This window comes from Micromonospora marina (assembly GCF_900091565.1).
GTDB lineage: Bacteria > Actinomycetota > Actinomycetes > Mycobacteriales > Micromonosporaceae > Micromonospora > Micromonospora marina.
The window spans coordinates 1-56,064 of record NZ_FMCV01000027.1; the positions used below are offsets into that span (position 1 = coordinate 1).

The 56,064-nt window shown below is 73.6% G+C and carries 58 protein-coding genes, 1 rRNA gene, 1 pseudogene and 1 riboswitch (1 of these 61 only partly in view); of the genes and pseudogenes, 13 read left to right on the top strand and 47 right to left on the bottom strand.

Translation table 11 applies throughout. The annotated features are described in order from the left end of the window. A 16S ribosomal RNA gene (locus GA0070215_RS24500) occupies positions 1-154 on the bottom strand; the annotation flags it as partial. Positions 155-764: 610 nt separating this feature from the next. After that, a complete protein-coding gene (gene tyrS, locus GA0070215_RS24505; RefSeq protein ID WP_026267809.1) occupies positions 765-2,048 on the bottom strand; it encodes a tyrosine--tRNA ligase in 1,284 nt (427 codons plus the stop codon). A gap of 108 nt (positions 2,049-2,156) precedes the next feature. Between tyrS and GA0070215_RS24510 the strand changes: the two genes are divergently transcribed. The 4 genes from GA0070215_RS24510 to GA0070215_RS24525 all read left to right on the top strand — a co-directional run bounded on the left by GA0070215_RS24510 (position 2,157) and on the right by GA0070215_RS24525 (position 4,534). Next, entirely contained in the window at positions 2,157-2,540 is a 384-nt protein-coding gene (locus GA0070215_RS24510) for a PaaI family thioesterase (RefSeq protein ID WP_208600418.1), read from the top strand. A gap of 86 nt (positions 2,541-2,626) precedes the next feature. Beyond that, positions 2,627-3,853 carry an NRAMP family divalent metal transporter gene (locus tag GA0070215_RS24515; RefSeq protein WP_091050311.1) on the top strand — a complete coding sequence of 409 codons (1,227 nt, stop codon included), beginning with the start codon at positions 2,627-2,629 and terminating at the stop codon, positions 3,851-3,853. After that, entirely contained in the window at positions 3,850-4,230 is a 381-nt protein-coding gene (locus GA0070215_RS24520; RefSeq protein ID WP_018785127.1) for a hypothetical protein, read from the top strand. Before GA0070215_RS24515 ends, GA0070215_RS24520 begins: the two co-directional genes overlap by 4 nt. Next, positions 4,217-4,534, top strand: coding sequence for a hypothetical protein (locus tag GA0070215_RS24525; protein ID WP_018785126.1), 318 nt, complete (start codon positions 4,217-4,219; stop codon positions 4,532-4,534). The genes GA0070215_RS24520 and GA0070215_RS24525 overlap by 14 nt, the downstream gene beginning before the upstream one ends. 33 nt (positions 4,535-4,567) lie before the next feature. Here the strand turns inward: GA0070215_RS24525 and GA0070215_RS24530 are convergent, their stop codons facing one another. From GA0070215_RS24530 to GA0070215_RS24540, 3 genes are all read right to left on the bottom strand, one after another. Beyond that, positions 4,568-5,923: a hemolysin family protein gene (locus GA0070215_RS24530; protein ID WP_091050314.1), complete on the bottom strand. Its 1,356-nt coding sequence runs from the start codon at positions 5,921-5,923 to the stop codon at positions 4,568-4,570. A 146-nt stretch (positions 5,924-6,069) separates the two neighbouring features. Next, positions 6,070-6,705: a hypothetical protein gene (locus tag GA0070215_RS24535; protein ID WP_091050318.1), complete on the bottom strand. Its 636-nt coding sequence runs from the start codon at positions 6,703-6,705 to the stop codon at positions 6,070-6,072. Between the two features lie 9 nt (positions 6,706-6,714). Further along, complete coding sequence (locus tag GA0070215_RS24540; protein WP_091050322.1) at positions 6,715-7,218, bottom strand: GNAT family N-acetyltransferase; 504 nt, start codon at positions 7,216-7,218, stop codon at positions 6,715-6,717. Between the two features lie 38 nt (positions 7,219-7,256). Between GA0070215_RS24540 and GA0070215_RS29900 the strand changes: the two genes are divergently transcribed. From GA0070215_RS29900 to GA0070215_RS24550, 3 genes and pseudogenes are all read left to right on the top strand, one after another. Then, a complete protein-coding gene (locus tag GA0070215_RS29900; protein WP_377469066.1) occupies positions 7,257-7,457 on the top strand; it encodes a hypothetical protein in 201 nt (66 codons plus the stop codon). Further along, positions 7,390-7,536 (top strand): annotated as a pseudogene (locus GA0070215_RS29905) (universal stress protein); the annotation flags it as partial. The gene GA0070215_RS29900 and the pseudogene GA0070215_RS29905, both read left to right, overlap by 68 nt. 91 nt (positions 7,537-7,627) lie before the next feature. Next, positions 7,628-8,512 (top strand): universal stress protein, encoded by an 885-nt coding sequence (locus GA0070215_RS24550; protein WP_018785121.1) that lies wholly within the window; start codon positions 7,628-7,630, stop codon positions 8,510-8,512. A 44-nt stretch (positions 8,513-8,556) separates the two neighbouring features. Here the strand turns inward: GA0070215_RS24550 and GA0070215_RS24555 are convergent, their stop codons facing one another. Next, positions 8,557-9,696 carry an LLM class flavin-dependent oxidoreductase gene (locus tag GA0070215_RS24555; protein ID WP_091050477.1) on the bottom strand — a complete coding sequence of 380 codons (1,140 nt, stop codon included), beginning with the start codon at positions 9,694-9,696 and terminating at the stop codon, positions 8,557-8,559. A gap of 139 nt (positions 9,697-9,835) precedes the next feature. Between GA0070215_RS24555 and GA0070215_RS24560 the strand changes: the two genes are divergently transcribed. The 4 genes from GA0070215_RS24560 to GA0070215_RS29330 all read left to right on the top strand — a co-directional run bounded on the left by GA0070215_RS24560 (position 9,836) and on the right by GA0070215_RS29330 (position 11,482). Next, positions 9,836-10,471 carry a DNA-3-methyladenine glycosylase gene (locus tag GA0070215_RS24560; protein ID WP_091050325.1) on the top strand — a complete coding sequence of 212 codons (636 nt, stop codon included), beginning with the start codon at positions 9,836-9,838 and terminating at the stop codon, positions 10,469-10,471. A 153-nt stretch (positions 10,472-10,624) separates the two neighbouring features. Then, positions 10,625-11,050, top strand: a complete 426-nt coding sequence (locus GA0070215_RS24565; protein ID WP_089155879.1) for a DNA-binding protein — start codon at positions 10,625-10,627, stop codon at positions 11,048-11,050. 79 nt (positions 11,051-11,129) lie between these two features. After that, positions 11,130-11,276: an MmcQ/YjbR family DNA-binding protein gene (locus tag GA0070215_RS29325; protein ID WP_244167134.1), complete on the top strand. Its 147-nt coding sequence runs from the start codon at positions 11,130-11,132 to the stop codon at positions 11,274-11,276. Beyond that, positions 11,273-11,482, top strand: a complete 210-nt coding sequence (locus GA0070215_RS29330) for an MmcQ/YjbR family DNA-binding protein (protein ID WP_244167135.1) — start codon at positions 11,273-11,275, stop codon at positions 11,480-11,482. The genes GA0070215_RS29325 and GA0070215_RS29330 overlap by 4 nt, the downstream gene beginning before the upstream one ends. 83 nt (positions 11,483-11,565) lie before the next feature. Here GA0070215_RS29330 and argH read toward each other — a convergent pair whose 3' ends face one another. The 25 genes from argH to rpe all read right to left on the bottom strand — a co-directional run bounded on the left by argH (position 11,566) and on the right by rpe (position 35,345). Beyond that, the gene (gene argH, locus GA0070215_RS24575; protein WP_091050328.1) at positions 11,566-13,029 is read right to left on the bottom strand and encodes an argininosuccinate lyase; all 1,464 of its coding nucleotides are present in this window, start codon (positions 13,027-13,029) and stop codon (positions 11,566-11,568) included. Between the two features lie 14 nt (positions 13,030-13,043). Continuing rightward, a complete protein-coding gene (locus GA0070215_RS24580; RefSeq protein ID WP_091050330.1) occupies positions 13,044-14,249 on the bottom strand; it encodes an argininosuccinate synthase in 1,206 nt (401 codons plus the stop codon). Beyond that, the gene (locus GA0070215_RS24585; RefSeq protein ID WP_018785113.1) at positions 14,246-14,758 is read right to left on the bottom strand and encodes an arginine repressor; all 513 of its coding nucleotides are present in this window, start codon (positions 14,756-14,758) and stop codon (positions 14,246-14,248) included. The genes GA0070215_RS24580 and GA0070215_RS24585 overlap by 4 nt, the downstream gene beginning before the upstream one ends. Continuing rightward, complete coding sequence (argF, locus tag GA0070215_RS24590; RefSeq protein WP_018785112.1) at positions 14,755-15,681, bottom strand: ornithine carbamoyltransferase; 927 nt, start codon at positions 15,679-15,681, stop codon at positions 14,755-14,757. Before argF ends, GA0070215_RS24585 begins: the two co-directional genes overlap by 4 nt. Further along, positions 15,678-16,907: an acetylornithine transaminase gene (locus tag GA0070215_RS24595; RefSeq protein ID WP_091050334.1), complete on the bottom strand. Its 1,230-nt coding sequence runs from the start codon at positions 16,905-16,907 to the stop codon at positions 15,678-15,680. The genes argF and GA0070215_RS24595 overlap by 4 nt, the downstream gene beginning before the upstream one ends. Then, positions 16,904-17,791 (bottom strand): acetylglutamate kinase, encoded by an 888-nt coding sequence (gene argB / locus GA0070215_RS24600; RefSeq protein ID WP_091050338.1) that lies wholly within the window; start codon positions 17,789-17,791, stop codon positions 16,904-16,906. Before argB ends, GA0070215_RS24595 begins: the two co-directional genes overlap by 4 nt. 57 nt (positions 17,792-17,848) lie before the next feature. Next, complete coding sequence (gene argJ, locus GA0070215_RS24605) at positions 17,849-19,021, bottom strand: bifunctional glutamate N-acetyltransferase/amino-acid acetyltransferase ArgJ (RefSeq protein ID WP_091050341.1); 1,173 nt, start codon at positions 19,019-19,021, stop codon at positions 17,849-17,851. Then, positions 19,018-20,019, bottom strand: a complete 1,002-nt coding sequence (argC, locus tag GA0070215_RS24610) for an N-acetyl-gamma-glutamyl-phosphate reductase (RefSeq protein WP_018785108.1) — start codon at positions 20,017-20,019, stop codon at positions 19,018-19,020. The genes argJ and argC overlap by 4 nt, the downstream gene beginning before the upstream one ends. 174 nt (positions 20,020-20,193) lie before the next feature. Further along, complete coding sequence (gene pheT / locus GA0070215_RS24615) at positions 20,194-22,746, bottom strand: phenylalanine--tRNA ligase subunit beta (RefSeq protein ID WP_091050345.1); 2,553 nt, start codon at positions 22,744-22,746, stop codon at positions 20,194-20,196. Positions 22,747-22,772: 26 nt separating this feature from the next. Next, positions 22,773-23,834, bottom strand: coding sequence for a phenylalanine--tRNA ligase subunit alpha (gene pheS, locus GA0070215_RS24620; RefSeq protein WP_091050348.1), 1,062 nt, complete (start codon positions 23,832-23,834; stop codon positions 22,773-22,775). 168 nt (positions 23,835-24,002) lie between these two features. Then, a complete protein-coding gene (locus tag GA0070215_RS24625) occupies positions 24,003-24,887 on the bottom strand; it encodes a TrmH family RNA methyltransferase (protein ID WP_091050353.1) in 885 nt (294 codons plus the stop codon). A gap of 32 nt (positions 24,888-24,919) precedes the next feature. Further along, positions 24,920-25,312, bottom strand: coding sequence for a 50S ribosomal protein L20 (gene rplT / locus GA0070215_RS24630; protein ID WP_013285541.1), 393 nt, complete (start codon positions 25,310-25,312; stop codon positions 24,920-24,922). A gap of 32 nt (positions 25,313-25,344) precedes the next feature. After that, the gene (gene rpmI, locus GA0070215_RS24635) at positions 25,345-25,539 is read right to left on the bottom strand and encodes a 50S ribosomal protein L35 (RefSeq protein WP_026267805.1); all 195 of its coding nucleotides are present in this window, start codon (positions 25,537-25,539) and stop codon (positions 25,345-25,347) included. A gap of 19 nt (positions 25,540-25,558) precedes the next feature. Beyond that, positions 25,559-26,206 carry a translation initiation factor IF-3 gene (infC, locus tag GA0070215_RS24640; RefSeq protein WP_013285540.1) on the bottom strand — a complete coding sequence of 216 codons (648 nt, stop codon included), beginning with the start codon at positions 26,204-26,206 and terminating at the stop codon, positions 25,559-25,561. Between the two features lie 325 nt (positions 26,207-26,531). Continuing rightward, positions 26,532-27,005, bottom strand: coding sequence for a PH domain-containing protein (locus GA0070215_RS24645; protein WP_018785102.1), 474 nt, complete (start codon positions 27,003-27,005; stop codon positions 26,532-26,534). After that, complete coding sequence (locus GA0070215_RS24650; protein WP_091050357.1) at positions 27,002-27,964, bottom strand: DMT family transporter; 963 nt, start codon at positions 27,962-27,964, stop codon at positions 27,002-27,004. The genes GA0070215_RS24645 and GA0070215_RS24650 overlap by 4 nt, the downstream gene beginning before the upstream one ends. Then, on the bottom strand, positions 27,961-28,806 hold the full coding sequence (gene hisG, locus GA0070215_RS24655; RefSeq protein WP_018785100.1) for an ATP phosphoribosyltransferase: 846 nt from the start codon (positions 28,804-28,806) through the stop codon (positions 27,961-27,963). Before hisG ends, GA0070215_RS24650 begins: the two co-directional genes overlap by 4 nt. Positions 28,807-28,849: 43 nt before the next feature. Further along, positions 28,850-29,113: a phosphoribosyl-ATP diphosphatase gene (locus GA0070215_RS24660; RefSeq protein ID WP_013285536.1), complete on the bottom strand. Its 264-nt coding sequence runs from the start codon at positions 29,111-29,113 to the stop codon at positions 28,850-28,852. A 44-nt stretch (positions 29,114-29,157) separates the two neighbouring features. Beyond that, positions 29,158-29,655, bottom strand: coding sequence for a 6,7-dimethyl-8-ribityllumazine synthase (gene ribH, locus GA0070215_RS24665; protein WP_091050362.1), 498 nt, complete (start codon positions 29,653-29,655; stop codon positions 29,158-29,160). 4 nt (positions 29,656-29,659) lie between these two features. After that, positions 29,660-30,925, bottom strand: a complete 1,266-nt coding sequence (locus tag GA0070215_RS24670; RefSeq protein ID WP_026267803.1) for a bifunctional 3,4-dihydroxy-2-butanone-4-phosphate synthase/GTP cyclohydrolase II — start codon at positions 30,923-30,925, stop codon at positions 29,660-29,662. After that, on the bottom strand, positions 30,922-31,617 hold the full coding sequence (gene pnuC / locus GA0070215_RS24675; protein WP_018785096.1) for a nicotinamide riboside transporter PnuC: 696 nt from the start codon (positions 31,615-31,617) through the stop codon (positions 30,922-30,924). Before pnuC ends, GA0070215_RS24670 begins: the two co-directional genes overlap by 4 nt. Then, positions 31,617-32,228, bottom strand: coding sequence for a riboflavin synthase (locus GA0070215_RS24680; RefSeq protein ID WP_018785095.1), 612 nt, complete (start codon positions 32,226-32,228; stop codon positions 31,617-31,619). Before GA0070215_RS24680 ends, pnuC begins: the two co-directional genes overlap by 1 nt. A 1-nt stretch (position 32,229) precedes the next feature. Next, positions 32,230-33,291 (bottom strand): bifunctional diaminohydroxyphosphoribosylaminopyrimidine deaminase/5-amino-6-(5-phosphoribosylamino)uracil reductase RibD, encoded by a 1,062-nt coding sequence (gene ribD, locus GA0070215_RS24685; protein ID WP_091050365.1) that lies wholly within the window; start codon positions 33,289-33,291, stop codon positions 32,230-32,232. Between the two features lie 168 nt (positions 33,292-33,459). After that, a riboswitch (FMN riboswitch) is annotated at positions 33,460-33,632 on the bottom strand. Positions 33,633-33,706: 74 nt separating this feature from the next. Beyond that, a complete protein-coding gene (locus tag GA0070215_RS24690) occupies positions 33,707-34,663 on the bottom strand; it encodes a response regulator (protein ID WP_018785093.1) in 957 nt (318 codons plus the stop codon). Position 34,664: 1 nt separating this feature from the next. Further along, positions 34,665-35,345, bottom strand: a complete 681-nt coding sequence (gene rpe, locus GA0070215_RS24695) for a ribulose-phosphate 3-epimerase (protein WP_018785092.1) — start codon at positions 35,343-35,345, stop codon at positions 34,665-34,667. A 261-nt stretch (positions 35,346-35,606) separates the two neighbouring features. Here rpe and GA0070215_RS24700 point away from each other — a divergent pair, with 261 nt between their 5' ends. Further along, positions 35,607-36,494, top strand: a complete 888-nt coding sequence (locus tag GA0070215_RS24700; protein ID WP_091050369.1) for a septum formation family protein — start codon at positions 35,607-35,609, stop codon at positions 36,492-36,494. A gap of 76 nt (positions 36,495-36,570) precedes the next feature. Continuing rightward, positions 36,571-37,461 carry a septum formation family protein gene (locus GA0070215_RS24705; protein ID WP_091050372.1) on the top strand — a complete coding sequence of 297 codons (891 nt, stop codon included), beginning with the start codon at positions 36,571-36,573 and terminating at the stop codon, positions 37,459-37,461. Between the two features lie 45 nt (positions 37,462-37,506). Here the strand turns inward: GA0070215_RS24705 and GA0070215_RS24710 are convergent, their stop codons facing one another. The 16 genes from GA0070215_RS24710 to carB form a co-directional block, all read right to left on the bottom strand. After that, positions 37,507-39,261, bottom strand: coding sequence for a M28 family peptidase (locus GA0070215_RS24710; protein WP_091050376.1), 1,755 nt, complete (start codon positions 39,259-39,261; stop codon positions 37,507-37,509). Positions 39,262-39,498: 237 nt separating this feature from the next. After that, positions 39,499-41,046, bottom strand: coding sequence for an RsmB/NOP family class I SAM-dependent RNA methyltransferase (locus GA0070215_RS24715; RefSeq protein ID WP_091050380.1), 1,548 nt, complete (start codon positions 41,044-41,046; stop codon positions 39,499-39,501). Then, entirely contained in the window at positions 41,043-41,969 is a 927-nt protein-coding gene (fmt, locus tag GA0070215_RS24720) for a methionyl-tRNA formyltransferase (RefSeq protein ID WP_091050496.1), read from the bottom strand. Before fmt ends, GA0070215_RS24715 begins: the two co-directional genes overlap by 4 nt. Positions 41,970-41,974: 5 nt before the next feature. Beyond that, positions 41,975-42,535 (bottom strand): peptide deformylase, encoded by a 561-nt coding sequence (gene def / locus GA0070215_RS24725; RefSeq protein ID WP_091050384.1) that lies wholly within the window; start codon positions 42,533-42,535, stop codon positions 41,975-41,977. 42 nt (positions 42,536-42,577) lie between these two features. Continuing rightward, positions 42,578-43,840 carry a cytochrome P450 gene (locus GA0070215_RS24730; protein WP_091050387.1) on the bottom strand — a complete coding sequence of 421 codons (1,263 nt, stop codon included), beginning with the start codon at positions 43,838-43,840 and terminating at the stop codon, positions 42,578-42,580. A 95-nt stretch (positions 43,841-43,935) separates the two neighbouring features. After that, positions 43,936-44,916, bottom strand: coding sequence for an AAA family ATPase (locus GA0070215_RS24735; protein WP_091050390.1), 981 nt, complete (start codon positions 44,914-44,916; stop codon positions 43,936-43,938). Positions 44,917-45,141: 225 nt separating this feature from the next. Next, entirely contained in the window at positions 45,142-47,091 is a 1,950-nt protein-coding gene (locus GA0070215_RS24740) for a primosomal protein N' (RefSeq protein ID WP_091050394.1), read from the bottom strand. A 59-nt stretch (positions 47,092-47,150) separates the two neighbouring features. Beyond that, on the bottom strand, positions 47,151-48,341 hold the full coding sequence (metK, locus tag GA0070215_RS24745) for a methionine adenosyltransferase (protein ID WP_018785082.1): 1,191 nt from the start codon (positions 48,339-48,341) through the stop codon (positions 47,151-47,153). A 97-nt stretch (positions 48,342-48,438) separates the two neighbouring features. Beyond that, positions 48,439-49,647: a bifunctional phosphopantothenoylcysteine decarboxylase/phosphopantothenate--cysteine ligase CoaBC gene (gene coaBC, locus GA0070215_RS24750; RefSeq protein ID WP_091050397.1), complete on the bottom strand. Its 1,209-nt coding sequence runs from the start codon at positions 49,645-49,647 to the stop codon at positions 48,439-48,441. A 14-nt stretch (positions 49,648-49,661) separates the two neighbouring features. Continuing rightward, positions 49,662-49,928, bottom strand: coding sequence for a DNA-directed RNA polymerase subunit omega (gene rpoZ / locus GA0070215_RS24755; RefSeq protein ID WP_013285517.1), 267 nt, complete (start codon positions 49,926-49,928; stop codon positions 49,662-49,664). A gap of 3 nt (positions 49,929-49,931) precedes the next feature. Then, positions 49,932-50,483, bottom strand: a complete 552-nt coding sequence (locus GA0070215_RS24760) for a nucleoside/nucleotide kinase family protein (protein ID WP_026267801.1) — start codon at positions 50,481-50,483, stop codon at positions 49,932-49,934. Between the two features lie 25 nt (positions 50,484-50,508). Then, positions 50,509-50,826: an integration host factor, actinobacterial type gene (mihF, locus tag GA0070215_RS24765; protein ID WP_018785079.1), complete on the bottom strand. Its 318-nt coding sequence runs from the start codon at positions 50,824-50,826 to the stop codon at positions 50,509-50,511. A gap of 175 nt (positions 50,827-51,001) precedes the next feature. Then, a complete protein-coding gene (gene pyrF, locus GA0070215_RS24770) occupies positions 51,002-51,841 on the bottom strand; it encodes an orotidine-5'-phosphate decarboxylase (RefSeq protein WP_091050402.1) in 840 nt (279 codons plus the stop codon). 86 nt (positions 51,842-51,927) lie between these two features. Then, positions 51,928-53,202 carry an adenosylmethionine--8-amino-7-oxononanoate transaminase gene (locus tag GA0070215_RS24775; protein ID WP_091050406.1) on the bottom strand — a complete coding sequence of 425 codons (1,275 nt, stop codon included), beginning with the start codon at positions 53,200-53,202 and terminating at the stop codon, positions 51,928-51,930. Between the two features lie 102 nt (positions 53,203-53,304). Beyond that, positions 53,305-54,312 (bottom strand): quinone-dependent dihydroorotate dehydrogenase, encoded by a 1,008-nt coding sequence (locus GA0070215_RS24780; RefSeq protein WP_091050410.1) that lies wholly within the window; start codon positions 54,310-54,312, stop codon positions 53,305-53,307. 106 nt (positions 54,313-54,418) lie between these two features. Then, a protein-coding gene (carB, locus tag GA0070215_RS24785; RefSeq protein WP_091050414.1) for a carbamoyl-phosphate synthase large subunit crosses the window boundary here: on the bottom strand, positions 54,419-56,064 show its 3' portion. Its footprint extends 1,747 nt past the window's final position; only the last 1,646 of its 3,393 coding nucleotides appear in the window; its start codon lies beyond the right edge, outside the window — the gene reads right to left on this strand; the stop codon is at positions 54,419-54,421.

The window sequence follows — 56,064 nt, forward strand, 5'->3', positions numbered from 1 at the left end:
GTTTCCCGGGGTTATCCCAAAGCCTGGGGCAGGTTGCTCACGTGTTACTCACCCGTTCGCCGCTCGAGTACCCCGAAGGGCCTTTCCGCTCGACTTGCATGTGTTAAGCACGCCGCCAGCGTTCGTCCTGAGCCAGGATCAAACTCTCCAACAAAAACTTGTCGAACAGCAATCAACCTGACAACAAAAGTGTTGCCAAAGGAATCCCAACCAGCAACCATCCCAAAGAACAGCCACCAGTCCGGGGTATAAAACAATTGGCACTGGCTTTACAAGCACCCTGTTGAGTTCTCAAAGAACAACCACACACCAACCGCAAGCCCCACACCGTGGAACCCCCGACCGGGGCATTTCGTCCGCTCACCCGCCGCTCTCGCGCCGGGCACTTTTACTACGTTACCCGGTGGTTTCTGCCGTGTCAAACCGGTGTTTCCCGGTTTGTCGTGCATCACCCTTAACGGGCACCCCGATTCGACCGGCTTCCGCCGGTCGTTCCGAGGAATTCGGCAGGCCGGCCGCCCGCGGTTTCCCGCTGGCTCGTCCGTATCCCTACCGGCCAATGACCTTACCCGGTCGGTTCCGCCTCGCCAAATCCGCCTCCCAGCGGATCCGGGGCACCACCCGGCTCTCAGGTCCTGCGCTCCGGCCTTCAGGTCTTTCGCCCTGTTTCGTCCGTTCCGCGCTGGCAGAGAGAAAGTTACGCGCCCAGCGGAGTGATCGTCAAATCCGCTGGGCGCGTCCCGCGTCACACAGTCGACAGGCGGCTATCCGCGCAGTTCGACGCCGGCGAACGAACGCTTTCCCCGGCGCAGCACGAGGTACCGGCCGTGCAGCAGGTCGTCCGCGGACACCGTGGCGTCCACAGCGGAGATCCGGGTGTTGTTGACGTACGCACCGCCCTCGGCGATCACCCGCCGGGCCTCCTTCATGCTCGGCACCAGGCCCGACTCCTTGAGCAGACCGGCCACGTCCGGCAGCTCGTCGAGGTGCACCAGGCCGGCCTCGGTCAGCGCGGCGCGCAGCGTCTCCGGAGCCAGCTCGTCGAGCGAGCCGCGCCCGAACAGCGCCTGGCTCGCGGCGACCGCCTGCGCCATCTCCCGCTCGCCGTGCACGAGCGTCGTCAGCTCCTCGGCCAGCGCCCGCTGGGCCAGGCGAGCCTGCGGGCGTTCCGCGGTGGCCTTCTCCAGTTCCTCCAGCTCCTCGCGGGAGCGGAAGCTGAAGTACCGCAGGTAACGGCTGACGTCCCGGTCGTCGGCGTTGACCCAGAACTGGTAGAACGCGTACGGGCTGGTCATCTGCGGGTCGAGCCAGACCGTGCCGGTCTCGCTCTTGCCGAACTTGGTGCCGTCGGCCTTGGTCACCAGCGGCGTGGTGAACGCCTCGACCGGCCCGGCGCCGCGCCGCCGGATGTAGTCCACCCCGGCGGTGATGTTGCCCCACTGGTCGGAGCCGCCGTACTGGAGCCGACAGCCGTGCCGGCGGTGCAGCTCGAAGTAGTCGTTCGCCTGCAGGAGCTGGTAGCTGAACTCGGTGTAGCTGATGCCCGTCTCCAGCCGCGCCTTGACCACCTCGCGGGCGAGCATCTTGTTCACCGGGAAGTGCTTGCCGACGTCCCGGAGGAACTCGACCACCGACATCTCGCCGGTCCAGTCCAGGTTGTTGACGAGTTGCGCCGCGTTCTCCCCGGAGTACGTGACGAACGGCGAGAGCTGCTCGCGGATGCGCTCCACCCAGCCGGCGATCACCTCGGGCGGGTTCAGCGTCCGCTCCGCGCTCTCCTTCGGGTCGCCGATCTGCCCGGTGGCGCCACCGACCAGCAGCAGCGGCCGATGCCCGGCCTGCTGGAGCCGGCGGGCCATGACGACCTGCATCAGGTTGCCGATGTGCAGGCTCGGCGCGGTGGGGTCGAAGCCCACGTAGAAGGTGGTGCTCCCGCCGTCGAGCAGCTCGCGCAGTTCGTCGAGGCCGGTCGAGTCCTGGATCAGGCCCCGCCACAGCAGGTCGTCGGTCAGGGAGTCCCGCCCCTGCGGGAGGTTGCTGTCGGTCACGGTCACCGATTGTCCCCCATCCCCGCCCCTGGCCCGTACCGGGTTTGCCCACGTGGCGGCGACTAGGCTGGCGGCGCCCGTCGAACGCGAGGAGGAACCGCGGTGGACATGCCGAACTTGACCGGTGGCTTCGTGGCCCTGCTGGGCCTGACGTTCGACGAGGTCAGCGGGGACCGGGTGGTGATCCGCTGGAAGGTCCGCCCGGAGCTGCACCAGCCGTACGGGATCCAGCACGGCGGCGTCTACTGCTCGGTGGTGGAGACGGCGGCGAGCATCGGCGGCGCGCTCTGGCTGGGCGACAAGGGCAACGTCGTCGGGGTGTCGAACCAGACCGACTTCCTGCGCGCGGTGCGTGACGGGGAGCTGACCGCTGTCGGCACGCCCGTGCACCGGGGCCGCAGCCAGCAGCTCTGGCTCGTGGAGATCACCGACGCCGACGGCCGGCTGGTGGCCCGGGGTCAGGTTCGGCTGCAGAACCTCACCACCGCCTGACCTCCGCGGGCTGGCCGATTTAGCCCGAAAAGGGGAACTGACCCCGATATCGTCGCCTCGGTGAGAACGTCCGCTCCCGGCCCGACGTGAGGAAGCTGTTCGCCGCCACGCTCGGCGTGCTGTCGGCGGTCGGCGGGTTCGTCGACATCGGCGACGTGGTGGCGGCCAGCCAGGCGGGCGCGCTGTTCGGCATGGCCCACACCTGGGTACTGCTGGTCGGGGTGGTCGGCATCTGCGCGTACGCGGAGATGGCCGGCCGGATCGCGGCGGTGAGCGGACGGGCGGTGTTCGACCTGGTCCGGGAGCGGCTCGGGCCGCGGGTCGCGCTGCTCAACCTGGTCGCGTCGTGGCTGGTCACGGTGGTCACGCTCGCCGCGGAGCTGGGTGGGGTGGCGCTGGCGCTGCAACTGGCGACCCGGCTGAGCCACCTGTTCTGGGTGCCGCTCGCGGCGCTGGCCGTGTGGCTGGTGCTGTGGCGGCTGCGGTTCGAACTGATGGAGCGGATCTTCGGCCTGGCCGGGCTGGCGCTGCTGGTGTTCGCGGTCGCGCTGGTGGCGCTGCCGACCGACTGGCCGGCACTCGGGCAGGGCGTGTGGCAGGTCGGCGCGTCCGGGCACGGCTGGCCGCTGTACTGGTTCGTGGCGGTGGCGCTGTTCGCCTCGACTGTGAGCCCGTACGAGGTGTTCTTCTTCTCCTCCGGCGGCGTGGAGGAACGGTGGAGCGCGGCGGACCTGGCGCGGGCCCGTTCGAACGTGCTGACCGGTTTTCCGGTGGGCGGGTTCCTGGCGTTGTCGCTGATCGCCGTGGCGACGGTGGCCTATCACCCGTCCGGGGCGTCGCTGAGCACGCTGGACGAGGTGGCGCGGCCGGTGGCCACGGCGCTCGGTGGCGCCGGCCTGGCCGCCGCGGTGCTGGCGTTCTTCGCGGTGACGTTCGGCGCGGCACTGGAGACCGGGCTGTCGGCGGCGTACGCGGCGGCGCAGTACTTCGGGTGGCAGTGGGGCAAGCGAGTCCGTCCCCGGGAGGCGGCCCGGTTCCACAGCGTGCTGCTCGTCGGCCTGCTGCTCGGTGTGGTGATGCTGATGACGACTGTGGACCCGGTGCGGCTGACCGAGTACATGCTGGTGCTGAGCGCGGTGGTGCTGCCGCTGACGTACCTGCCGATCCTGGTGGTCGCCAACGACCGCGGTTATCTCGGCGACCGGGTCAACGGGCGGTGGACGAACCTGCTCGGCGCGGTGTTCCTGGTGCTCATCGTCGCGGCCTCGGTGGCGGCGATCCCACTGGCGGTCATGACGGGGATGGGGCGATGAGGGTTCAGCTCGCCGAGCGGCTGCTCGACCGGCAGATCGTCGACGTGGACGGGCTGCTCGTGGGGCGCGTAGACGACATCGCTTTCGCTGTCGACGACGAGGGTTTCCCGTACGTGGACTGCCTGCTCACCGGGCAGGGCGCGCTCGGGGAACGGATCGGCGGGCGGGTCGGGCGGCTGCTGGTGGCGGTGGCGGACCGGTTCACCGACGACCCTTCGGTGCCGCCGTTACGCGTCCCGCTGTCCCAGGTGGCCCGGGTGGACAGCGCGGTGCGGCTGCGCTGCCCGGCGGCGGACCTGCCGCCGTCGCCGGTGGAGGCGTGGCTTCGCCGGCACCTGATCGAGCGGATCCCGGGGTCCGGCCGTGCGAGCGGGTGAGCTGCTCGGCCGCACCGCGTACGACCTGCACGGGCGGCGGCTGGGCCGGGTGGTGGACGTGGTGGTGCGCGGCGGGTGGCCGCCGGACCGGCTGCGGATCACCGACGTGATCGTCGCCGGGCACTGGTGGACCCGGGTGATCAGCCGGCTGATCGGTCCCGAGCTGCATCCCTCCGGGCCGTGGCTGCTGCGGGTGATCGCCCGGCTGGTCGGGCGGAGCACCCGCCAGCTGCCCGCCGACGCGGTGCAGCTGCTCCCGCCGGTGCCCGGTTTCCCGTTCGGCCCCCCGGCCGGGCGCCGCTGAGCCGGGCGCCGCTGAGCGACCGGCGGGCGCCGGTCAGCGGCGTGCCTCGTCGAGTTCGGGGGCGTCGGCCGGGTCGGTGGCGTCGTCGGTGATGTCGTCGTCCGGGGAGCCGTCGTGGCGGCCGCGCCGGCGGACGCGCACCTCGGTGATCGCCCGCTGGTCGACGCCGGCCACCGACAGCTCCCAGCCGTCCACCGTGACCTGCTCCCCCGCCACCGTCGGGATGTGCCCGAGGCAGATCAGCACCAGCCCGGCGACAGTGGTGTAGTCGCCCGCCGGCCGGTTCGGCAGCTCCACGCCGAGGTCGGTCAGGTCGTGCACCGGGAACGTGCCGGGCAGCACCAGCGTGCCGTCGGCCTCGGTGCGCACGGCGCGCAGGTCCCGGTCGGTCTCGTCGTAGATCTCGCCGACGATCTCCTCCAGGATGTCCTCCAGCGTCACGATCCCGTCGACCGCGCCGCGCTCGTCGACCACGAGCGCGATGTGCTGGCGTTCGGCCTTGAACTGGCGCAGCGCGTCGACCACCGGCAGCGAGTCGGGCAGCAGCATCGGCGGGCGGGCGATCTCGTCGACCGGCCGGTCGTCGGAGACCCCGACCAGGTCCCGCAGGTGGATGACGCCCACCGCCTCGTCCAGGCCGCCGTGGCGGACCACCGGCGCCCGGGAGTGGCCGGTCGCCGCCAGGACGAGCCGCGCGGCCTCCGCGGTGGTGCCGCTGTCGAGCGTGAAGACCTGCAACCGGGGTACGAGCACCGCGCGCAACTGCCGGTCGGCGATCTCCACCGCACCGGCGATGATCGTGCGCTGTTCCTTGGTGAAGCCGTGGTTGCCGGCCACGATGTCGCGCAGCTCGTCCGGGCCGATCTCGTCCGGTTCGGCCTTCGGGTCCAGGCCGAACAGGCGTACCACCAGGTCGGTGGTGGCGCCCAGCAGCCAGACGGCGGGCCGGGTGATGCTGGACAGCACGTCCAGTGGGCGGGCCACCAGCAACGCCCACCGCTCGGCCGACTGCATGGCGATCCGCTTCGGGGCCAGCTCACCGAAGACGAGCGTGACGAACGTGAGCACCAGCGTGACCGCGACGATGGCGACGGTCTCGGCGGCGTTGCCGAAGACGCCCAGCAGCGGGACGAGCGGCCGGGCCAGGGACACCGCGGCGGCGGCGGAGGCGAGGAACCCGGCGAGTGTGATGCCGATCTGGATCGTGGCCAGGAACCGGTTCGGGTCCTTCGCGAGGCGGGCGAGGGTCCGTCCGCCCCGGCTGCTGCGCTCCAGCCGCTGCACCTGGCTGTCCCGCAGGGAGACCAGGGCCATCTCGCTGCCGGCGAACACCGCGTTGAGGATCACCAGCACACCGACCAGGGCAAGCTGGCTCCAGTAGCTCTGCACGACCGGTTATCTCCCTCGACCCGATCCGGGTCGGCCGATGGCCGACCCGCCGGCCGGCAGATCCGGTCGGCGTGGCCCTCTGTTGCCCCGCCGGTCCGCGCCTGAATCCTGTGCAATCACTGGGCGTCGACCGGCGGATGCCCGGTTCACCCCCGCGTGGCGGGAACCGGCAGGTCGAGGACGTACGCGCCGCCCTCGGGCCGGAACCCGAGCCGGTGGTAGTAGGGGGCGATCATGCCGGGCGGGCTGACCACCCGGCGGAAGCCCCGGTCGGTGAACAGCCGGCTGCGGCGGTAGACGAACTCCCCCGGGGTGAAGTCGCGGAACGGCGGGGTCACGTAGTCCAGGTCGACCTGGGCCACGCTGCCCGGTTCGGCGTGCGAGAGCATCACGCCGACCACCTCGTCGGCGCGTACCACCAGGAACGCCGAGCGGTCGGCGGCGGCCGGATCCCAGTGGAACCCCGGGTTGAACCGGGCGATGTCGGCGGCGTGCACCCGCAGCGTGTGCGCCAGGAACGCGTCGCCGGTGCCCACCTCGACCACCTGGTAGGTCTGCTCGTCGTGCCGGGTGGCCAGCAGCTTGCGCAGATACCACACGTTGATCACGGCGAGGACCACGTTCAGCCCCACCATCGGCCAGACCTGCACGGCGGTGTTGTAGCCGATCAGGATGAGGCAGCCGACCAGGTTGAGCGCGCGCAGCCGCAGGATCCGCGTCTGCAGCAGGGACCAGACCAGCAGCGCGGAGCCGGCCCAGCCGACGATTTCCAGCCAGTTCACCCGGGGAGACTAGCGGTCTGCCTGGTCAGGCCCCTCGGCGGGCAGCTCCAGCACGTACTCCTCGACCTCGCTTCGGCGTGCCGGGGCGTACCCGGAGTCCTCGCCGACCACGACGAAGCCGCACTTGCGCAGCACCGCGAGCGAGGCGGCGTTGTCCTTGGCGGCGCGGGCGCGCAGCGGCCGGTGCGGCACCTCGCGCAGCAGCGCGCGCAGCGCCGCGGTGGCATGGCCGCGCCCCCAGCGCGCCGCGTCGATCCAGTAGCTGACCTCGGTCTGCTCGCCGACCGGGAACGCGGCGACCCGGCCGACCACCTCGCCGTCGATGGTGACGGCCCGGTTGACGATGCGCGGGTCGGCGCGGATGCGCGCCCAGTGCGCGTCGAACGCGGCCCGGTCGGACGGGTCCGTCGGGCCGAACGCGGCCATCCAGTTCGCCTGCGGATCCTGCTCGTGGGCGAAGAAGGCGGGCAGGTCGTCGTCGCGCACCGGGCGGAGCAGCACCTCGTTCGTCACGGCCGGAACGATACGGGCACCCCCCGACACCGCTGCGGGTGGTGAACGCGTTCCTGTGGCCGCTGCTCGGCACGCCGCTGGGCTTGGTCGCCCCGGTGCTGCCCGACGTCGACCTGCGGCAGGAAGCCGAGAAGCTGTTCGAGGAGGCGGTGGGCGAGGCCCGTGCCGACGGCCCGGGTGCTGGTCGAGGGTTCCGTCGGGGCGCAGCTGACGGTGGTCGGCGCGCACAGGCGCGGTAGCCTCGGTGCGCTGCTGCTCGGCTCGGTCAGCCACGGCGTGCTGCACCACTGTCACAGCCCGCTGGCCGTCGTCCGGCACCGGGGCGACCGGACCGACCGAGCCGGTTCCCCGGTCCGGGCGGGGCCGGTGCCGCCACAATGGCCTGAGCCGACCGGAGGGAAAGCACCAGATGAACCGACCCGTCGTGGCGGGAGTGGACGGATCACCGTCCAGCCTGGCCGCCGCCGACCTGGCCGCGGCGACCGCCGTCGCCCGTTCCCGGCCCCTGCTGCTGGTGCACGGATACCTGCACCCGCTCGGCTACGGCGTGCCGCTCAACCCGTACGACCTGGGCGTGCCGGCGCCCACAGCGGAGTCGGAGAGGATGCTGGAGTCGGTCGCCGCCGACCTGGCCGAGCGGCACCCCGGGCTGCGGGTGCAGGTACGACAGGTAGCCGGCGGCCCGGGCGCCGCGGTGGTCGAGGAGTCCCGCCGCGCCGAGCTGGTCGTGGTGGGCAGCCGGGGGGTGGGCGGCTTCGCCGGGCTGATGCTCGGCTCGGTCAGCGGGCAGCTGGCACAACACGGGCACTGCCCGGTGCTCATCGTCCGCCCGGAGGAGCAGCCGATCCCGGTGGACGGCCCGGTCCTGGTGGGCGTGGACGGCTCCGACTCGGCCGCGTACGCGATCGAGCTGGCGGCGGACGAGGCCGAGCGTCGCGACGCGGAGCTGGTGCTCGCGCACGTCCGGTCGCCGGAACACGGCGCGGTGGCGCCGCAGGTCGCGGCGGAGGCGGCCACCGCCGGTCAGGCCGAGGCCGCGGGACTGCTGGCCGAGGCGGCCGACCGGGTCCGGGCGGCGCACCCGGGCCTGCGGGTGACGGAGCGGCCGCTGACCGCCGCGTCCCCGGAGAACGCGCTCGTGGAGGCCAGCGGCGAGGCGTCGCTCGTGGTGGTCGGTTCCCGGGGCCGGGGTGGCTTCGCCGGGCTGCTGCTCGGCTCGGTCAGTCAGGCGCTGGTGCAGCACTCCCACTGCCCGGTGCTCGTGGCCCACCGGCCCGAGCCGGCCGACGACTGACGCGCGGCACGGCTGGCAGGGTCCGGTCCGCCGAGCCGCCGGCGTCAGGACGGGTCGCGGCCGGCGAGCAGCTCGGCGAAGTCGGTGGTGAGCGCGAACGGGTCGGCCGCGGCGAGCTGGTCGGCCAGCAGGCTCGCGTGGGTGGGGGCGGCGGGCACGTGCGCCGGACGCATCGAGTCGAACTCCTTGCGCAGCACCGGCACCACCTCCTCGCCCAGCAGGTCGAGCTGCTCCAGCACCGTCTTCAGCGGCAGTCCGGCGTGGTCGATGAGGAACAGCTGCCGCTGGTAGTCGCCGACGTAGTCGCGGAAGCCCAGCGTGCGGTCGACGACCTGCTGCGGGCTGCCCACGGTCAGCGGCGTCTCGCGGGTGAACTCCTCCAGCGACGGGCCGTGCCCGTAGACCGGGGCGTTGTCGAAGTAGGGGCGGAACTCGCGTACCGCGTCCTGCGAGTTGCGGCGCATGAACACCTGCCCGCCGAGGCCGACGATGGCCTGGTCCGGCGAGCCGTGGCCGTAGTGCGCGTACCGCTGGCGGTAGAGGCCCACCATCCGCTGGGTGTGCTCCTTGGGCCAGAAGATGTGGTTGGCGAAGAACCCGTCGCCGTAGTACGCGGCCTGCTCGGCGATCTCCGGGCTGCGGATCGAGCCGTGCCAGACGAACGGCGGTACGCCGTCGAGCGGGCGCGGGGTCGAGGTGAACGACTGCAGCGGCGTGCGGAACCGGCCCTTCCAGTCGACCACGTCCTCGCGCCACAGCCGGTGCAGCAGGTCGTAGTTCTCGATGGCCAGCGGGATGCCGTTGCGGATGTCCTGCCCGAACCAGGGGTAGACCGGGCCGGTGTTTCCGCGGCCCATCATCAGGTCCACCCGGCCGTCGGCCAGGTGCTGGAGCATCGCGTAGTCCTCGGCGATCTTCACCGGGTCGTTGGTGGTGATCAGCGTGGTAGCTGTCGACAGCAGCAGCCGTTCGGTGCGCGCGGCGATCCAGCCGAGCATGGTGGTCGGCGACGACGGCACGAAGGGCGGGTTGTGGTGCTCGCCGGTGGCGAAGACGTCGAGGCCGACCTCTTCGGCCTTGAGCGCGATGGCGGTCATGGCCTTGATCCGCTCACGCTCGGACGGCATCTGCCCGTTCGTGGGGTCGACGGTGACGTCACCGACGGTGAAGACTCCGAACTGCATGACCAGCTCCTCGCGTGGGGGTCCGGACCGGTCGGCCGGCATCGCCCCGCACAACATATTTGACGAGTCAACTATTCCGGCGGCCGCCCGCCCCGTCGTGGCCCGGCTCACGCGCCACCCACCGACTACCCTTGCCGCGATGACGTACCCCTGGCTCTCCGCGCCCGCCGCGCAGGTCGCCGAGACCGCGCGGACGCTGCTCGGCTGGACCGTGTCGGCCGGCGGCGTCACCGTCCGGCTCACCGAGGTCGAGGCGTACGCGGGCACCGGCGAGGACCCGGCGTCGCACGCCCACCGCGGGCCGACGCCACGCAACCGGGTCATGTTCGGGCCCGCCGGGCACGTCTACGTGTACTTCGTGTTCGGGATGCACTGGTGCGCGAACATCGTCTGCGGTCGCGACGGCGAGGCGGCGGCGGTACTGCTGCGCGCGGGCGAGGTGGTCGACGGCGTCGAGACCGCCCGCGAGCGCCGGCCGCGCGCCTCCGACCGGGAGCTGGCACGCGGGCCGGCCCGACTGGTCACCGCGCTCGGCCTCGGGCGGGAGGCGAACGGCACCTCGGCGATCGACGGCAGCGGCCCGCTGCTGCTGACGCCACCGGCGAGCCCGGCCGACCCGGCGCTGATCGTCGCCGGGCCGCGCGTCGGGGTCGCCGCCGCGCACGACCTGCCCTGGCGGCTCTGGCTGGCGGACGAGCCCAGCGTCAGCGTCTACCGGCGGCACACGCCGCGCCGCCGGCCCGCTCCCGCCTCGGCACGGAACTCACCGGCCTGATTCGGCCGTTCCGGGCAACCCGGAGCACCCTGCGTCGCGTCCGTGGTGCATGACGCGCCGTCTTCTCATCACACCTTGAGGCATGGCGTTGTCTGCGAACGACTTTCAACAAGGCGTTGACAACAGGCCATTCTTGGGTGTGGGATGGACGGCATGGTCACCGTGGACAACGACCCGTTCACCGCTCCGGATGCTGCCCAGGCCCGGGCCCACCGCAACTACGCGGCGCTGCTGCGGATCGCCGAACGGCACGCGGGCACGAACTCCCGCCGCCGGCGCTACGCCCACCCCGACGTGCCCGACGCGTACGAGGCCGCCACGCTGGTGATGGCGCTCGCCGGCGGCGCCGAGCTGGACGCGGGTGAGGAGCCCGTCGACCAGGCCGACCTGATGGCCGCGCTGACGCTGATCCCGCACGTACGGGCCGAGGTGGACGTGCTGGAGGCCGGCCTCTTGCAGGTGGCCCGCGGGCGGGGCATGACCTGGCAGGCGATCGCCTTCGGGCTGGGGCTGGGCAGCGCGCAGGCGGCCCGGCAGCGCTACGAGCGGCTCACCGTCCGCACCGGCACCGGCGACTGACCCGGCGGCGCGGGCCGGCGGCGCGGGCCGGCGCCGCGGCGGGCGAGACCGTGCCGGCCGACGGCACCGGGAGGACGCGATGACGCGCGACGAGATGCTGGCCTACTGCCTGGCCAAGCCGGGAGCCTGGCTCGACCGGCCATGGGAGGGCGACGAGGTGGTGAAGGTGGGCAGCCGCATTTCGCGTTCCTCGGCTCCCCCGACGGTGCGGCACGGCTGGGCGTGAAGTTCGGGACGTCCCGGGAGGCGGCCGACGAGTGGCTGCACCGGTACCCGGCCGACGCGCGCCCCTCCCCCTACATCGGCCGGTCGGGCTGGAACACGCTACGGCTCGACGGCGGCATCCCGGACGACGAGCTGGTCGAGGCCGTCGACGGGTCGTACGACGCGGTGGTGGCGAAGCTGCCGAAACGCGAGCGCCCCACCGCCTGACCGGTCGCGGGCCGAGATCTTGGTACGAAAGCGCCCCTATGAGGGCCGTTTCGTACCAAGATCTCGAAGCCGGGACCTGTGGTTCAGCGGGGGACGACCCGCTCGGCGGCCCACTCCCGCCAGCCGGTCAGCTTGTCCGCGGCGGCGGCGAGCTGGTCGGCGACCGGGCCGGGGCCGGTGGAACCGGGCGTGATGCGGGCGGCCAGCGCCGAGCGCACCGACAGCACGTCGCGCACCGACGGGTCCAGATGCTCGCTCACCGCGGCCAGGTCGGCGTCGGACACCTCGTCCAGCGCGCAGTCGCGGGCCGCGCAGAGCGCCACCAGCTTGCCGGTGATCTCGTGTGCGTCCCGGAACGGCACGTTGCGCCGGACCAGCCAGTCCGCGACCTCGGTGGCCAGCGAGAAGCCCGACGGGGCGCTCGCGACCAGCCGGTCCACCCGGACCGTCATCGTGGAGATCATCCCGGCCAGCGCGGGCAGCAGCAGCTCCAGCGTGTCGACCGCGTCGAACGCCGGCTCCTTGTCCTCCTGCATGTCCCGGTCGTACGTCATGGGCAGGCCCTTGAGCATGGTGAGCACGCTCATCAGGCCGCCGACCAGGCGGCCGGACTTGCCCCGGGCCAGCTCGGCGATGTCCGCGTTCTTCTTCTGCGGCATGATCGACGAGCCGGTGGCGAAGGCGTCGTCCAGCTCGACCCAGCCGAACTCCTGCGACGTCCAGAGCACCACCTCCTCGCCGAGGCGGGACAGGTGCACACCGATCATGGCGGTGACGAACAGGAACTCGGCCACGAAGTCGCGGTCCGCCACCGCGTCCATCGAGTTGGCGAACGAGGTGCGGAAACCCAGCTCCTTGGCGACCGCCACCGGGTCCAGCGGCAACCCCGAGCCGGCCAGCGCGCCCGCGCCGAGCGGGCTGATCGCGGTCCGCTCGTCCCAGTCGCGCATCCGCTCCAGGTCGCGCAGCAGCGGCTGCACGTGGGCCAGCAGCCAGTGCCCGAACGTCACCGGCTGGGCGTGCTGCAGGTGCGTCATGCCCGGCGCGGCGGTGTCCACGTGCCGCTCCGCCTGCTCCACGAGGGCCTCGGCCAGCTCGACCAGCCGGGCCGCCACACCGCGGGCGTGGTCGCGCAGGTAGAGCCGCAGGTCGGTGGCGACCTGGTCGTTGCGGGACCGGCCGGCACGCAGCTTGCCGCCGAGGCTGCCGAGCCGTTCCAGCAGGCCACGCTCCAGTGCGGTGTGCACGTCCTCGTCGTCGACGGTCGGCCGGAACGCGCCGGAGGCGCACGCCGCCTCCAGGTCGTCCAGCGCCGCCAGCATCCGGCCCAGCTCGTCCGGGTCGAGCAGGCCGGCGCCGGCGAGGACCCGGGCGTGCGCCCGGGAACCGGCGATGTCGTACGGGGCGAGGCGCCAGTCGAACTGGACGCTCACCGACAGCCGCGCGAGCGCCTCGGCGGGACCGCCGGCGAACCGGCCGCCCCAGAGGCTCGTCCGGTTGGCGGCGGCGCTGTTCTCGGTCAGGCTCTTGTCGTCCACCCCACCCATTGTGGTGCCCCCCATCAGGCCCCTCCCATCCGGGCGTCCCGTCGCGCGGCCATCGTGCTGGGCAGTCCCCACAGTTGTACGAATCCCTTCGCCAGCGACTGGTCGAACGTGTCGCCGGTGTCGTAGGTGGCCAGGCCGACGTCGTAGAGGCTCGCCTCGGAGCGCCGGCCGGTGACCACCGCCCGGCCGCCGTGCAGGCGCAGCCGTACCTCGCCGGTCACGTGCCGCTGGGTGTCGTCGATGAACGCGTCCAGCGACCGCTTCAGCGGCGAGAACCAGAGCCCGTCGTAGACCAACTCGCCCCAGCGCTGGTCGACGCCGCGCTTGAACCGGGCCAGGTCCCGCTCGACGGTCACCGCCTCCAGCTCCTGGTGGGCGGTGACCAGGGCGAGCGCGCCGGGCGCCTCGTACACCTCGCGGCTCTTGATGCCGACCAGCCGGTCCTCGACCATGTCGAGCCGGCCCACGCCGTGCGCACCGGCGCGCCGGTTCAGCTCCCGGATCGCCTCGTACGGCGTGACCGTCTCGCCGTCGATCGCGACCGGGACTCCGCCGTCGAACATGATCACCACGTCGTCCGGGTCGCGTTCCGACGCCGGATCCCCGGTGTACGCGTAGAGGTCCTCGACCGGGGCGTTCCAGATGTCCTCCAGGAAGCCGGTCTCCACGGCCCGGCCCCACAGGTTCTGGTCGATCGAGTACGGCGACGCCGCCGACACGTCGATCGGCAGCCCCTTCTCCTGCGCGTACGCGATCGCCTTGTCCCGGGTCCAGGCGAAGTCCCGGGCCGGCGCGACGACCGTCAGGTCGGGCGCGAGCGCGCCCAGGCCGACCTCGAACCGGACCTGGTCGTTGCCCTTGCCGGTGCAGCCGTGCGCCACGATCGTGCCGCCGTGGGCGCGCGCCGCCGCGACCAGGTGCCTGACGATCAGCGGCCGGGACAGCGCCGACACCAGCGGGTAGCGGTCCATGTAGAGGGCGTTGGCCCGGATCGCGGGCAGGCAGTAGTCGGCGGCGAACTCGTCGCGGGCGTCGACCACCTCGGACTCGACGGCGCCGCAGTCGAGCGCGCGCTGCCGGATCACGTCCATGTCCTCGCCGCCCTGACCGACGTCGACGGCGACCGCGATCACCTCCGCGCCGGTCCGCTCGGCCAGGTAGGGAATGGCGACCGAGGTGTCCAGGCCCCCGGAGTACGCCAGCACGACCCGCTCGGTCACGAGGTGCCCCCTTCGGCGGCGTCGTCGCGGCGGGCCCAGGCGGCGAGCCGCTCGCCCAGCGCGGCGCCGCCGTCGGCCTCGCGGGCCACGACGAGGATGGTGTCGTCGCCGGCGATGGTGCCGACGATCTCGGTCAGGCCGGCCCGGTCCAGCGCGCTGGCGAGGTACTGGGCCGCGCCCGGCGGGGTGCGCAGCACCGCGATGTTGCCGCTGGAGTCGACGCCGTTGAGCAGTTCACGCAGCAGCCGGACCAGCCGGGCCGGTGCGCCCTCGGCGTCGCGCAGCGGCCGGTGCCCGTCCTCCGGGATCAGGTAGACGCCCCGCCCGTCGCCGCTCCGCGCGGTCACCGCTCCCAGTTCCTTCAGGTCCCGCGACAGGGTGGCCTGGGTGACCTGGATGCCGTCGCCGGCGAGCAGGTCGGCCAGCTCGGTCTGCGAGTGGATGGGGGTGTCGCGGATCAGCTCGACGATGCGGGCGTGCCGCGCGGCGCGGGTCAGCGGAGCGGTCATGCGGATTCCTCCAGGAGAAACGTCAACAGCGCCTTCTGGGCGTGCAGCCGATTCTCCGCCTGGTCGAACACCGCGCTGTGCGGGCCGTCGAGCGCCTCGTCGGTGATCTCCTCGCCCCGGTGGGCGGGCAGGCAGTGCAGCACGATCACGTCGGCGTCGGCGTGGCCGAGCAGCGCGGCGTTGATCTGGTACGGCAGGAACGGGGTGATCCGGTCCAGCCCGTCGGCCTCCTGCCCCATCGACGTCCAGGTGTCGGTGGCGACGACGTGCGCGCCGCGTACCGCCTCGGCCGGGTCGGTGAGCACCCGTACCGATCCGCCGGTGGTGGCGGCGATCTTCTCGGCGCGGGCCACGATCTCCGGGTCCGGCTGGAACCCGGCCGGGCCCGCGATCCGCACGTGCATCCCGCCGGTCGCGCCGGCCAGCAGGTACGAGTGGGCCATGTTGTTCGCCGCGTCGCCCACGTACGTGAGGATCCGCCCGGCGGTGCCGCCGAAGCGCTCCCGCACGGTGAGCAGGTCGGCCAGGAGCTGGCAGGGGTGGTACGTGTCGGTGAGCGCGTTGACCACCGGCACCGTGGCGTGTCCGGCCACCTCGGCGATCCGGTCGTCGCCGTGGGTGCGCAGCACGATCGCGGCGACGTAGCGGGACAGCACCCGGCCCGCGTCGGCCAGCGTCTCGCCCCGGCCGAAGTGGGTGACCTGGGTGTCCACCACGAGCGGATGCCCGCCCAACTCGGCGATGCCCACGTCGAACGAGATCCGGGTGCGCAGGCTCTGCTTGTCGAACAGCACCGCCACCGACTTCGGCCCGGTCAGGGGCTGGTGCGCGTACCGGTCGGCCTTCATCCGGGCGGCGAGGTCGAGCACGGCGGCCTGCTCGGCGGGCGTGAGGTCGTCGTCGCGCAGGAAGTGGCGGATCATGCGGGAGCCTCCGTCGGGGTCGTGGCGGCGGGCGCGGCGGCGCCGGTGGCGGACGGTGCCGGCGCGGCGGCGGACAGCGCAGCCGGCAGGGCGGCGAGGAACGCGTCGGCCTGCGCCCCGGTGAGGATCAGCGGCGGGGCCAGCCGGACCACGTCCGGCTGCACCGGGTTGACCAGGAAACCCGCCTCGCGCAGCGCGGCCGTGGCCGCACCGGAGACCGGCTGGTCGAGCACGATGCCGAGCAGCAACCCGGCGCCGCGCACCTCCCGGACCAGCGGGTGCCCGAGCGCCTCGACGCCGCGCCGCAGCCGCTCGCCGACGCGCTTGACGTGGTCGAGCAGGCCCTCGTGCGCGATCGTGGACACGACCGCGAGCGCGGCGGCGCAACTGACCGGGTTGCCGCCGAACGTGGTGCCGTGCGAGCCCGGGGTGAGCAGGTCGGCGGCCCGGCCGAAGGCCAGGCAGGCGCCCAGCGGCAGTCCGCCGCCGAGACCCTTGGCGAGCGTGATCACGTCCGGCTCGACGCCCTCGGCCTGGTGGGCGAACCAGTGGCCGGTCCGGCCGACGCCGGTCTGCACCTCGTCGAGCACCAGCAGCGCGCCGTGCGCGGCGGTGACCCGCCGGGCCGCGGCCAGGTAGCCGGGCGGCGCGACGACCACGCCGTTCTCGCCCTGGATCGGCTCGACGATCAGCATGGCGGTGTCGTCGGTGACCGCCGCGGCCAGCGCCTCGGCGTCGCCGAACGGCACGTGCGTCACGTCGCCGGGCAGCGGGCGGAACGGGTCGGCCTTGGCCGGCTGCCCGGTCAGCGCCAGCGCGCCCATGGTCCGGCCGTGGAAGCCGCCGTGAGTGGCGACCACGTGCCGGCGGCCGGTGAGCCGGGACAGCTTGAACGCGGCCTCGTTGGCCTCCGCGCCGGAATTGGCGAAGAACACCCGGCCCGGGCGGCCGGCCAGCGCGAGCAGCAGCTCGGCCAGCGCCACCGGCGGCTCGGCGACGAACAGGTTCGACACGTGCCCGAGCGTCGCCACCTGCCTGCTGACGGCGGCCACCACCGCCGGGTGGGCGTGACCGAGCGCGTTGACGGCGATGCCGCCGAGCAGGTCGACGTACTCCCGGCCGGTCTCGTCGACCACGACGGCGCCGGTGCCGGAGACGAGCGCCAGCGGCGGCGTGCCGTAATTGTCCATCATGGTGGCGTTCCACCGCTGCACCAGCGTGCTCATGACTCGACCACCATGGTTCCGAAGCCCTCCGACGTGAACACTTCAAGCAGCGTGGAGTGGGCGACCCGGCCGTCGACGACATGCGCGGCGGGCACTTTCCCGCGCACCGCCCGCAGGCAGGCCTCCATCTTCGGGACCATGCCCGACTCCAGGGACGGCAGCAGCTTCGCCAGGTCGTCCGCGGTGATCTCGCTGACCAGACTGGACGTGTCGGGCCAGTCGGCGTACAGGCCGGGCACGTCGGTCAGCACGACCAGCTTGCGGGCGTCCAGCGCCACCGCGAGCGCGGCGGCGGCGGTGTCCGCGTTGAGGTTGTGCAGCACCCCGTCGGCATCAGGCGCGACAGTCGAGATGACCGGGATCCGGCCGGCAGCGATCAGGTCGGTGACCGCCGAGACGTTCACCGACTCCACGTCACCGACCTGGCCCACGTCGACCGCTTCCCCGTCCACGTACGCGGGGCGGCGCACGGCGGTGAACAGCCCGGCGTCCTCACCGGAGAGGCCGACCGCGTACGGGCCGTGCGCGTTGATCAGCCCGACCAGTTCCCGGCCGACCTGACCGACCAGGACCATCCGGACCACGTCCATCGCCTCCGGGGTGGTGACCCGCAGGCCACCCCGGAACTCGCTGGCGATGCCCAGGCGGCCGAGCATGGCGGAGATCTGCGGACCGCCGCCGTGCACCACCACCGGCTTCAGCCCGGCGTAGCGCAGGAACACCATGTCGGCGGCGAACGCCCGCTGGAGTTCGGGGTCGACCATGGCGTTGCCGCCGTACTTGACCACCACCGTGGCGCCGGAGAAACGGGCCAGCCAGGGCAGCGCCTCGATCAGCGTGGCGGCCTTGGCCTGGGCCCGGGTGAGGTCAGCGGAGAGGTTCATGCTGAGTCCGCCTTTCGTTCGCGACTGCGGGACTCCGCTTCGCTGCGTTCCTCGCGCTCACGTGGAGTAGGCCGAGTTCTCGTGGACGTACGCGTGGGACAGGTCGTTGGTCCAGATGGTGGCCGCGTCGGCACCGGCGTGCAGGTCGATCCGGACCGTGACGCCGCGGCCGGTGAGGTCCACCTTGGCGCGGTCCTCGGCGGCGGCCCCGCCCCGGCACACCCAGACGCCGTTCACCGCGACGTCCACGCCGTCCGGCTCGAACACGGCGGCGGTGGTGCCGACCGCGGCGAGGATCCGGCCCCAGTTCGGGTCGTTGCCGAACAGCGCGGTCTTCACCAGGTTGTTGCGGGCCACCGTGCGGCCCACCTCGACCGCGTCGTCCTCGCTCGCCGCGCCGACCACCTCGATCGCGACCTCCTTGGTCGCGCCCTCCGCGTCGGCCAAAAGCTGCCGGGCCAGGTCGTGGCAGGCGGCGGTGACCGCGGCGGTCAACTCCTCGGCGGTCGGCTCGATGCCGGAGGCGCCGCTGGCGAGCAGCAGCACCGTGTCGTTCGTCGACATGCAGCCGTCGGAGTCGACCCGGTCGAACGTGATCCGGGTGGCGGCGCGCAGCGCGGCGTCCAAGGCGTCCGGCCCGGCCACCGCGTCGGTGGTGAGCACGCAGAGCATGGTGGCCATGGCCGGGGCGAGCATGCCCGCGCCCTTGGCCATCCCGCCGACGCTCCAGCCCGTACCAGGCGCCACTGTCGTCTTGGGCCGGGTGTCGGTGGTCATGATCGCCTCGGCCGCCGCCGGGCCGCCGTCGCGGGACAGGCCGCGCACCGCCTCGCGTACGCCGGGAAGCAGCTTGTCCATCGGCAGCCGCTCGCCGATCAGGCCGGTCGAGCAGACCGCGACCTCGCCCGCGCCGACGATGAGCCGCGCGTTCGCCGCGGTGATCGCGGCGGCGGTGTGCTCGGCGGTGGCGTGGGTGTCCTGGAAGCCGGCCGGGCCGGTGCAGGCGTTCGCGCCGCCGGAGTTGAGCACCACGGCGCGCACGACGCCGCCGTACACGACCTGCTGGCTCCACAGCACCGGCGCGGCCTTGACCCGGTTGGCGGTGAACACACCGGCGACGCCGGCGTCCGGACCGTCGTTGATGACGAGGGCGACGTCGGCGGCGCCGGAGGACTTCAGTCCGGCCGCTACACCTGCGGCGCGGAACCCACGGGGGACGGTGACGCTCACGGGGCCACTCCAAACACGGACAAACCGGTGGTCTCCGGGAGACCCACCATCAGGTTGGCGTTCTGCACCGCCTGGCCGGCCGCGCCCTTGCCCAGGTTGTCGATCGCGCTGACCACGATCACCCGGCCCGAGTCGGCGTCCACAGTCGCCTGGAGGTGGCAGGAGTTCGAGCCGGTGGTGGCGGCGGTGTGCGGCCACGCCCCCTCGGGCAGCACGTGCACGAACGGCGCGTCGGCGTACGCGGCGGCCAGCACCGCGCGCGGGTCGGCGTCGCCGGTGGGCGCCGCGGTGACGGTGGCCAGGATCCCCCGGGGCATCGGCGCGAGCACCGGGGTGAAGGACAGGCCGGTCGCGCCGGTGGCCTGCCTGATCTCCGGTACGTGCTGGTGCGCCCCCACCTTGTAGGGCGACAGGTCGCCCATCACCTCGCTGCCGAGCAGGTGGGCCTTGGCGGCCCGGCCCGCGCCGGAGGTGCCGGAGGCGGCGACCACCACCACGTCGTCGGGACGTACCGCGCCTGCGGCGATCAGCGGGGCCAGCGCGAGCGTGGTCGCCACGGCGTAGCAGCCGGTGCTGGCCACCCGCGACGCGGCGGCGATCTCGGCCCGCCGGCCGGGCAGCTCGGGCAGCCCGTAGGTCCAGGCGCCGGCGTGCTCCCCGCCGTAGTAGCGAGCCCAGGCGGCGGCGTCGCGCAGCCGGTGGTCCGCGCCCAGGTCGACCACCTTGACCGTGCCGGGCAGCGCCGCGGCGAGCGCCGCGGACTGCCCGTGCGGCAGGGCCAGGAAGACCAGGTCCGCGTCGGCCAGGGTCGCCGGCTCGGTCGCGGCGAAGACGAGGTCCAGGCCGGCGAGGTGCGGGTGTACGGCGGCGACGGGCTGACCGGCCTGGCTGTGCGCGGTGGCGGCGATCAGCTCGAACTCGGGGTGACCGGCGAGCAGGCGCAGCAGTTCGCCCCCGGCGTATCCACTCGCCCCGGCAACAGCAACCCGAATGCCCATACCCACCTCCGCATGACTATGCAGAGGAGGTTACCCGTTGCGACCATGTCGCCGCAAGGTCATACGGCGCATCGCATAGGCATGAGACGGCGTTCACCCGGCCGCCCGCGCGCGTGCCGGGTGTTAAGAGGGGCCCCCTCCTCTACCTGAGGCGTTAAGAGGGGGCCCCTTCTTTCAGGCGCCGCGCAGGGTGGCGCCGAAACGCTCGGCGGCCACCGCCACCGCCGCGTCGCGCGCGGCCACCGCCTCCTCGCCCGCGAGGGTCCGGTCCGGGGCGCGGAACGTCAGCTTGTACGCCAGCGACTTGCGCCCCTCGCCGAGCTGCTCGGAGGTGTAGACGTCGAACAACCGGACGTCCTCCAGCAGCGCGCCCGCACCCTCGACCAGCGCGGCCCGCACCTCGGCCGCCGGCACCGACTCGTCCACCACCAGCGCCACGTCGATCAGGGCCGGCGGGAACGTGGAGATGGTCGGGCCGGCCGCCAGCGGGGCGGCCGGCAGCGCGTCCAGGTCCAGTTCCATCGCGCTGGTACGCCGGGGCAGCTCCAGCGCGGCCAGCACAGCCGGGTGCAGCTCACCGGCGTGACCGACGACCACGTCGTCCACCACCAGTTCGGCGCAGCGGCCCGGGTGCCAGGGCGCCCGCTCACCGGCCCGTACCGTCACCCGGTCGGCGGGGATCCCGGCGGCGTCGAGCACCGCCCGGCCCGCCTCGACCGCGTCGGCCCAGCCGGCCGTGCGGCCCGCGCCCCACCAGCCGGCCGGCTCGATCTCACCGGTGAGCGCCACCGCGACGTGCCGGGGCTGGACGGGCACCACCGCGTCGGCGGCGGCGAACTCCTCGTCGGTCGGCCGTCGGTCCACGCCCATCGCGGGCGGGGCGCCGGCGCCGGGACGCGGGTGGAAGACGGTGCCGATCTCGTAGATCGCCACGTCCCGCTGGCCCCGGCCGACGTTGCGCTTGACGATGCCGAGCAGCGGGCCGAGCAGCGTGGTGCGCAGCAGCGGCTCCTCCTCCGACAGCGGGTTCGCCAGCCGTACCGCGGGACGGCGCGGGTCGTCGGCGGGCAGGCCGAGCTGGTCGACCAGCTCCGGCGCGACGAACGGCTGCGCCAGCACCTCGACGTAGCCGCGCTCGGCGAGGGAACGGGCGACCGCCCGGCGGCGCTGCTGCTGCCAGGTCAGGCCCCGGCCGGGCGGCGCGGTGGGCAGCACCGACGGCACGCGGTCGTAACCGTCGAGGCGTACCACCTCCTCCACCAGGTCGGCCGGGTCGGTCAGGTCGGGCCGCCAGCTCGGCGGCGTCACGGTCAGCACGTCGCCGGCGCCGACCCCGGCGGCCGTGCCCACCGTGCCCGGGTCCTCGGCGAGCCGGTCGGCGCCCCGCGTCACAGTGCAGCCGACCTGCTCCAGCAGCTCCACCACCCGGTCCGGCGAGTACGTCACGCCGACCCGGCGCGACGGCAGGTCCACCGGCAACGTCACAGGCGTACGCGGCGCGACGTGGTCGATGTCCAGCACCTCCTCGCCGGTGGTGCCGCCGGCGAGGTCGGTGAGCAGCCGGACCGCCTTGTCCAGCGCGACGAGCGGCAGCGCCGGGTCCACGCCCCGCTCCCACCGCTTCGCGGCCTCGCTGAACAGCTTGTGCCGCCGCGCGGTACGGCCGACGGTGGCCGGATCCCAGTGGGCCGCCTCGAACAGCACGTTCGTGGTGGAGGCGAGCACCTCGCTCGTCTCGCCGCCCATCACCGCCGCCAGCGAGATCGGGCCCGTGTCGTCGCAGATCACCAGATCCTCGGCGGACAGGGTGCGGCTGACCCCGTCCAGTGTGGTCAGCTTCTCCCCCGCCTCGGCGCGGCGCACCACGAGCGCCCCGGCGATCCGGTCCGCGTCGAAGGCGTGCATCGGCTGACCGAGTTCGAGCATCAGGTAGTTGGTGATGTCGACGGCGAGCGAGATGCTGCGTACCCCGGCCACGGTGAGGCGCTGCCGCAGCCACCCGGGCGTCTCCACGGTCGGGTCGACGCCGCGCACCATCCGCGCCGCGAACCGGTCGCAGCCGACCGGGTCACGGACCTCCACCGGGTACGCCGGCTCGGCGGTCGCGCCGGGCGCGGGCGCGTCGGCCGGGTCGCGGAACGGCACCCCGAGCGCGTGCGACAGCTCCCGGGCGATGCCCCGCACGCTCAGCGCGTACCCCCGGTCCGGGGTGATCTCCATCTCGACCACGACGTCGTCCAGGCCGACGACGGGCCGGGCGTCGTCGCCGGGCTGGGCCTTGACGTCCTCGGGCAGCACGACGATGCCCGAGTGGTCGTCGCCCAGCCCCAGCTCCTGCGCCGAGCAGATCATGCCGTGGGAGTTGCGCCCGTACGTCTTGCGCGCGCCGATGGCGAAGCCGCCGGGCAGCACGCCCCCGGGGAGGATCACCACGACCTTGTCGCCCACGGCGAAGTTGCGCGCCCCGCAGACGATCTCCTGCGGCTCACCGGTGCCGTTCGCGGCGCCGACGTCCACCCGGCAGAAGCGGATCGGCTTCTTGAAGCCGGTCAGCTCCTCGATCTCCAGGACCTCGCCGACGACCAGCGGGCCGGTGACCGACTCGCGCAGGTCCACCACGGACTCCACCTCGATGCCGAGGTCGACCAGCGCCTGCTCCAGGTCGCCGGTGGGCAGGTCGGCCGGCAGGTCGACGTACTCCCGCAGCCAACTGACAGAGACTCGCATGACTGTTAAACCACCGTTCCCGTAGCTCAGGCGCCGAACACGCGGGTGAACCGCACGTCGCCCTCGGCCATGTCCCGCATGTCACTGACGCCGTGCCGGACCATCACGGTCCGGTCGATGCCCATGCCGAACGCGAATCCGGAGTAGACCTCCGGGTCGATGCCGCAGGCGCGCAGCACCCGCGGGTTGACCATGCCGCAGCCGCCCCACTCGACCCACTGCGGACCGTCCCGGTGCTCCGGGAACCAGACGTCGAACTCCGCCGACGGCTCGGTGAACGGGAAGTAGTGCGGCCGCCAGCGCGTCTTCGCGCCCTCGCCGAACATGGCCCGGGCGAAGTGGTCGAGCGTGCCGCGCAGGTGCGCCATGGTGATGCCCTTGTCCACCACCAGGCCCTCGACCTGATGGAACACCGGCGCGTGGGTGGCGTCCAGCTCGTCGGTGCGGTAGACCCGGCCCGGCACCACCACGTAGATCGGCGGCTTGCGGCTGAGCATGGTGCGCGCCTGCACCGGCGACGTGTGCGTGCGCAGCACGAGGCCCGACCCTTCGGGTGCGATGTGGAACGTGTCCATCAGGCCGCGCGCCGGGTGGTCGGCCGGGATGTTCAGCGCGTCGAAGTTGGTCCACTCCAGCTCGACCTCGGGGCCCTCGGCCACCTCGTAGCCCATGCCGATGAACAGGTCGCTGATCTGCTCCATCAGCACGCTCAGCGGGTGGCGGGCGCCGCGCGGCCGGCGGTCGTACGGCAGGGTCACGTCGACCCGCTCCTCGACCAGCACCCGCGCGGCCCGTTCCCGGTCCAGGATCTCCTGCCGGGCGGCGTACGCGGACTCGATGGCCCGGCGGGACTCGTTGACCCGCTTACCGGCGTCGGCCTTCGCGGCCGGCGGCAGCGCGCCGATCTCCCGGCGGGCCAGCGACACCGGGGACCGGTCACCGAGGTGCGCGGGGCGCAGCGCGGCGAGCGCGTCCGGGTCGGCGGCCCCGGCGAACGCCTTCTCGGCGTCTGCCACGGCCCCGGCCAGGGCGTCCGGGTCGAGCAGGGCGACCTGCTTCGGGTCGTACGGATCGTTGCGGTAGCTCATGGTGAACGGGCACTCCCTCACGGCGGCGCCGACCCTCGCGGGTGGCTAGGCGAGTCTACGGACGCGCGGCTTCGCCGCAGCCCGCCGGTGGGAAGTCGTGCAGGGGGAAGGGTCAGGCCCGCCGCCCGCCGACACCGGCGGGCTGGCTAAACGAACGCCGTGGCGCGTTCATGACGAGGCGGACTCCCCTGCATTCTCTCGCGTGCCCCGGGAGGCACGCAGTGCTCTGGCAGAAGAATACAGGCAGACGGCCGCCGCCGCAGCCAGATTCAGGCTCTCCGCGCGCCCGTGCAGCGGCACCCGGACCCGGGCGTCGGCGGCGCCGGTCAGCTCCTCGGGCAGGCCGTGCGCCTCCGAGCCGAACAGCCACGCGGTGGGTACGGCCAGCCGGCCCGCGTCGGCGAGGTCGTCCAGGTCGCTGTCGCCGTACCCGGTGGTGGCGAAGACGGTGAGGCCGGCGGTCCGCAGCGCCTCGACGGCGGCGAGCGGGTCGGCGGCGCGCACCACGTCGACGTGGAAGAGGCTGCCGGCGGAGGCCCGCACGCACTTGCCGTTGTAGGGGTCGACCGCCTCCCCGGCGAAGACCACAGCGCCCGCGCCCGCCGCGTCGGCGGTGCGCAGCACGGTGCCGGCGTTACCCGGGTCGCGGATCCCGGCGAGCACCGCCACCAGTCGCGGCCCGCGCGCCACGGCCTGTTCCAGGGGTACGTCGAGGTGCCGGCACACCGCAACCAGCCCCTGCGGGGCGACGGTCTCGGTGAGCGCGGCGAGCGCGGCGTCCGTCACCTCGGAGACCGGCACGTCGGCCCGGGCGGCCGCGGCGGCGAGGTCGGCGTACCGGTCGAGTGCCGCCGGGGTGCCGAACAGCTCGACCACCGTGCCGGCGCGGGCGAGCGCCTCCCGGACCGCCTGCGGCCCCTCGGCCAGGAACCGGCCGGTCTGGTCGCGGTCGCGGCGGCGCTGCAGCCGGCGGGCGGCCACGATCCTCGGGGTACGCGGGGTGAACGGTCCGGGATCGGCGTCGAGGCGCCTCCCCTGCCACGGTGAGTGCATGGGAGACGCCTCGATCTGCCGTACGGGGTGGGTCAGGCGGCCTGAGCCGCGGCGCCACCGGTGCCCTCGGCCGCCACGGCGGCGCGGGCCAGCTCGACGATCGCCGCGAACGCGGCGGCGTCGTTGACGGCCATGTCGGCCAGGATCTTCCGGTCGACCTCGATACCGGCCAGGCGCAGGCCCTGGATCAGCCGGTTGTAGGTCAGGCCGTTGGCCCGGGCGCCGGCGTTGATCCGCTGGATCCAGAGCTGCCGGAAGTCGCCCTTGCGGTCGCGACGGTCCCGGTAGGAGTACTGCATCGAGTGCAGCACCTGCTCCTTGGCCTTGCGGTACAGCCGGGAGCGCTGACCGCGGTAGCCGCTCGCGGTCTCCAGCAGGGTACGACGCTTCTTCTGGGCGTTCACAGCCCGCTTGACGCGTGCCATCTCAACTCCTTCTTCGGTTCAGGTGGCGCGCGTCAGCGGCCGAGCAGCTTCTTGATGCGCTTGACGTCGGCCTTGGCCAGCTCGACGGTGCCGGTCAGCCGACGGGTCTGGGTGCTGGGCTTCTTCTCCAGGTTGTGGCGAAGGCCGGCCTGCTGGGCAACGATCTTGCCCTTGCCGGTCACCTTGACCCGCTTGCCCATACCCGTGTGGCTCTTCATCTTCGGCATTGGAACGTCTTCTCCCCTGTTACTGGCCGCTGGTCTCAGCGGTCGTGCCGGTCTCGCCGGCTGCTGCGGTCTCGCCGGCCGCCGGGGTCTCGCCGGCCGGAGCGGCCGGTTCCTCCGCTGCCCGGTCGCGCGGTCCACCGCGGGACGCCGTGGCGGCGACCGCGGAGGCCTTGACGGCCCGGTGCGGAGCGAGAACCATGATCATGTTTCGGCCGTCCTGCTTCGGCGCGGCCTCGACGTATCCCAGGTCCGTGATCTCGGACTCGAGCCGGCGCAGGAGCCGGTAACCCAGCTCCGGACGGCTCTGCTCCCGACCGCGGAACATGATCGTCACCTTGACCTTGTCGCCGGCCTTGAGGAACCGCACCACGTGACCCTTCTTGGTCTCGTAGTCGTGCGGGTCGATCTTCGGCCGGAGCTTCATCTCCTTGATGACGGTCTGCTGCTGGTTACGCCGCGCTTCGCGCGCCTTCAGTGCGCTCTCGTACTTGAACTTGCCGAAGTCCATGAGCTTGCACACCGGCGGGCGCGCCATCGGCGCAACCTCGACCAGGTCCAGGTCGACGTCCGCGGCCAGCTGCAGGGCGCGCTCCAGCGGGACGATGCCCACCTGCTCACCCTCAGGGCCGACCAGTCGGACCTCACGTGCCCGGATCTGCTCGTTCACGCGTGGTTCGACGCTGATGGGGCCTCCTCGAGTCGAGTCTCCTACGGTGCCGACTCCGTGGGCTCCCGGGTGGGAGCCGACCCGGAAAGCAGAAGGCCCCGGCGTATGCCAGGGCCCACTCGACCGGTCGGCACGATCACAGGATCGCGCATCCGGCGCCGGGACGTGCCCGAAACCGGGGACCGGACCCGGCCACCGTGGCGGCGACTCGGGTGGGAGCGGGCGCTCCGCTTCTCGACCGCCCGCACGTCAGGGACGGGGGCAGTCTGGTCGACTCCGCAACACTACACCCTCGGCCCAGGCCCGCCCAAACCGGGCTCGCTGGTCAGCGGGGTGCCGACTGGCCGGCGGACAGCGCCGCCAGGTGCGCCTGGTGCAGGCGGCGCAGCGCGCGTACCGCCTCGACGGCGCTCTCCTTGTCGGCGGCCTGCAGCGCGACCATCGGCAGCAGGTCGTCGTCGTGCAGCTCCAGGCTGGCCCACGGGGCACCCCGGTCGAACCGGACACCGCGGACGACCTCCCACGGCAGCTCGTACGAGCTGAACACGTTGCGCACCCGGACGCCCCTGACGTCGGCGACCACGCGGGGGCGGGTGAACAGCAGGAAGCCGAGCGCGCCGAAGACGCCCAGGCCGATCATGGCGAACTGGTCGCCGCGCTGAAACGTGCCGTAGCCGTTGCCGGTGGCGCCGGTCAGCGACGTCGCGACGAGGCTGAACACCACGAGCAGCGTGACGGCCGAGGCCCAGCAGACGACCCGGACGCGGCGGGGTCGCACGGTCACCACGGAATCGCTCACCCGACCAGTCTGCCATCCGGTTCGCGTACGCCTTCGGCCGCCACCCGGGCCGGGCCGCGCCGGCGCAGCCCGGTGACCACCACGGCGAGCAGCGTGAGCAGGGCGCCGGCCAGCACCGGCAGCCGGACACCGGGGCCGCCGGGCAGCGCCAGGTCCAGCAGCAGCGCGCCGCCGAGCTGCCCGGCCACCAGCGCCAGGCCGGTCCGCAGCACCCCTGCCGCGCGTACCCCGACCAGCAGGGCCAGCACGATGCCGACGCCGAGCAGCCCGCCGGGGTAGAGCCACCACTGGGCGGGCCAGCGGGGCGCGGTCGCCAGCGCGCCGGTGAGCGCCGCGACCGCGCCGATCACCACCGTGCTGACCGCGAAGTTGACGGCGAGGCCGGCGGCCGGGCCGACCGAGGCGGCGACCCGGCCGTTGAGCGCGGACTGCCCGGCCACCGCCAGCCCACCCAGGACGCAGAGCAGCACCAGCCCGGCCGCCAGGTCACCGACCGGGCGGCCGAGCTGCGCCAGCGCGACCGCGCCGACGCCGAGCACCGCCCCGCCGACACGGGGCACCGTGAGCGGCATCCGCCCGGTCGCGGCCAGCCCGACCCGGTCCACCGCCAGTCCGCCGAGGCTGCCGCCGGCCACCTGGGCGATCGTGAACACCGCCACCCCGAGCACCGGCACCACCACCGGCGCGACCAGCACGATCACCGCGCCGCCCACCCCGCCGAGGTACGCCCACCACGGCAACCCGGACCGGCGCAGCCCGGCCAGCCCGGCGCGCATCGACGGCAGCGCCACGATCCCGGCCAGCACCAGCAGGCAGCCGCCGAGGTTGTTGACCACCGCGCCGATGACCGGGTCACCGGTCCGCTCGCCCATCTCGGCGTTGATCGCGCCCTGGGCGGCCGAGGCCACGCCGCCGGCCACGACCACCGCGAGCGCGGCCGGGAGCGGCAGCGGCCTCACAGCCGGCAGGCGTGGATGTTCGTGACCAGGATCGCGCGGGCGCCCAGCTCGTACAGCTCGTCCATGATCCGGTGGACGTCGTCCCGGAGCACCATCGCCTGCACCGCGACCCAGCCCTCCCGGTGCAGCGGCGAGACGGTCGGCGACTCGATGCCGGGAGTCAGCGAACTGGCCCGGTCGAGCAGGCCGGCCGGCACGTCGTAGGCGAGCATCACGTACCGGCGGGCGACCAGGACGCCGTGCAGCCGGCGCAACAGTTGCTCCTGCTGCCCGCCGCCGGGCGTACCCGCGCGCCGGACCAGCACCGCCGAGGAGCGCAGCAGCGGCTCGCCGAAGACCACCAGGCCGGCCTGGCGCAACGTCGCGCCGGTCTCCACCACGTCGGCGACCACGTCGGCCACGCCGAGGCGGATGGCGTTCTCCACCGCGCCGTCCAGGCGGATCACGTCGGCCTTGACGCCCAGCTCGGCCAGGTGCCGTTCGACCAGACCCGGGTACGCGGTGGCGATCCGGTGCCCGCCCAGCTCCCGAACGTCGTCCACGTCCTGCGGGCGGGCGGCGAACCGGAAGGTGGCCCGCGCGAAGTTGAGGTCGACCACCTCCTCGGCCGGCGCGCCGGAGTCGATCAGCAGGTCGCGACCGGTGATGCCGACGTCCAGGTCGCCGGAGCCGACGTAGGTGGCGATGTCCTTGGGGCGCAGGTAGAAGAACTCGATGTCGTTGGGCTCGTCCCGGCAGACCAGGTCCTTCGGGTCGGTGCGCTGGCGGTAGCCCGCCTCGCGCAGCATCCCGGCGGCCTTCTCGGCCAGGGCGCCCTTGTTGGGTACTGCGACACGCAGCATGGGAGTGCTCCTTCGTTCGATCGGACGATCAGCGGACGGGCACTCAGAGATGTCGGTAGACGTCCTTCAGTTCCAGGCCGGTGGCGAGCATCAGCACCTGCGCCTGGTAGAGCAGCTGGGAGATCTCCTCGGCGGCCCGCTCCGGGCCCTCGTGCTCGGCGGCCATCCACGACTCGGCCGCCTCCTCGACGACCTTCTTGCCGATGAAGTGCACGCCCTTGGCGAGCGCCTCGACAGTGCCCGAGCCCGGGGTGCCGGCGGCGGCCTTGGCCTGCAGCTCGGCGAACAACTCCTCGAACGTCTTCACGGAAGGCGATTCTTCCAGCCGCCCCGGGTGACGGGCCGGGTGGGTCAGGCGAAGCCGACGCGGTGGGCGGACTGGGCGCCCAGGGCGCGGACGGCCAGGGCTGCGTCCAGCGCCGCCACCGTCGCCGACCACCCCTTGTCCTCGGCCGAGCCGGGCAGCCCGGCCCGGTCCCGAGCCTGCTCGACGGTGTCGACGGTGAGCACCCCGTGCGCCACCGGCTTGCCCTCGTCCAGCGCCACCCGGGTCAGCCCCTCGGTGACCGACTGGCAGACGTAGTCGAAGTGCGCCGTCGCGCCGCGTACCACCACGCCGAGCGCGACGACCACGTCGAAACGGCGGGCCATCGCCTGGGCCACCACCGGCAGTTCGACCGAGCCGGCCACCCGGGCCACCACGGCCCGCGCCCCGCACGCCTGGGCGGCGGCCACCGCACGCTCGGTCATGTGGTCGGTCAGGTCGCCGTGCCAGCGGGCGGCCACCACGCCGACCGTCATGCCGGACGCGTCCACAGCGGTCACGCCCGGCTCACCGAAACCCGCCATCGCCCTACGCTCCGATCTCGTCACCGGCGACCGGGCGGCCCATCGGCGCCTCGGTCACCTCGTCCAGTCCGTCCAGCAGGTGACCCATCCGGTCCCGCTTGGTGCGCAGGTAGCGCACGTTCTCCGGGTTGGACCGCACCGGCAGCCCCTCCCGGCCGGTCACGGTGAGGCCGTACCCCTCCAGCCCGGCCCGCTTGGCCGGGTTGTTGGTCAGCAGCCGCATCGACCGGACCCCCAGGTCGTAGAGGATCTGCGCGCCCGTGCCGTAGTCGCGGGCGTCGGCCGGCAGACCCAGGTCGAGGTTCGCGTCCACCGTGTCGCGGCCCTGGTCCTGGAGCTGATACGCCTGGAGCTTGTGCAGCAGGCCGATGCCCCGGCCCTCGTGCCCGCGCACGTAGAGGACCACCCCGCGGCCCTCCGCGGCGACCCGGGCCAGCGCGGCCTGCAACTGCGGCCCGCAGTCGCAGCGCAGCGAGCCGAACACGTCGCCGGTGAGGCACTCGGAGTGCACCCGGACCAGCACGTCCCGCCCGTCACCGAGGTCGCCCGTGACCAGCGCGACGTGCTCGGCCGGGTCGTGCTCGGCGCGGTAGCCCAGCGCCCGGAACACGCCGTACGGGGTGGGCATCCGCGCCTCGGCGGCCAGCTCGACCTGCTTCTCGGTGCGCCGCCGGTGGGCGATCAGGTCCGCGATGGTGACCAGCGTCAGCCCGTGCTCGGCGCAGAACTTCTCCAGGTCCGGCAGGCGCATCATGGTGCCGTCGTCGTTCACCAGCTCGCAGAGCACCCCGGCCGGGCGCAGACCGGCCAGCCGGGTCAGGTCCACCGCAGCCTCGGTGTGCCCGGGGCGGCGCAGCACCCCGCCGGCGCGGGCGCGCAGCGGCACCACGTGACCGGGCCGGGCCAGGTCGGTCGGGCCGGTCGCGGCGCCGGCGAGCAGCCGGATGGTGTGCGACCGGTCGGCGGCCGAGATGCCGGTGCTGACGCCCTCCCGGGCGTCCACGGTCACCGTGTACGCGGTGCCGCGCCGGTCCTGGTTCGTGTGGTGCATCGGTGGCAGGTCCAGCCGGTCGCACTCGTCCTCGGTCAGCGGCACGCAGATGTAGCCGGAGGTGTAGCGGACCATGAACGCGACCAGCTCCGGCGTGGCCAGCTCGGCCGCGAAGATCAGGTCACCCTCGTTCTCGCGGTCCTCGTCGTCGACCACCACCACCGGGCGCCCGGCGGCGATGTCCGCCACCGCCTGCTCGATCGAACCGAACGTGCTCATGCCACGGCCTCCGTGTACGTCGCCGGGATCGGGGCGGGCGCGGTCGCGACGGCCCGGGAGGTGCGCCACCAGCTGTACAGGCCGGCCGCGCAGAACGCGCCGTAGACCAGGTACATGGCGGCCGACGGGTAGAAGCCGCCGCGCAGCAGCAGCGGTACGCCGACCGCGTCGACGGCGATCCAGATCAGCCAGAACTCCACCCAGCCGCGGGCCATGCCGTACGTGGCGAGCAGGCTGCCGACCAGGATCCAGGCATCAGGCAGCGGCCCCCACGAGCCGAGCGCGGCGAGCGCCGGGTACGCGACGGCGGTGCCGACCGCGGCGGCCACGAGCAGGCCGAGCCGCTCCGGCCAGGTGGCCCAGCGCGGCACCACGGCCGGCTGGTCCCCACCACCGGCGCGCCGGTTGCGCGACCAGCGCCACCAGCCGTACAGGCTGACGGCGAAGAAGAAGACCTGCCGGCCGGCCTGGCCGTAGAGGTCGTGCGCCTGCGGGGTGACGAAGACGCCGCCGAGGAACACGGTGAGCAGCAGCGCGTTGCCGATCATGCCGACCGGCCAGGCCCAGACCACCCGGCGCAGCCCGAGCAGCGCCGAGGCGAGGCCGAAGACGTTGCCGACGATCTCCCGGACCAGCACCGGCGAACCGGCCACGTGCACCTGGGCGTCGAGCAGCCAGCCGAGCGGGCCCATCACCGGGCACCCCCCGCGCCGCGGTCGCCGAGCAGCCGCTCGACGTACTTGGCCAGCACGTCGACCTCCAGGTTGACCGGGTCGCCGATCTGCTTGGTGCCGAGCACGGTGAGCTTGAGCGTGGTCGGGATCAGGCCGACGGAGAACCAGTCGTCGCCCGCCTCGGCGACGGTCAGGGACACGCCGTCAACGGTGATCGAGCCCTTCTCCACCACGTAGCGGGCCAGATCGGCGGGCAGCCGGAACCGCACGGTCTCCCACTGCGCGGCGGGCTCCCGGGCGACGACCTCGCCGACGCCGTCGACGTGCCCCTGCACCAGGTGCCCGCCGAGGCGGCTGCCGAGCGCGGCGGCCCGTTCCAGGTTGACCGGGTCGCCGGGGCGCAGCGCGCCGAGCGCGGTGCGGCGCAGCGTCTCGCCCATCACGTCGGCGGTGAACACGCCGCCGTCGACGTCGACCACGGTGAGGCAGACGCCGTTGACGGCGATCGAGTCGCCGTGCCGGGCGTCCGAGGTGACGAGCGGGCCGCGGATGGCGACCAGCGCGGAGTCGTCGCCGGTCTCGGCACTCCGGACGATCTCGCCCAGTTCCTCGACGATGCCGGTGAACATGTCAGCCCTCCCTCTTCCGGGGCAGCGCGGTGATCCGCAGGTCGGGACCGACCCGCGTAACGTCGGTGATCTCCAGATCGATGGCGTCGGCGATGGTGCTCACGCCGGCGCCGAGCAGCGCGGCCGGGCCGGCGCCGAGCAGCTTCGGCGCGACGTACCCGACGATCCGGTCGACCATGCCGGCGGCGAGGAACGCGCCGGCCAGCGTCGGCCCGCCCTCCAGCAGCGCGGCCCGCACACCCCGGTGGTGCAGCTCCGCGAGCAGCGCCGCCAGGTCGACCCGGCCGTCCGGCCCGGCGCCGACCTCCGCGGCGGTGGCGATCCACGTGCGGGCGGCACCGTCGCGGACCCGGGCGTCGGCCGGAGTACGCCCGGAGCTGTCCACCACCACCCGCAGCGGCTGCCGGATGGCGAGCGTGCCGTCGCGCAGGTTGCGGGCGGTCAGCCGGGGATCGTCGGTGAGCACGGTGCCCACCCCGGCGAGCACCGCGTCGACGGTGCCGCGCAGCGCGTGCACGTCGATCCGGGCCGCCTCGGAGGTGATCCACATGCTGGTGCCGTCGGCCGCGGCGGACCGTCCGTCGAGCGTGGCCGCGTACTTCCAGATCACGTACGGCCAGCCGCGGCGCATCGAGGTGAGCCAGGCCACGTTGCCGGCCTCGGCCTCCTGCGTGCGTACCCCCAGGGCGACCTGGACCCCGGCGGCGCGCAGCGTGGCCGCGCCGCCGGAGGCGACCGGGTTGGGGTCGGGGACCGCGATCACCACGCGGGACACCCCGGCGGCGATGAGCGCGTGGCTGCAGGGGCCGGTGCGGCCGGTGTGGTCGCAGGGTTCCAGGGTGACCACCGCAGTGCCGCCGCGGGCGCGCGTGCCGGCCTGGGCCAGCGCGACGATCTCCGCGTGCGGGCCGCCGGCGTACGCGTGGAAGCCCTCGCCGACGACCTCGCCGTCGGCGTCGAGCAGCACGCAGCCGACCACCGGGTTGGGGCTCGTGGCGCCGAGGCCGCGCCCGGCCAGTTCGATGGCACGACGCATCGCCTCGTCGACGGAGACGCTCGCCATGGCCGCCTGTCCTCCCGCTCGCCGGTCGCGCGCGGGCGGGTGGGGAGGAACGGCCACGACGGCCGCGGGCACGCGGCGGCGGAGAATCCGGGGACGGCGACGCCGACCCCGGGGAGCCCACGCGGCAGCTGAGAGTGCTCAGCGGCCGGCAGGGGCCTCCCCCGTTCCGCGCGCTGTCTCCCATCCGGACTTTCTGGGGGCGGACGAGCCGCACCCCAACCGTCGGCCCCGGATTCTCACCAGGTCCACCGTCCGGCCGAAGCCGTCCGGGTCGCGGGCTTACCACGGTCGGACCGTGGATCACCGCCGGTTCGGAATTTCACCGAGCCCCGCCAGCGCGTGGTGGGTATACGGGAAGTCTTACACGTTCCGCCCGGGCGCGCGCCACAGAGGCGAGCTACCTCACAGGACCGCCTCAGGTGACGCCACGCCGGCGGTCCACCGCCACGTACGAGCCGGGCTGGCTCTTGGCCAACGTCTTCATCTCCGACGCCACCGCGATCGCCTCCAGCGGGTCGGTGAACCGCTTGCCGGAATCGGACAGCGAGACGCCGATGGAGAGCGTGACGAGCGCGGCGCGGCGGATGTTGCCGCGCCGGTCTTTCAGCTCGACGAAGCCGCGTTCCCGGTCGGTGGCGTCGTAGAGCGCGTCGGCGGCCTTCTCGAAGTCGACGACGGCCCGGCTGGTCAGCGGCCGGACCTGGCTGGGCGCGCAGACGATGACGAAGTCGTCGCCGCCGACGTGGCCGAGGAAGGCCGGCGGCAGCCCGATCGACACCACCGCCCGGTGCAGGCTGCGGGCCAGCGCAGAGATGAACTCGTCGCCGCGCACGAAGCCGTACCGGTCGTTGACGCTCTTGAACCGGTCGATGTCGATGTAGCCGACGGCGTAGTCGACGCCGTTGCGTACCCGGTCGCTGATCTCCCGCCGGATCCGGCTGTTGCCGGGCAGCCCGGTCAGCGGCGAGACCTCCCGGAACTCCTTGTTGCGCCGCAGCGTGGAGTTGACCCGGGCCACCAGTTCCAGCGTGTCGAACGGCTTGACCAGGTAGTCGTCCGCGCCGACGCTGAGCCCGTTGACCTTGTCCTGGGTCATCCCCTTCGCGGTCAGCATGATCACCGGCAGGGCCGAGGTCATCGGGTCGGCGCGCAGCCGCCGGGTCAGTTCCAGCCCGTCGATGCGGGGCATCATCAGGTCGACCACCGCGAGGTCGGGCCGCTGCCGCTCGATGACCTCCAGCGCCTCCTGGCCGTCGGCGGCGTGCAGCACCTCGAAGCCGTGCAGGCGCAGGTTGAACTCGACGAAGCGGGCGATGTCCTCGTCGTCGTCGACGACGAGGATCACGTCGGGTCGCTCGCCGGACGGGTCCATCTCAGGCCCCGGTCATCGCGCGTTCCGCCAGGCCCCGCAGGCGGCGTACCGCCTCCGCGGGATCGTCGGCGCCGTAGACGGCGGTGCCCGCGACGAACGCGTCGGCACCGGCCGCGGCGGCCTGCTCGATGGTGTCCGCGGCGATGCCGCCGTCGACCTCGATGCGCAGCTCCAGGTGCCCGCTGTCGACGTGTCGGCGGGCCGCGCGCACCTTGTCCAGCAGTTGCGGCAGGAAACGCTGGCCGCCGAAGCCGGCCTTGATCGTCATGATCAGCAGCGTGTCGAAGCTCGGCAGCAGCTCCAGGTACGGCTCGATCGGGGTGTCCCGGTCGATCGCCAGCCCCGCCTTCGCCCCGGCCGACCGCAGGTCCTTCGCCAGCGCCACCGGGTCGTCGCACGCCTCGGCGTGGAACGTGACGTTGTACGCCCCGGCGTCGGCGTACCCGGGGGCCCAGCGGAGCGGGTCGGTGATCATCAGGTGCACGTCGAACGGGATGCCGGTGACGGCGCGTAGGCTCTGCACCACCGGCAGCCCGATGGTCAGGTTGGGCACGAAGTGGTTGTCCATGACGTCCACGTGCAGCCAGTCGGCGGCGGACTCCACGGCACGGACCTCGTCGGCGAGGCGGGCGAAATCGGCGGCCAGGATGCTGGGCGCGACGATCGGCGGCGGTACGGTCACCGGGCCAGTGTACGAACGGGGTGATCCGGAGGTCACGGCACGCCTCCCGGAGTGACAGGTGGTGATGCTCAATTCACCGGCGGTGCACCATCCGCCCGTCGGGAGAGAGAATCGGCACGAATAGTCGCCGGCGACTGGCCGATCGAGTGGAAGATGACGAAACTCCTACGGGGACGGTCACGTATGCTGCACGCCCGGGCGCGGGGGACGCCGGTCGGGCCTGCGACGACCGGCTGTCATCTCTCCCGGAGGGGGCGGACGATGCGACGGTGGCTCCACGTGCTCGCGCTGGCCGGCGCCGCGACTGCGGTGCTCGCCGGATGCGCGCAGACACACCGGGCCGACGGCGACCTGGTCGACGACTGGGCGGCGCTGCCGGCGCCGCAACTGTTCGTCCCGGCGACCGAGGCGTGCCTGCCCCGGCTGAGCACAGTGGTGGCCGCGGCCACGTACGAGACGGTGAACTGCGCGGGCAGCCACCTCGCCGAGACCGTGCACGTCGGCCGGTTCAGCGGGCCGGCCGCGCAGGGCGTGCGCCCGGAACCGGGCTCACCGGCGCTGCGGACCGCGCGCGTCGAGTGCGACCAGCAGGCCCGCGAGATGATCGGCGGGGACTGGCACGCCGCCCGGCTGACGCTGAACATCGCCCTGCCCACAGTCACCGCGTGGACGTCCGGTGCCCGCTGGTTCCGCTGCGACATCGCCGAGACCGACAGCATCGACAACACCCGCCCGGTCAACCGGGTCGGCAGCCTGCGCGGCGCGCTCGTCGGCGACAACCCGCTGGTGCACAGGTGCTTCGACCCGAAGCTGATCGGCCAGAACCTCAACTACATGGCCCCGGTGCTGTGCACCGAACCGCACCGGGCCGAGTTCGTCGGCGTGTACGAGGAACGCGACATGAGCTGGGCGGAGTTCACCGGGGGCGCACCCGCCACGCACCGGCGCTGCATGACGCTCATCGCCGCGTTCGCCGAGGTGCCGGACAACGCCGAGCTGCCGTACCGGGCTGGATCCATCTTCTATCCGCCGTCGCAGCGCGAGTGGGAGGAGGGCGACCGGGGCGTGCGCTGTTTCCTGTGGAGCGACGACCGCAAGCTGAACAGCTCGGTGCGCGGCGCCGGGCCCGAGGGACTCCCGATCACCTGAGCGGCTGCCGTATGCTGCACCGCCGAGGCGTACCGGTCGGCCGGGCGGCGCCGGATGCGCGGGGAGGTCGGTCGGGATGCGGCGACGGCGGGTGGCGGTCATCATGGGGGCGGCGCTGGCGCTGGCGCTCGGTAGCTGTGCCGCGCCGGCCGGAGTGGACCGGGACCTGGTCGACGACTGGCCCGCGTTCGCCGCGCCGGTCGGTTTCGTGCCCGCGGCGGGGGCCTGTCATCCCACGGTCGCCGACGTCGGCTACCTGAGCGGTTACCAGCCGGTCGACTGCGCCGCCCCGCACCGCACCGAGACGCTGCACGTGGGCACGATGACCGGTGCGGAGGCGGAGCGTTCCGCGCCGCCGCGTACCGGCTCGGCCGGGATGCGCGCCGCGCACGCCGACTGCGCCCGGCAGGTCACCCGGGCCGTCGGCGCGGACTGGCGCGGCGGGCGGCTGCGACTGTCGGTGGTGTTCCCCTCGGCGCTCGCGTGGACCGGCGGGGCCCGCTGGTACCGCTGCGACCTCGCCGAGATCGCCGATCTGGACGAGGGCGCCGTGACCCAGCGCACCGGCAGCCTGCGGGGCGCGTTGAAGCCCGGCTCGAAGCTCGCGCTCGGCTGTTACAACCCGAAACTGAGCAAGGACGAGGTGCAGTCGATGCGCCCGGTGGCCTGCACCACCAGGCACCACGCCGAGTTCGTCGGCGTCTACCAGGCGCCGGACATCAGCTACGCGGAGTTCGAGCGCACGCCGCTGCGCACGCACAAGGCCTGCCGGGGTCTGATCGCCAAGTACGCGAAGCTGCCGAACGACGGCAACATGCAGTACCGGGCCGGCACCATCATCTACCACCCCTTCGAGGAGCAGTGGCGCGACGGCGACCGGGGCGTGCAGTGCTTCCTGTGGGTCTCCGAGCGTTCGCTGACCCGGTCGGTCAAGGGCGCGGGCGCCAAGGCGCTGCCGATCACCTGAGACCCGGGCGGGGCGGGCACCGGCACCGGCCCCGCCCGGGACCACTCAGCCGACCTGCAGCGTCACGTCGTCCACGACGAAGCTGGTCTGCAGCGAGGAGTCCTCGACCCCGGTCCATTTCAGGGTGACCGTCTGACCGGCGTACCCGGCCAGGTTGAAGGTGCGCTGGGTGTAGCCGGCGGCCTTGTTCAGGTTCGAGTACGTGGCCAGCGTGGTCGAACCGACCTGCACGGTCAGCTTGTCGTACGCGATCGAGCCGGTCGTCTCGGCCGTGTCGATGTGCAGCCAGAACGAGAACGTGTAGCTGGCGCAACCGGCCGGCAGCGTGACCGGCTGGGACAGCGTGTCGGTACGCGAGGTGCCGTACCCGTTCAGCCACGCCTTGTACGACCCGGTGCGGGCCGCCTGGCTGGAGCTGTTGGTGATCACGCCGGAGCTGGCCGTCCACGGCGTGGTGCCGGACTCGAAGCTGCTGTTGCCGATGAGCTGGCCGCCGGTGCAACCGCCGCTCCCGCCGGTCACGGTGAGCGTGTAGCTGGCGGTGCGGGTGGCCGAGCCGGTGCCGGTCACGGTGAGTGTGAACGTGCCGGTGGTGGCCGACGCCGAGGCGGTGACCGTCATGGTGGCCGAGCCGCCCGAGGTGACCGAGGACGGGCTGAAGCTCACCGAGACGCCGCTCGGCGCGCCACCGGCGGACAGCGCCACGGTCTGCGCGCTGCCGGCGGTGGTGGCGGTGCTGAGGGTGGCGGTGGTGGAGCCGCCCCGGGCGACGCTGCCGGAGGTGGGGCTCACCGAGACGGAGAAGTCGTTGGACGGCGTCCCGCCGCCGACCGCGAGCTGCCAGATCGCGTACGCGACGCCGTCCGCGGCCCGGTTGACGATGGTCGTGTTGATGTTGCTGCTGTTGTCGCAGGAGCGGTGGTAGCACCCGTCGTACGCCGCACCTGCGGTGCCGCCCCACTTGGCGGCCTGCGCCGAGCTTTTGGTGTAGCTGGCGCCCGCCGCGTAGCCGGAGGTCTGGATGCCGACGTTGGCGAACGAGTAGTCGTCCGAGCGGCCCTGACCCTCGGTGTTTTCCTCCGGCGAGATGCCGAGCGAGTCCCAGTACGCCTTCAGCGGCGCCGCGGTGGCCGAGGTGATGCGGTTGATGAAGTAGCCGCCGTTGGGCGAGCCCACCATGTCGAAGTTGTAGTAGCCCTTGATGTAGCCGCGCTGGGTGGAGCTGAGCTGGTTGACGTAGTGCTTGGAGCCCTGGAGGCCCTGCTCCTCGCCGTTCCACCAGGCGAACCGGACCCGCTTTGTCATGGTCGGGTTCTGCGCGGCCAGCACCAGCGCGTTCTCCAGCAGCACCGACGAACCGGAGGCGTTGTCGTTGATGCCGGGGCCGGCGGCGACGCCGTCCAGGTGCGCGCCGAACATGACGACCTGGTCGGAGGGGCCCTTCGGCCACTCGGCGATCAGGTTGTTGCCCGGGTACGTGCAGGTGGTGCAGTACTGCTCGGAGATCGTGTAGCCGGCGGCCTGGAGCCTGCTCTTGACGTAGTTGACCGACGCCGTGTAGCCGGCCGAGCCGGACCGCCGGTTGCCGCCGTTGCTGCTGGCGATGGAGCTGAACTGGGTGAGGTGGGCCTGGATGTTGCTCAGGGAGACGTCCGGGGCGGCGAGCGCGGCGACGGCCGGGGCGGGGGCCGGGGCGAGGGCCGGGGCGGGCGCGGCGGAGGCGGTGCCGGCCAGGCTCGCCGTCGCCAGTGTGGCGACGAGGGCGAGCGCGAGGCTCGTGGTCGGCGTTCTGCGTCTCATGGAGACTCCTCGTGGGGGTTCGGCGGGCGGGGGTGCCGGGACCGGCGATCGGAACAGTTACATGTATCGATCGAACAGTCAACGGGCTGTCACATCCCACCGACCCCCTCCCCCCACCGGGATGCCGCACACGCTCCATCCCTCCCCGACTTCTCCGCATGACGATCAAGGAGTTCGCGTCCCGGGCACGGCGGCCCCAGGACACGAACTCCTTGATCGAATGCGGGAGAGGTGGGCTCAGACCCGGCGGAGGACCGCCAGGAACATGGCGTCGGTGCCGTGGCGGTGCGGCCAGAGCTGCACCGTGGGGCCGTCACCCAGACCCGGCATGCCGGCCGGCAGCAACGGCCGCGCGTCGACGAAGTCGACGCCGAAGCCGCACCGCCGGGCCGCCTCGGTCACCGTCACGTGCGTCTCCACCACGTGCGGCGAGCACGTCACGTACGCCACCAGGCCACCCGGCCGGGCCGCCCGCAGCGCGGCGGTCAGCAGTTCGCGCTGCAACCGGGTCAGCGGCGGCAGGTCCGACGGCTGGCGGCGCCACCGCGACTCCGGGCGGCGGCGCAACGCGCCCAGCCCGGTGCACGGCGCGTCCACGAGCACCCGGTCGAAGTGCCCCTCCGGCAGCTTCGGGTCGCTGCCCACGCTGCGCCCGCCGGTGTTCAGCACCGTCACCGGCAGCCCGCGGGTGGCCTGTTCGACCAGTCGCGCCCGGTGCTCGGCCACCTCGACCGCAGTCAGCCGCGCGCCGCGGGTCGCGGCGAGCGCACCGAGCAGGCCGGACTTGCCGCCCGGACCGGCGCACAGGTCCAGCCAGCGGCCGTCCGGGCCGTCCAGCGGAGCCGCCGCCAGCGCGTCCGCCACCAGCTGGGAACCCTCGTCCTGCACGTGCGCGCGGCCGTCGGCCACCGCCAGCAGGTCACCCGGCGCGCCGCCGGGCAGGTACACCGCGTACGGCGAGAACGCACCGGGTGCGCCACCCACCTCGTCGGCGAGCGCCACCGGATCGGCCAGACCGGGCCGGGCGCACAGGTGCACCGGCGGGCGCTCGTTGTCCTCGATGAGCAGCCGGGTCGTCTCGCCCATGTCGCCGCCGAGCGCCTCGGCGAACGACCGCACGATCCACTGCGGATGGCTGTACGCCAGCGCGAGGTGCCCGATCGGGTCGGTCTCCTGCGCCGGGGCGAGCTTGGCCACCCAGGCGTCGGAGTCCCGGCTCGTGATCTCCCGCAGCACCGCGTTGGCGAACCCGGTGGCACCCGGTCCCACGGACCGGACCAGGTCGACGGTGGACGACACCGCGGCGTGCGCGGGCACCCGGGTGTGCAGGATCTGGTACGCCCCGAGCCGCAGCGCGTCGCGCACCGGCGGGTCGATGCGCTGCACGTCCCGCCCGGCCGCGTCGGTGACGACCGCGTCGAGCGTGCCGGTGTGCCGCAGCGTGCCGTAGGTCAGCTCGGTGGCGAACGCGGCGTCCCGGCCGGTCAGCCCGGCCTCGCGCAGCATCGCCGGGAGCACCAGGTTGGCGTACGCGTCGTCGCGGTGCACCGCCGCGATCGCCTCGTACGCGATCTGCCGGGGCAGGTCGACGGCCGGGCGGGCCGGACGCCCGCCCCGCCGGTCCCCACCGAACCGGTCCCCGCCCCGCCGGTCCCCACCGAACCGGTCCCCGCCCCGCCGGTCGCCACCCGGCCGATCCCCGCCGCGCCGGTCACCGCGCTCACGCGCGTACCCCCGGGGGCGCTCGCCCTCGACGGGCCGGTCCGGGCGCGACGGCCCCGTCACGCGAACACCTCGCCGGCGGTGACCCGGGCGCCGCGCGCCCAGTCACCGGCGGCCATGGCCTTCTTACCGGCGGCGCGCACCTCACCGAGGCGCACCGGCGTGGTGGCGGTGCCGACGAGCACGCCGGACTTCTCCACGTGCAGCTCCCCCGGCCTCAGCTCCGGGCCGTCGGGCAGCGGGGTGACCGGGCCGAGCTTGACCCGGTCGTCGCGGAACGTGGTCCACGGTCCGGGCGCGGGCGTGCAGGCGCGGACGCGCCGGTCGACCGCGAACGCGGGGTCGGCCCAGCGGACCCGGGCGTCCTCCACGGTGAGCTTCGGGGCGAGCGAGACGCCGTCGGCCGGCTGCGGCACGGTCCGGGCGGTGCCCGCGCCGATCGCGTCGAGGACCGCGACCAGCAGCCCGGCGCCGGAGTGCGCGAGCCGCTCCAGCAGATCACCGGAAGTGTCGGCGGGACGGATCTCGTCGGTGACGGTGCCGTAGACCGGGCCGGTGTCCAGCCCCTCCTCCAGCTCGAAGACGCTGGCCCCGGTCAGCTCGTCGCCGTGCAGCACGGCGTGCTGCACGGGAGCGGCGCCGCGCCAGGCGGGCAGCAGCGAGAAGTGCAGGTTGATCCAGCCGTACCGGGGGATCTCCAGCGCCACCGGCGGCACCAGCGCGCCGTAGGCGACCACCGGTACGCAGTCCGGCGCCAGCTCGCGCAGCCGGTCGAGGAATTCCGGCTCGCGCGGGCGGGCCGGGGTGAGCACCTCGACGCCGTGCGCGTCGGCCCACGCGCCGACCGGCGAGCGGGCCAGTCCCCGGCCCCGCCCGGCCGGGGCGTCGGGCCGGGTGAGCACGGCGAGCAGCTCGTGCCCGGAGGCGGCGATCGCGTCCAGGGCGGGTACGGCGACAGCCGGCGTGCCGGCGAAGACCAGGCGCATCCGGGTCACCGCCCCAGGCCGAACGGGTTGCCGGCGGCGTGCGGGCTGAGCTTGACGGTGGGCGGCGCGGCCTGGTCGTACCACTCGGCCTGGCGGATCGCCTTCATGGCCTCCTTGCGGCCGGCCGGGTCGAGCCGGTCGACGAAGAGCACCCCGTCGAGGTGGTCGGTCTCGTGCTGCACGCAGCGGGCCATCAGGCCGGTGCCGACGATCTGCACCGGATCGCCGTAGCCGTTGAAGCCCTTGGCGATCACGTTCTGCCGGCGCTTCGTGTCGAAGTAGAGCCCGGGGATGGACAGGCAGCCCTCCGGGCCGTCCTGTTCCTCGGAGTCGGGGAACTCCAGCACCGGGTTGACCAGGTGACCGAGGACGTCGTCGACGTCGAAGGTGAACACCCGCAGGCCCACCCCGAGCTGCGGCGCGGCCAGACCGGCGCCGCTCTGCTCGCGCATCGTGTCGGTCAGGTCGGCGATCAGCTTGCGCAGCTCGGCGTCGAAGTCGACGACCGGGTCGGCCGGTGTGCGCAGCACCGGATCGCCGAACAGACGGATGGGCTGAACGGTCACTCGGCGTTGCTCCTTGTCTGGGTCGAACGATGCCCGTCCAGTCTACGGAGTCGGCCCGGCCGCCCCGGGTCGCGTACCGGGAACGGTGACCGGGGCCGCCTGACGCCCCACGCGCACCGGCAGCGTGGCGTGACCACGCAGGGTGAGCCGGACCCGCCGCTCGGGCCGGCCCGCCACCGCCAGCCCGGGCAGCCGGCGCAGCAGCAGCGGGAACGCCACCTGCGCCTCCAGCCGGGCCAGCGCCGCGCCGAGGCAGTAGTGCGGGCCGGCGCCGAAGGAGAGCGGCGCGCTCTGCGCCCGCCACGGGTCGAAGCGGGCCGGATCGGGATAGCGGCGGGGATCACGGTTGGCCGCACCGAGCAGCACGATGGCCCAGCTCTCCGGCGGCAGGTCCACGTCGCCGTACCGGGACGGCGCGGTGCTCATCCGTGAGGTGAGCTGCACCGGCGAGTCGTAGCGCAGCAGCTCGTCGACGTACGCGGGCGCGAGGTCGGGCCGGTCGCGCAGCGCCGCCGCGGCCCGCGGATGGTCCAGCAGCGCCACCAGCCCGTTGCCGAGCAGGTTGGTGGTGGTCTCGAAACCGGCCACCAGCAGCACGATCAGGTTGGCCAGCAGCTCGTCGCCGGAGAGCCGGTCGCCGCCGTCGTGGGCCTGGACCAGCGCGGTGGTGAGGTCGTCGGCCGGGGCCCGGCGGCGGGCCGCCACCAGTTCGGTGAAGTAGCTCCGCAGCTCGGCCGCGCCCCGGTCGGCCACGGCCAGCTCGTCGGCGGTGATCTCCGGTTCGAGCACGCCGGTCAGGTCGGTGGCCCAGCGCCGGAACAGCGGCCGGTCCGCCGCCGGCACGCCGAGCAGCGCGCAGATCACGCCGACCGGCAGGGGGTACGCGAACGCGGCCATGAAGTCGACCGGCCCCTCGGGGGCGAGCATCCCGTCGACCAACCCGTCGGCCTGCGCCCGCACCACGTCCCGCATGGCGGCGATCCGGCGCGGGGTGAACGCGCCGGCGACCAGCCGCCGCATCCGGCTGTGGTCGGGCGGGTTCGTGCGCAGCATCGACCGGGAGATCGACAGCACCGCCGGGCTCTCCCGCCAGCCGGGCATGAGCTGGTCTCGCACCACGTCGTCGGTCACGCCGAACCGGGCGTCGCGCAGGACCGCGTCGGCCTCGGCGTAGCCGGTGACCACGTAGAAGACCGGCCCGGCCTGGACCACCGGGCCGTGCGCGCGCAGCCGCTCGTACGTCGGATAGGGGTCGAGTCGACCCTCGGGGGACATCAGCAGCGCGAGCGCGTCGGCAGGGTCCACGAATCCGCCTCCCAGGCATCGGAGACCCTCATCATGCTCCGTGCTGCCAGACCGGAGTCAACCCGTCACGGTGAGGTGGCGGTGTCCCCGTGCGGTCAGACGCCGGCGCCCGGCTCCCCGGCGAGCACCGGACCGCCGCCGAGCAGCGCGTGCTCCGGCAGCGGCAGCGTGATGCCGTGCGCGTCCTCCCAGTCGTGGATCAGCCCCGGGCGGGCCTGCGCGGTGAAGAAGTCGAGCGCGCTGATCCCGCCGACGACCGGCTCCTCCACCTCGGCGACCAGCCGGGCCGGGACCATCGGCAGCCCGGCACGCACCGCCGCGCTGAGCCGCCGGTGCCCGTCGACGACGAAGAAGTACTCGCCGGTGTAGCCGATGCTCAGCGGCTCCGGCTCCTCGCCGCTGCCGGCCGTCCCGGCGTCGGCGTCGGCGTCCCAGAGGCCGCGCAGCGCCGACACGTCCTCGGTGGGGTACACCCGGTTCGGGTCGAGCAGCAGCAACGGCTGGCCGGCGCGCAGCACCTCCGCGCCCAGGCGGCCCTCGTAGACGTCGATGACGTGCGCGATGACCTGCTCCGGGTTGGCCCGGGTGGTGTCGCAGACCAGGTCGTAGTTGCGCAGGCGGGCCTTGTCCACGCCGTACCGGACGATGAACCGGCCGCGCTCGCTCTCGCTGCGCTCGCGCAGCTTGGCCCGCGCCTCCTCCAGCGAGGTGTAGCTCTCGGCCGGGCCGGACGGGCGGGCCAGCACGCGCCGGGCCGCCTCGGTCGGCTCGGTGATCATGTGCACCTTGAGCGCGTCGGTGAAGAAGTGCCAGGCCAGGCGGGAGTCCATGACCAGGGACTCACCCGAGGCGGCGATGTCGCGCTGGAGCTGGTCGACGTACCCGTCGACGGCCTGGTCCAGCTCGGCGTGCAGGTTGAGCTGGAGGGCGGTCATCTGCCGTTCCTGGGCCATCTGGCGGTAGAGGTCGCCGACGCTGACCCGGCGCAGCCCGAGCCGCTCGGCGATCTCGACCGAGACGGTGCTCTTACCACTGCCGAGGTCACCGTTGAAGACGATCGACTGACGAACGGTCACGAGTGGTCCATCCCTGCTCACCGGCTGACTGACGACATCGAGTGTCGGCCCGACGTGCTCTGGCACCCGCCGCGCCGCGTCCCGCGCGGGGAAACCGCGCAGCTTGGCATGACGGGCGATGCTATCACCGCCCGCTACTCGACTGCCGGACAAGGTGTGCGTCAAACCCCAGCTCACGACCGTGTGCGAGGGCCCGCGTGCGCAGTGTCACACGGACGCCTCCGCTCAGAACAGGATGAGCGGATCGACCTGGAGGCGTACCGGTTCGGCCGCCTTGCGGGCGCTGCGCTGCCCGGCGGCGGCGTGCAGCGCCTCGGCCATCGCGGCGGCCCGGGACCGGGGCACGCGGACCAGCATCCGCTCCCGGCCCTCGTCGGCCGGCACCGGGCCGAGCACCTCGGCGTCGCCCGGCAGCCGGGCGCCGGCGAGCAGGTCGGCCACCGCCTCGGCCGCGCCGGTGACGCTCGCCATCCGCACCGCCGGCGGGAAGCCCAGCTCCCGCCGCTCGGCCAGTTCCCGGGCGGCGAACCAGGCGGAGTCCCAACGCAGCAACGCCTGCACCGGAGCCAGCGCACCGTCGGCGACCACCACCACCCGGCCGCCGGCAGTGCCCGGCCGGGCCAGCGCGGCGGCGGCCGTCCACCGCCGCAGCGCCTCCTCGCCGGCCCGCAGGTCGGCCCGGGTCAGCAGCGCCCACGAGTCGAGCAGCAGCACCGCGCCGTAGCCGCCGTCGGCGACCGGCTCGGCGCCCGGGGTGGCGATCACCAGCCCGGCCCCGCCCGGCACGGCCGCGAGCACCTCCTCCCGCCCGGACGTACGCACCGGCACGCCGGGGAAGGCGCGGCCCAACTCCTCGGCGGTCCGGCGGGCGCCGGTCACCGAGGCGCGCAGCCGCCGCCCGCCGCACTCGGGGCAGGCGTACGCGGCAGCCACCCGGCCGCACCAGCGGCAGGCGGGCGTACCCTGCGCGGACGGCAGCGCGAGCGGCCCGGCGCAGTGCGGGCAGCGGGCCGGGGCGCGGCAGTCGGCACAGGCCACCGACGGCACGTACCCACGGCGCGGCACCTGCACCAGCACCGGCAGGTCCGCGCGCAGCGCGTCCCGGGCGGTGGTCCAGGCCAGGCTCGGCAGCCGCGCCGAGGCCGCGCCGGGATCGCGGGCCAGTTGCGGGTCGTCGCCGGTGGGCGCCATGGCCGGGGTACGCGCGCGCACCACCGCCCGGTCGGCCACCACCTCGCGCGCCCACCCGGTCTCGACCAGCAGCTGCGCCTCGGCGGTACGCGCGTACCCGCCGACCACCGCGGCGGTGTCGCCGAGCTGCGCCCGGGTGAGCAGGACGTCCCGGGCGTGCGGGTAGGGCGCGCGCGGTTCGGCGTGCAGGTCGTCGCCGTCGTCCCAGATCGCCACCAGGCCCAGCCGCCGCACCGGGGCGAACATCGCCGCCCGGGTGCCGATCACCACCTCCGCGTCTCCGGTCAGGGCGGTGAGGAAGCTCCGGTAGCGGCGGGCCGGGCCGTCGGCGGCGGTGAGCCGGACGTGCCGTCCGGCGCCGAGCACGGCGGTCAGGGCCGCGTCGAGACGGTCCAGGTCACGGGCGTCGGCCACCACGACCACGGCCCCCCGGCCGCCGGCCACCGTGGCGGCGACCGCGTCGGCGTACCGGTCGGCCCAGTCCTCACCCGGCAGCGCCGACCAGACCGCGCGGGCGGGCTTGCCCTCGGTGAGCGCGCGCAGCAGCGCCGGCCCGGCCGGGTAGTCCCGCCAGCCGCGCGGATCCACCTCCGCCCGGGCGTCCGCGTCGGCGGTCCCGGGCGGTACGCCGGGGGGCGCGGCGGTGGTCGGCGCGTCCGCGGCGGTGACGGCCTTCTCGGCGCGGGCGTGCCGGGGCGGCACCGCCAGCCGGAGCACGTCGGCGAGGCTGCCGGCGTACCTGTCGGCGACCGCGCGGGCCAGCCGGGCCACGTCCGGGGAGAGCACCGGCACCGGGGAGACGACCTTCTCCAGGTACGCGAGCTTCGGGTGCTCGGACGACTCGGCGCGGCCCAGCAGCCAGCCGTCGACGAGCTGCCCGGCGAACCGCACCTTCACCCGCACGCCGGGCCGGGCGTCGGCGTCGAGCGCCTCCGGCACCAGGTAGTCGAAGGGCCGGTCCAGGTGGGGCAGCGGCACGTCCACGCAGACGCGCGCGACCGGCGACCCCGGTGCGGGTCGCCGGTCGCGGCGCGTGGTGGCGGTCAGGCTCCCGCGGCCGACTTGAGGTCGGCGGCCCGGTCGGTGCCCTCCCAGGTCAGTTCCGGCAGTTCCCGGCCGAAGTGGCCGTACGCGGCGGTCTGCTGGTAGATCGGGCGCAGCAGGTGCAGGTCCCGGATGATGGCGGCCGGACGCAGGTCGAACACCTCGGCCACGGCCTTCTCGATCGAGGCGACCGGCACGGTCTCGGTGCCGAACGTCTCGATGAACAGGCTCACCGGGTGCGCCTTGCCGATCGCGTACGCGACCTGCGCCTCGCACCGCTCGGCCAGCCCGGCGGCGACCACGTTCTTGGCCACCCAGCGCATCGCGTACGCGGCCGACCGGTCGACCTTCGACGGGTCCTTGCCGGAGAACGCGCCGCCGCCGTGCCGGGCGTACCCGCCGTACGTGTCCACAATGATCTTCCGGCCGGTCAGGCCGGCGTCACCCATCGGGCCGCCGATCTCGAACCGCCCGGTCGGGTTGACCAGCAGCCGGTAGCCGTCGGTCTCCAGGCCGAGGCTCTCCAGCTCCGGGGCGATGACGTGGTCCCGGATGTCCGGGGTGAGCAGCGACTCCAGCGAGATGTCCGCCGCGTGCTGGCTGGACACGACGACGGTGTCGAGCCGGACCGGGCGCAGCCCGTCGTACTCGATGGTCACCTGCGTCTTGCCGTCCGGCCGCAGGTACGGGATCGTGCCGTCCTTGCGGACCGCGGCGAGCCGCCGGGCCAGCCGGTGCGCCAGCGCGATCGGCAGCGGCATCAGCTCGGGCGTCTCGGAGCAGGCGAAGCCGAACATCATGCCCTGGTCGCCGGCGCCCTGTGCGTCCAGCGCGCTCTCCGACCCGCCGGTACGCAGCTCGAAGGCGTTGTCGACACCCTGGGCGATGTCCGGCGACTGGGCGCCGATGGACACGCTGACGCCGCAGGACGCGCCGTCGAAGCCCTTCTTCGACGAGTCGTAGCCGATGCCGAGGATGGTCTCGCGGACGATGGTGGGGATGTCGGCGTACGCCTTGGTGGTCACCTCGCCGGCCACGTGCACCTGACCGGTGGTGATCAACGTCTCCACCGCGACCCGGCTGTGCGGGTCCTGGGCGAGCAGCGCGTCGAGAATGCCGTCACTGATCTGGTCGGCGATCTTGTCCGGGTGGCCCTCCGTGACCGATTCGGACGTGAAGAGACGTGTCACGGCACTCCTAAGCATGTGAAGACTTTTAAAGGTCGCTCGGCGGCAGTTTAGTCTCCATCGTTGCGCCGTGAACCGATGAACGCGGGTCGACCAACCGTCAGGAACGCGACGGCAGCCGCCGACAGACGAGGTCCCAGACGGCGTCGGCCAGGGCCTCCTTGGGCTGCTCGGGCAGCCGGTGCACACCGCCGTCGGCGCCGATCACGGTGGCCGCGTTGGTGTCGGCGCCGAAGACCTTGTCCACGCCGACCTCGTTGACCACGATCATGTCGGCCCCCTTGCGGACCAGCTTGGCCCGGCCGTTGGCCTCCGCGTCGTCGGTCTCCGCAGCGAAGATCACCAGCACCTGTCCGGGCCGGCGACGCCGCCCCAGCTCGACGGCGATGTCCGGGTTGGTGACCAGCTCGATGGTCGGCGCGACACCGTCGTCGGACTTCTTGATCTTCCCGGTGGAGTAGCCGGCCGGCCGGAAGTCGGCGGGGGCGGCGGCCATCACCACGACGTCCGCGTCGGATGCCGTCGCGAGTGTGGCGTCGCGCAGTTCCTCGGTGGTGCCCACCCGGACCAGGTCCACCCCGGCCGGGTCGGGCAGCGCCACGTTTGCCGCGACGAGCGTGACCCGGGCACCCCGGGCCACTGCGGCGCGGGCGAAGGCGTACCCCTGCTTGCCGGACGACCGGTTGCCCAGGAACCGGACCGGGTCCAGCGGCTCGCGGGTGCCCCCGGCGGTGACCACCACGTGCCGGCCGGCCAGGTCCGCCTCGGCCCCGGCGCCGCGGGCCAGCGCCCGGCGGGCCACCGCGAAGATCTCCGCCGGGTCGGGCAGCCGGCCCTTGCCGGTGTCCCGCCCGGTGAGCCGGCCGACGGCCGGCTCGATCACGCGGACGCCCCGCGAGCGCAGCGTGGCCACGTTCGCGACGGTGGCCGGGTGCTCCCACATCTCGGTGTGCATGGCCGGGGCCAGCAGCACCGGGCAGCGCGCGGTCAGCAACGTGTTGGTGAGCAGGTCGTCGGCCAGGCCGTGGGCGGCCTTGGCGAGCAGGTCGGCGGTGGCCGGTGCGACCACGACCAGGTCGGCGTGCTGCCCGAGCCGCACGTGCGGCACCTCGTGCACGTCGGACCAGACGTCGTCGGCGACCGGCCGGCCGGACAGCGCCGCCCAGGTCGGCGCCCCGACGAAGCGGAGCGCCGAGGCGGTCGGTACCACCCGGACCCGGTGACCCGACTCGGTGAAGAGCCGGAGCAGCTCACACGCCTTGTAGGCGGCGATGCCGCCGCCGACCCCGAGGACGATCTCGGCGGGCATCGGCGCGGGCGCGGTTACGGCTGATCGGTCGGCTCGGCGGTGAGCAGGCCCGCGTTGATCTCGCGCATGGCGATGGAGAGCGGCTTCTCCTGCGGGGTGGTCTCCACCAGCGGGCCGACGTACTCCAGGAGGCCCTCACCGAGCTGGCTGTAGTAGGCGTTGACCTGACGGGCGCGCTTGGCGGCGAAGATGACCAGCGCGTACTTCGAGGTGGTCTTCTCGAGCAGCTCGTCGATCGGCGGGTTGGTGATGCCCTCGGGGTTGGTGGCGATGGATCCCACGAATTAAACCTCTGCGTCTCGTGCGCCGCCCGCGGGCGGTCGGGCCGGAGCCAGGAAGGACGAACCGAGCAATCCTACCAGCTCCGCCGCGGCGCGCTCGGTGCGGTCGTGTGCCACGGCGTGGGCGAAGACGGCCGCGACGTCCGGGTCGGCCCGGTACGCCGGGGGCGCGAGCAGCACCAGCCGCACACCGGGCGCCGCCGCCCGTACCGCCAGCGCGCCGGCCAGGTCCAGCGGCAGCAGCACCGGCCGTCCCTCGGCGAGCCGCGCCCGCACCCCGGCCCGGGGCACCCCCCGGCGGTACGGCCCGATCCGGCACCACTCCAGCAGTTCCCCGGCGGCGATCAGCCGGTCGAAGCCGGGCGCGTCGAGGAAGACCCGGTCGACGCCGTCGCGCTCGTCCGGACGGGGCGGGCGGGTGGTGGCGACCACCGGCACCCAGACAGAAGCAAGGCGCGCCCGGACCGCCCCGACGACACTGCTCCGGCCGGCCCCGGAGGGACCGGACAGGACAGTGAGCCGAGCCGCCGAGCGCGCCTCGTCATCCGTGCTCACCGCTTGTTTCTACACGGCGGGCCGTTCAGTTGGCGGCGAACTCCCCGAGCAGCGCCTTGCGCTGCTGCTCGCCGAGGCCGCGCAGGCGACGGCTGTCCGCGATCTTGAGCTTCTCCATGATCTGGGTGGCCCGGATCTTGCCGATGCCCGGCATCGCCTGGAGCACGGCCGAAACCTTCAGCTTGCCCACGACGTCGTCGGACTCGGCCCGCGCGAGGACGGTGGCGAGGGTGGTCTTGCCCTGCTTGAGCTGCTCCTTCAGCTCAGCGCGGGCCTTGCGGATCTCCGCGGCCTTCTCCAGCGCGGCAGCGCGCTGCTCGGGGGTCAGTGACGGGAGCGGCACCAGTTCTCCTCAGGTCCCTAGTACGGCGGGCTGAGCGCCCCACCGCATCTGTGAAACGTGGTGTCGCTGGCAACCAAAGGGGTCCGTGGTTCCCAGCGCGGGGAAAACTAGCGGTCAACGGAGATTTCGGCAACGTGGGCGCGCGATGATCAACCTAAAGTGACCGAGCCGTCAGTCAGTCCGCCGCACCCAGGGCGGCCCGGCAGTCGGCCAGCACCCGCTCGGTGGCGGCCCGCAGGTCGGCCGGGTCGGGGCCCGCGCCGAGCACCTCCCGGGAGTACGAGGGCAGCACCGACGGCAGCGCGGCGCCGAACACGGTACGCAATCCGGCGGGCGTTCCGCCCTGCGCGCCCAGCCCCGGCGCGAGCAGCGGACCGTTCACCGAGCCCAGATCGTGACCCGTCCCGCCGACTGTCGCACCGACCACCAGACCGAAGCTGCCGAGCGGCTCCGCACCCCGGTTGAGCTGGGAAATCTCGTCGATCACGGTCTGCGCGACGGTGCGCCCGTCGGCACCCACGGCGCGCTGCACGGAGGCGCCCTCCGGGTTGGAGGTGAGCGCCAGGACGAAGACCCCGCCCCCGTGCTCGGCGGCGGTGGAGAACATCGGGGCGAGCGAACCTACTCCCAGGTAGGGGCTCGCGGTGACCGCATCGACATACAGCGGGCTGGATGGATCGAGGTACGCCGACGCGTAGGCGGCGACGGTCGAGCCGATGTCACCACGCTTGACGTCGAGCAGAGTGAGCGCTCCGAAATCTCGCAACTGTCGGATAGTTGACTCAAGCACCCCGACACCCCGGGCGCCGAAGCGCTCGAAGAACGCCGACTGCGGCTTGACCACGGCCACCCGGTCACCGATCGCCTCCACCACAGTGACGCAGAACCGCTCCAGGCCCGCCACGTCGTCGGACAGGCCCCAGGCGGTCAGCAACCCGGGGTGGGGGTCGATCCCCACGCAGAGCGGTCCTCGTTCCGCCACGGCCCGGTGCAGACGGGCGCCGAACGTCTCCATGCGTCTCTCCCTCTCCCGGCGGCTCCGGTCCGCCTGGCGTGTCCGGCGACGGGCCTCCCGTCGCGCCCTGTCGAACCCGGCCGGACTCAGCCGGCCTTGACCGCCGCGGCCACCCCGGCCGCGATCCGCGCCACGTCCGCGGCGTCGCAGACGTACGGCGGCATCGTGTAGACGAGATCCCGGAACGGGCGCAGCCACACCCCCTCGGCCACCGCGGCGGCTGTGGCCCGGGGCAGGTCCACCTCGTGGTCGAGCTGCACCACCCCGATCGCGCCGAGCACGCGTACGTCGGCCACGCCGGGCGCGTCCCGCAACGGCGCCAGGCCGGCCCGCAGGCCCTCGGCGACGCCCGCCACCCGTCCCGCCCAGTCCCCGGCCCGCAGGAGGTCCACCGAGGCGTTGGCGACGGCGCAGGCGAGCGGATTGCCCATGAACGTCGGCCCGTGCGCCAGCACTCCGCCGGCGGAGATGGCCCGCGCCACCTCGGGCGTGCACAGCGCCGCGGCGAGCGTCAGGTACCCGCCGGTGAGCGCCTTGCCGACGCAGAGCACGTCCGGGGTGACGCCGGCGTGCTCGGCGGCGAACATTTGGCCGGTCCGGCCGAAGCCGGTGGCGATCTCGTCGAACACCAGCAGGATGCCGTGCCTGCGGGTCACCTCGCGCAGTACACGCAGATAGTGCGGGTGGTGGAAGCGCATCCCGCCGGCGCCCTGGACGACCGGCTCCACGATCACCGCGGCCAGTTCGCCGGCGTGCCGCTCCACCGCGTCCACCAGCGCCGCCTCGTACGCCGGATCCGGCGTCGCGTCGAACCCGGGCGGCGGCGCCGGCGCGAACACCTGCCGGGGCAGCACGTCGCCCCAGAGGTGGTGCATGCCGCCCTCCGGGTCGCACACGCTCATCGGGTGGAACGTGTCGCCGTGGTACCCGCCCCGCCAGGTGCCCAGCCGGCGGCGCTGCGGGCGTCCCCGCGCCCGCTGGTACTGCAGGCACATCTTCACCGCGACCTCGACGCTCACCGAGCCGGAGTCGGCCAGGAAGACGTGTTCCAGGCCGTCCGGGGTCAGCTCGACGAGCGTGCGCGCCAGGCGTACGGCGGGTTCGTGGGTGAGCCCGCCGAACATGACGTGGCTCATCCGCGCGAGCTGGCCGGTCACCGCGGCGTCGAGCACCGGGTGCCGGTAGCCGTGGATCGCCGCCCACCACGACGACATCCCGTCGACCAGCTCCCGCCCGTCCGCGAGCCGCAGCCGCACCCCCGCAGCGCTGTCGACGACGTACGGCGCCGCGGCGGCGGGCATCGGGGCGTACGGGTGCCACACGTGCCGCCGGTCGGCCGCCAGGATCTCCTCGGGCGTCACGTCTCCTCCTTCGCCCCTCTCCCCCGCGATCTTGCAGTTGCCGCCCCGGACGCGCCCGGAACGGGGCGGTACGCCGGGGCCGGAAGTGCAAGATCGCGCGGGTCAGGTTCGGGTTGTGATGGCCCGGGTCAGGGACGGGCCCCGGTAGATGAAGCCGGTGTAGAGCTGGAGCAGGGCGGCCCCGGCGTCGAACATGCGCGTCGCGTCGTCGGGATGCAGGATGCCGCCCACGCCGATCACCGGCAGCCGGCCGCCGGTCTCCCGGTGCACGAAGGCGACCATCTCCCGGGCCCGGGCGGTCAGCGGACGGCCGGACAGCCCGCCGGCCTCGGCGGCGCGTTCCCGGTCGGCCGGGGCGAGCCCGTCCCGGGCCAGCGTGGTGTTCGTGGCGATGAGCCCGGCCGCGCCCCGGTCGAGGCACACCTCCAGCAGCTCGGCCACGGCCGGCTCGGTCAGGTCCGGGGCGATCTTCACCAGCACCGGCTTCTCCCCCACCAGCGCGGCGAGCAACGCGTCCAGATGGGACCGGTCCTGAAGCGACCGCAGCCCGGGGGTGTTCGGTGAGGACACGTTCACCGCGAAGTAGTCGCCGTGGTCCTTGAGCGCCCGGTACGAGGCGAGGTAGTCCTCGACCGCCTCGTCCAGCGGGGTCACCTTGGACTTGCCGAGCGAGATGCCCAGCGGCACGCCGAGCGGGCGCGGCGATGCGGCCAGCCGGCCCGCGAGCGCCGCCGCGCCCGCGTTGTTGAAGCCCATCCGGTTGATCACCGCTTCGCTGTCGCGCAGCCGGAACAGCCGGGGCCGCGGGTTGCCCGGCTGGGCGTGCGCGGTCACGGTGCCGACCTCGACGAAGCCGAAGCCCAGCGCCGGCCAGGCCGGCAACGCGAGCCCGTTCTTGTCCATGCCGGCCGCCAGCCCGACCGGGTTGGGGAAACGCACCCCGAACACGGTGCGTGGTGCCGGCCGGAAGTACGCCGCCCGCAGCGCCGCGAGCACCGCCGGCTGCCGCGACACCGCGGCCAGCCGCGCCAGCGTCCACTCGTGCGCACCCTCCGCGTCCCCGCCCGCGAGCGAGAACAACCGGGGCCGCACCACCTTCTCGAAGATCACGCCCCACCCCCCTGCCGGGCACCGGCCCGGTCGATCATGAGGGTGGCGGCGATGTGGATCTCCATATCGGCCGCCAACCTCATGATCGACGCGTGGCGGCGCGCTGTCACTCGCCCGCCCGCAGGGCGGCGTGCAGGTCCTGCAGCGGGCGGACCTTCAGGTCACCCCGGATCCGCGCCTCGATGCCCATGACCGCTGCGGCGGCGCCGGGGACGGTGGTGACGCACGGGATGTCCGCGCTCACCGCCGCGCTGCGGATCTCGTACCCGTCGGACCGGGCGCTCGCGCCGGAGCCCTGCGGCGTGTTCACCACAAGCGCCACGTCCCCGCCGAGGATCAGCGAGACCGCGTCCGCGCCCTCACCCGACTCGTAGTGCTTGCGGATCTGCTCGCAGGCGATGCCGTGCCGGCGCAGCACCTCGGCCGTGCCGTTGGTGGCCACGATCTCGAAGCCCAGGTCCGCCAGGCGCTTGATCGGGAAGATCATGCCGCGCTTGTCCCGGTTGGCGACCGAGACGAAGATCTTCCCGGCGGTCGGCAGCGACCCGTACGCGGCGGCCTGCGACTTGGCGAACGCCTGACCGAAGCCGGTGTCGATGCCCATCACCTCGCCGGTGGACTTCATCTCCGGGCCGAGCAGCACGTCGATGCCCTTGCCCGACGGAGTGCGGAACCGCTTGAACGGCAGCACCGCCTCCTTGACCGCGATCGGCGCGTCGGCCGGCATGGTGCCGCCGTCGCCGGTGGGCGGCAGCATGCCCTCGGCGCGCAGCTGCGCGACGGTGGCGCCGAGCGCGATCCGGGCCGCCGCCTTCGCCAGCGGCACCGCAGTGGCCTTCGAGACGAACGGTACGGTCCGGGAGGCGCGCGGGTTGGCCTCCAGCACGTAAAGCATGTCGCCCTGCAACGCGTACTGCACGTTCAGCAGGCCGCGCACCCCGATGCCGCGGGCGATCTGCTCGGTGTAGTGCCGCACCTGGGCCAGGTGCGAGCCGGCCAGGGTGATCGGCGGCAGCGCGCAGGACGAGTCGCCGGAGTGGATGCCGGCCTCCTCGATGTGCTCCATCACGCCGCCCAGGTAGACGTCGCCGTCGGCGTCCACCAGCGCGTCCACGTCGATCTCGATGGCGTCGTCCAGGAACCGGTCCACCAGCACCGGCCGGTCCGGCGAGATGGCGGTGGCCCGGCCGATGTAGTCGCGCAGCGTGGCGTCGTCGTACACGATCTCCATGCCGCGCCCGCCGAGCACGTACGAGGGGCGGACCAGCACCGGGTACCCGATCTCGTCGGCGATCGTCTTCGCCTCGTCGTACGAGGTGGCCATGCCGTGCGCGGGCGCGCGCAGCCCGGCCCGGGCCAGCACCGCGCCGAACGCGCCGCGCTCCTCGGCCAGGTGGATCGACTCCGGGGAGGTGCCGACGATCGGCACCCCGGCGTTCTTGAGCCGCTGCGCCAGGCCCAGCGGCGTCTGCCCGCCGAGCTGCACGATCACCCCGATGACGCCCGGACCGCCGGCCTCCCTGCCGGAGGAGTCCTCGGCGTGCCAGACCTCCAGCACGTCCTCGAACGTCAGCGGCTCGAAGTAGAGCCGGTCCGCGGTGTCGTAGTCGGTGGAAACGGTCTCCGGGTTGCAGTTGACCATCACGGTCTCGTAACCGGCGCCTTCGGCGCCGGAACCGGACGCAGCGGCTGTGCCGATCGGCGCGCTTCGCAGCGCTTGTACCGCGTGCACGCACGAATAGTCGAACTCGA

Coding starts and splice junctions, on each gene's coding strand:
- GA0070215_RS24510 (WP_208600418.1), top strand. CDS start 2,157: ATGCCGAACTTGACCGGTGGCTTCGTGGCCCTGCTGGGCCTGACGTTC.
- GA0070215_RS24520 (WP_018785127.1), top strand. CDS start 3,850: ATGAGGGTTCAGCTCGCCGAGCGGCTGCTCGACCGGCAGATCGTCGAC.
- GA0070215_RS24550 (WP_018785121.1), top strand. CDS start 7,628: ATGAACCGACCCGTCGTGGCGGGAGTGGACGGATCACCGTCCAGCCTG.
- GA0070215_RS24555 (WP_091050477.1), bottom strand. CDS start 9,696: ATGCAGTTCGGAGTCTTCACCGTCGGTGACGTCACCGTCGACCCCACG.
- GA0070215_RS24560 (WP_091050325.1), top strand. CDS start 9,836: ATGACGTACCCCTGGCTCTCCGCGCCCGCCGCGCAGGTCGCCGAGACC.
- GA0070215_RS24565 (WP_089155879.1), top strand. CDS start 10,625: ATGGTCACCGTGGACAACGACCCGTTCACCGCTCCGGATGCTGCCCAG.
- GA0070215_RS29325 (WP_244167134.1), top strand. CDS start 11,130: ATGACGCGCGACGAGATGCTGGCCTACTGCCTGGCCAAGCCGGGAGCC.
- argH (WP_091050328.1), bottom strand. CDS start 13,029: ATGGGTGGGGTGGACGACAAGAGCCTGACCGAGAACAGCGCCGCCGCC.
- GA0070215_RS24585 (WP_018785113.1), bottom strand. CDS start 14,758: ATGACCGCTCCGCTGACCCGCGCCGCGCGGCACGCCCGCATCGTCGAG.
- argF (WP_018785112.1), bottom strand. CDS start 15,681: ATGATCCGCCACTTCCTGCGCGACGACGACCTCACGCCCGCCGAGCAG.
- GA0070215_RS24595 (WP_091050334.1), bottom strand. CDS start 16,907: ATGAGCACGCTGGTGCAGCGGTGGAACGCCACCATGATGGACAATTAC.
- argB (WP_091050338.1), bottom strand. CDS start 17,791: ATGAACCTCTCCGCTGACCTCACCCGGGCCCAGGCCAAGGCCGCCACG.
- argC (WP_018785108.1), bottom strand. CDS start 20,019: ATGGGCATTCGGGTTGCTGTTGCCGGGGCGAGTGGATACGCCGGGGGC.
- pheT (WP_091050345.1), bottom strand. CDS start 22,746: ATGCGAGTCTCTGTCAGTTGGCTGCGGGAGTACGTCGACCTGCCGGCC.
- pheS (WP_091050348.1), bottom strand. CDS start 23,834: ATGAGCTACCGCAACGATCCGTACGACCCGAAGCAGGTCGCCCTGCTC.
- GA0070215_RS24625 (WP_091050353.1), bottom strand. CDS start 24,887: ATGCACTCACCGTGGCAGGGGAGGCGCCTCGACGCCGATCCCGGACCG.
- rplT (WP_013285541.1), bottom strand. CDS start 25,312: ATGGCACGCGTCAAGCGGGCTGTGAACGCCCAGAAGAAGCGTCGTACC.
- rpmI (WP_026267805.1), bottom strand. CDS start 25,539: ATGCCGAAGATGAAGAGCCACACGGGTATGGGCAAGCGGGTCAAGGTG.
- hisG (WP_018785100.1), bottom strand. CDS start 28,806: ATGCTGCGTGTCGCAGTACCCAACAAGGGCGCCCTGGCCGAGAAGGCC.
- ribH (WP_091050362.1), bottom strand. CDS start 29,655: ATGGCGGGTTTCGGTGAGCCGGGCGTGACCGCTGTGGACGCGTCCGGC.
- GA0070215_RS24670 (WP_026267803.1), bottom strand. CDS start 30,925: ATGAGCACGTTCGGTTCGATCGAGCAGGCGGTGGCGGACATCGCCGCC.
- pnuC (WP_018785096.1), bottom strand. CDS start 31,617: ATGGGCCCGCTCGGCTGGCTGCTCGACGCCCAGGTGCACGTGGCCGGT.
- GA0070215_RS24680 (WP_018785095.1), bottom strand. CDS start 32,228: ATGTTCACCGGCATCGTCGAGGAACTGGGCGAGATCGTCCGGAGTGCC.
- ribD (WP_091050365.1), bottom strand. CDS start 33,291: ATGGCGAGCGTCTCCGTCGACGAGGCGATGCGTCGTGCCATCGAACTG.
- GA0070215_RS24690 (WP_018785093.1), bottom strand. CDS start 34,663: ATGGACCCGTCCGGCGAGCGACCCGACGTGATCCTCGTCGTCGACGAC.
- GA0070215_RS24700 (WP_091050369.1), top strand. CDS start 35,607: ATGCGACGGTGGCTCCACGTGCTCGCGCTGGCCGGCGCCGCGACTGCG.
- GA0070215_RS24705 (WP_091050372.1), top strand. CDS start 36,571: ATGCGGCGACGGCGGGTGGCGGTCATCATGGGGGCGGCGCTGGCGCTG.
- GA0070215_RS24710 (WP_091050376.1), bottom strand. CDS start 39,261: ATGAGACGCAGAACGCCGACCACGAGCCTCGCGCTCGCCCTCGTCGCC.
- fmt (WP_091050496.1), bottom strand. CDS start 41,969: ATGCGCCTGGTCTTCGCCGGCACGCCGGCTGTCGCCGTACCCGCCCTG.
- coaBC (WP_091050397.1), bottom strand. CDS start 49,647: ATGCCCGCCGAGATCGTCCTCGGGGTCGGCGGCGGCATCGCCGCCTAC.
- pyrF (WP_091050402.1), bottom strand. CDS start 51,841: ATGGAGACGTTCGGCGCCCGTCTGCACCGGGCCGTGGCGGAACGAGGA.